Below are 55,870 nucleotides of genomic sequence, written 5' to 3'. Positions count from 1 at the left end.
TCCAGCACACGCAGCCCGGCAAGGGTGGTGCGTACATGCAGGTCGAGATGAAGAACCTGATCGACGGCCGCAAGAACAACGTCCGCTTCCGCTCCGCCGAGACGGTCGAGCGCGTCCGCCTCGACACCAAGGACTTCCAGTTCCTGTTCCGCGACGGCGATGCGCTGACCTTCATGGACAAGGACAATTACGAGCAGATCACGCTCGACGCCGGCATCCTCGGCGATGCCGCCGCCTTCCTGCAGGACGGCATGGACGTGGTGCTCGAACTCTATGACGAAAAGCCGATCTCGGTCGAGCTGCCGAGCACGATCGAGGCGATGATCGTCGAGGCCGACGCCGTCGTGAAGGGGCAGACCGCCTCGTCGAGCTACAAGCCCGCGATCCTCGACAATGGCGTGCGCGTCATGGTCCCGCCGCACATCGGCGCCGGCACGCGCATCGTCGTCGACGTCTACGAACAGACCTACGTCCGCCGCGCCGACTGACCGATATCCCTCTCCCTGTGGAGAGGGTGGCCGAGCGTAGCGAGGTCGGGTGAGGGCAGGGCCTTCCTTCGACCTCACCCTCCCACCGCCCGACGGCGGCGGGCCCCTCCCTCTCCCGAATGGGAGAGGGGTATAGAGAAATCCCCATGCCCTCCCATTCCGGCCTCTTCACCGTCATCGAGCGCGCCGCCCGCAAGGCCGGCACCGCGCTGCGCCGCGACTTCAACGAGGTCTCGCACCTCCAGGTCAGCCGCAAGGGCCCGGCCGACTTCGTGTCGATCGCCGACAAGCGCGCCGAGCAGACGCTGTTCGAGGAACTGCGCCGCGCCCGCCCCGACTGGGGTTTCCTGATGGAAGAGGGCGGCGAGGTCGCGGGCGATCCCGACAAGCCGCGCTTCATCATCGATCCGCTCGACGGCACGTCGAACTTCCTCCACGGCATCCCGCATTTCGCCATCTCGATCGCGGTCGAGGAGCCGACCCCGTCGGGCAAGCGCGAGATCACCACCGGCCTCGTCTACCAGCCGCTCACCGACGAGAGCTTCTGGGCCGAGAAGGGCCGCGGCGCGTGGCTCACCGACCAGCGGCTGCGCGTCTCGGCCCGCCGCGACCTGTCGGAGGCGCTGATCGCCACCGGCATCCCGTTCCTCGGCCATGGCGATTTCGTCCAGTGGAGCCGCATCTTCGGTGCGATCGCACCCGAAGTCGCCGGCATCCGCCGGCTCGGCGCGGCGGCGCTCGATCTCGCCTGGGTCGCCGCGGGCCGCTTCGACGGCTATTGGGAATCGGGCCTCAAGCCGTGGGACACGGCGGCGGGCATGCTGCTGGTCAAGGAAGCCGGCGGCTATGTCACCGACTTCCGCGGCGCCGACAAGGCGATGGAGCGCAACGAGTTCCTCGCCGGCAACGATGGCCTGCACGTCAAGCTCCACAAGCTGGTCGCCGGCGCGCTCCGTTAAACCGGATCGTACGGCCCGCAAGATGCGCCAATTCCTCCCCCGCCAGGGGGAGGTGGCGCGGCGAAGCCGTGACGGAGGGGAGGACACGGAACCGCCGTGTCGCTTACCTCCCCCTCCGTCATGCCTGCGGCATGTCACCTCCCCCTGGCGGGGGAGGAATGACGTGCTGCCGCCGATCGCCGCTCCACCAATTGAGAGTGATTCTCACACCCTCCGCGGCCTTGCCCGTACCCCCTTGGGGGCCTAAAGCGACCCCCACATCCTTCGCACCTGCGAGAAGCCCTTTGGTCGATCTGTCGCAATATCTGCCTATCCTGCTGTTCCTGGGTGTCGCCCTGGCGCTGTCGAGCACGTTCGTGTTCCTGCCCATGGTCGTCGCCCGGCTGACCGGCACCAACAAGCCCAACGAACAGAAGCTGTCGGAATATGAATGCGGCTTCCCCGCGTTCGAGGATCCGCGCAGCCAGTTCGACGTGCGATTTTATCTGATCGCCATCCTGTTCATCATCTTCGATCTCGAAGCCGCCTTCCTATATCCCTGGGCAGTATCGGTTTTCAGCATCGGCTGGACCGCATGGATCTCCATGATGATCTTCATCGGCGAGCTTGCCCTGGGCCTCGTCTATGCCTGGAAAAAGGGAGCGCTGGATTGGGAATGACCGCTATGTCCGGACCCGTCGAACTCGAACGCCCGGCGACCGCCACGTCGCTGGTGCCGCCCGACCAGGGCTTTTTCGACAGCCTCAACGGCGAGCTCAACGACAAGGGCTTCCTCGTCACCTCTACCGAGGAGCTGTTCCAGTGGGCGCGTACCGGCTCGCTGTGGTGGATGACCTTCGGTCTCGCCTGCTGCGCGGTCGAGATGATCCACGTCAACATGCCGCGCTACGATCTCGAGCGCTTCGGTGCGGCGCCGCGCGCGTCGCCGCGTCAGTCTGACGTGATGATCGTCGCGGGTACGTTGTGCAACAAGATGGCGCCGGCGCTGCGCAAGGTCTACGACCAGATGTCGGAGCCGAAATACGTCGTCTCGATGGGTAGCTGCGCCAATGGCGGCGGCTATTACCATTACAGCTATTCGGTGGTGCGCGGCTGCGACCGCGTCGTGCCGGTCGACATCTACGTGCCCGGCTGCCCGCCGACCGCCGAGGCGCTGCTCTACGGGATCATGCAGCTGCAGCGTAAGATCCGCCGTCAGGGGAGCGTCGAACGGTGAGGGCGCCTGCTCCTGCCTGGGCCGCCGACCTCAACGGCGAGACGATCGAGATCGTCCGTGCGACGCTCGGTTCGGCGCTGCTCGACGCGGTCGATCAGGTCGGTGAGGTCGCGCTCTACGTCGAGCGCACCGCGATCGTCGATGCACTGACCAAGCTGCGCGACACCCCCGGTCTCGAATATCAGCAGCTGATGGAGATCGCCGGCGTCGACTATCCGAGCCGCCCGGAGCGGTTCGAGGTGGTCTATTGCCTGCTGTCGCTGACGCGCAACCATCGCCTGCACGTCCATGTCGCCACCGACGACGTCAAGCCGGTGCCGTCGGTGACGGGCATCTGGCCGGTCGCCGGCTGGCTCGAGCGCGAGGTGTACGACATGTACGGCGTGCTGTTCACCGGCAACGCCGACCTGCGTCGTATCCTCACCGATTACGGCTTCCGCGGCCATCCGCAGCGCAAGGACTTCCCGCTCTCGGGCTTCGTCGAGATGCGCTATTCGGAAGAGGCGAAGCGCGTGATCTACGAGCCGGTGAAGCTGGCGCAGGATTTCCGCAACTTCGACTTCCAGAGCCCCTGGGAGGGCGCGGCCTATGTGCTGCCCGGTGACGAGAAGGGCATGCTGCCCGAGGCCAAGGGCGCACCGACGCCGTTGAAGGCGGACGATATCGTCAAGGCCGATGCCGCGCGCACGCCGACGCAGGCGCCCAAGGCCGGCAGCGAACCCTATGCCAAGAACGATTCGACCGGCACCGCGAACACCGGCGCCGGCGATGCCGGCCCCGGCAACGCCCGGCAGGACAAGCCCAAGGATTCGGACGTCGTGCCGACCAAGGGCGGAGGACAGAATCAGTGAGCCAGGACCCGCATCTCGCGCCCGCCACCAACACGGTCGACCCCTATGTCGACGAGCTGATGCACGTCACCAGCCCGGCGCATCCGACCGAGGGCGACGTCACGATCCAGAATTACACGATCAATTTCGGCCCCCAGCATCCTGCCGCACACGGCGTGCTGCGGCTGGTGATGGAGCTGGACGGCGAGATCATCGAGCGGATCGATCCGCACGTCGGCCTGCTGCATCGCGGCACCGAGAAGCTGATCGAATACAAGACCTATGCGCAGGCGATCCCCTATTTCGATCGCCTCGATTATTGCTCGCCGATGTGCATGGAGCATACGTTCGTGCTCGCGATCGAGAAATTGCTCGATATCGAGGTGCCGATCCGCGCCCAGTATCTGCGCGTCTTCTTCGCCGAGCTGACCCGCATCTCCAACCACATGCTGAACCTCGGCAGCCACGTGATGGACGTCGGCGCGATGACGCCGAACCTGTGGATGTTCGAGATCCGCGAGGATTGCTACAATTTCCTCGAGCGGGCCTCGGGCGCGCGCATGCACCACAATTACATGCGGCCGGGCGGCGTCCATCAGGACGTGCCGCTCAAGCTGCTCACCGATATCGCCGACTGGCTCGACACGCGCCTGCCGCGTCTGTTCGAGGATGCGATCAGCCTCGTCGCCGACAACCGCATCTTCAAGCAGCGCAACGTCGATATCGCGACGGTGAGCCGCGAGGATGCGATCGCCTGGGGCTTCTCGGGGCCGATGATCCGCGCCGCGGGCATCCCCTGGGACCTGCGCAAGTCGCAGCCCTATGACGTCTACGACCGGATGGAATTCGACATCCCCGTCGGCACCCGCGGCGATTGCTACGATCGCTTCATGGTGCGCGTCGAGGAGGTCCGCCAGTCGGCGCGGATCATGAAGCAGTGCCTGCGCGACATGCCGGAGGGGCCGATCGCCTCGACCGACCGCAAGGTGGTGCCGCCCAAGCGCGCCGAGATGAAACAGTCGATGGAAGCGCTGATCCATCACTTCAAGCTGTACACCGAGGGCTATCACGTCCCCGCCGGCGAAGTATATGTTGCGACCGAGAGCCCGAAGGGTGAGTTCGGCGTGTTCCTCGTCTCCGATGGCTCGAACAAGCCCTATCGCTGTAAGATCCGGCCGACCGCGTTCAGCCATCTTCAGGCGATGGACTTCATGAGCCGCGGCCACATGCTGGCCGACACCACCGCGATCCTCGGTGCGATGGATATCGTGTTCGGCGAGTGCGACCGGTGACCGCACGCGCGCATTGCATGGGTCGAACCGAGCTGGGGGTGGATCATGCCTGAACCGGTAACGAACGAACTCATCTACGCCGTCTTGCAGAAGCTGCAGGGTGACATGACCGAAGTGCGGTTCGACATTGGCGAGCTGAAGGCGCGGGCGACCGCAACGGACGAACATCTGGGTAACATGCTCTTGCAGATGACGGGTTTGAACAGGCGGTTGGACCGCGTCGAGGAACGTCTGGGCCGCGTCGAGCGGCGCTTGGATCTGGTGGATCACCGCTAATGGCTGAAGCAGCACACATTCCCGACGAAGCCGAGACCCGCGCCCGCTGGGGTGGCTTCGTCTGGAACGAAGAGAATCAGAAGAAGGCGAACGAGATCCTCGCGCGCTATCCCAAGGGCCGCGAACAGTCCGCGTCGATCCCGTTCCTCGACCTCGCCCAGCGGCAGGTCGGCGCCGAGACGCAGACGCAGGGTTGGCTTCCCGTGCCGGTGATCGAGTTCGTCGCACGTCAGATCGGCGTGCCGTATATGCGCGTGTTCGAGGTCGCGACCTTCTACACGATGTTCAACCTCGCGCCGGTCGGCCGCTATCACGTGCAGGTCTGCGGCACCACGCCGTGCATGCTGCGTGGCTCGGACGACGTGCTCGCCGCTTGCAAGAACCGCGGGCTGGTCAAGGGGGGCACGACGCCGGACGGCATGTTCACGCTGACCGAGGTCGAGTGCCTCGGCACCTGCGCCAACGCGCCGATGGTCCAGATCAACGACGACAATTACGAAGACCTCGACTACGACCGTACCGTCGCGGTGCTCGAGGCGCTTGCCAATGGCGAGACGCCCAAGGCCGGGTCGACGATCGGCCGCCAGACGAGCTGCCCGGAGGGTGGCCCGACGACGCTGACCGCGATGGTCGACGCCAATCATGATTATCGGGGGGAGTGGGCATGACGGTCGACGATACCCGCTTCATCACCGAGATGCTCCGTGGCATCCGCGGTGACATGTCCGATGTGAAGGACCGGATGATCAATATGGAATTGCGGCAGACGGCGATGGAGCATCGCCTGCTCGGCATCGATACCCATCTGGCCGCGGTACAGCAGGGCGTCGGCGGCCTGTCGAACGACATGCGCCGGGTCAAGCAGCGCCTCGATCTCGTGGACGGACACGCCTGATGCTTGCCGATAAAGACCGCATCTTCACCAACGTCTACGGGTTCCAGCCATGGAACCTCGAAGCGGCGCTGAAGCGTGGCGACTGGGACAATACCAAGGCGCTGATGGCGCTCGGCCAGGACGCGATCATCGACGTCATCAAGGCGAGCGGGCTGCGCGGCCGTGGCGGCGCGGGCTTCCCCACGGGGACCAAATGGTCGTTCATGCCGAAGGAGCCCAAGCCCGACCGGCCGAACTTCCTCGTCATCAACGCCGACGAATCCGAGCCCGGCTCGTGCAAGGACCGCGAGATCATTCGCCACGATCCGCACAAGCTGATCGAGGGCGCGCTGATCGCGGGCTATGCGATGCGCGCGCGTGCGGCCTATATCTACATCCGCGGCGAATATATCCGCGAGGCGGAGACGCTGTTCGCCGCGGTCGCCGAGGCGTACGACAAGGGGCTGATCGGTAAGAACGCCAGCGGTTCGGGCTACGATTTCGACGTCTTCGTCCATCGTGGCGCCGGCGCCTATATCTGCGGCGAAGAGACCGCGATGCTCGAAAGCCTCGAGGGCAAGAAGGGCCAGCCGCGTTTGAAGCCGCCATTCCCGGCCGGCGCGGGCCTCTACGGCTGCCCGACGACGGTCAACAACGTCGAATCGATCGCGGTCGCCCCGACGATCCTGCGCCGCGGTGCGTCGTGGTTCTCAAGCTTCGGCCGCGAAAACAACAAGGGCACCAAGCTCTATCAGATCAGCGGGCATGTGAATAAGCCGTGCGTGGTCGAGGATGCGATGGGCCTGACGTTCCGCGAGCTGATCGAGACGCATTGCGGCGGCATCCGCGGCGGCTGGGACAATCTGCTCGCGGTGATCCCGGGCGGTTCGTCGGTGCCGCTGGTGCCGGCGAAGGACATCATCGACGCGCCGATGGATTTCGACGGCCTCAAGGCGGTCGGTTCGGGCCTCGGCACCGCGGCGGTGATCGTCATGGACAAGTCGACCGACATCGTCCGTGCGATCAGCCGCATCTCGTACTTCTACAAGCACGAGAGCTGCGGCCAGTGCACGCCGTGCCGCGAAGGCACCGGCTGGATGTGGCGCGTGATGGAGCGGCTGCGCACCGGCGACGCCGACATCGCCGAGATCGATACGCTGCATCAGGTCACCAAGCAGGTCGAGGGTCACACGATCTGCGCGCTCGGCGATGCCGCGGCTTGGCCGATCCAGGGTCTCATCAAGCATTTCCGCCCCGAGCTGGAGCGCCGGATCAACGAACGTAGCGGCGGCGATCTGACGCCGATGCAGGAGGCGGCGGAGTGACGGACGAACGGTCCGACCTGATGCTGGAGATCCTGAAACATATTCAGGCCGACCTCGGCGATGTGAAGCGGGAGCAGGTCACGCAGGGCATGCGCCTGTCCGCGCTCGAAGATCATTTTCGCGGGACGTTGACGACGCTTTATTCGATCCAGGGCGATGTCGCCCATTTGAAGACGCGGGTCGATCACATCGAGCGGCGGCTCGGCCTGCGCGATACGGAACACTGATATGCCGAAGCTGAAAGTAGACGGGATCGAGGTCGAGGTGCCGCAGGGCGCGACGGTCCTCCAGGCGTGCGAAGCCGCGGGCAAGGAAATCCCGCGCTTCTGCTATCATGAGCGGCTGTCGATCGCCGGCAATTGCCGCATGTGCCTCGTCGAGGTGAAGCCGGGGCCGCCCAAGCCGCAGGCATCGTGCGCGCTGCCTGCCGCGGACAATCAGGAAGTCTTCACCACCACGCCGATGGTGAAGAACGCCCGCGAGGGCGTGATGGAATTCCTGCTCATCAACCATCCGCTCGACTGCCCGATCTGCGATCAGGGCGGCGAATGCGATCTGCAGGACCAGTCGGTCGCTTACGGCAAGGGCCATAGCCGCTACACCGAGAACAAGCGGGCAGTGACCGAGAAGTATATGGGTCCGATCGTCAAGACGATCATGACCCGCTGCATCCAGTGCACCCGCTGCGTCCGCTTCGCCGAAGAGGTCGCCGGGGTCGAGGAGATCGGCGCGATCTATCGCGGCGAGGATATGCAGATCACGTCCTATCTCGAACAGGCGGTGACCAGCGAGCTGAGTGGCAACGTCGTCGACCTCTGCCCGGTCGGCGCGCTGACCTCGAAGCCCTATTCGTACGAAGCGCGGCCGTGGGAGCTCAAGAAGACGCTCACGATCGACGTGCAGGATGCGGTCGGCACCAACATCCGCCTCGACAGCCGCGGCCGTCAGGTGCTGCGCTGCGTCCCGCGCATCAACGAGGACGTCAACGAGGAATGGGCGCACGACAAGACGCGCCATCATGTCGACGGCCTCGTCCGTCGTCGCCTCGATCGCCCCTATGTGCGTCGCGACGGCAAGCTCGCTCCGGTAAGCTGGGACGAGGCGTTCGCGGTCATCAAGACCAGGGTCGAGGCTGCGGGCGCGAACGTTGCCGCGGTGGCGGGCGATCTGGTCGATTGCGAGACGATGTACGCCGCCAAGGCGCTGCTCGCGAAGCTCGGTTCGTCGCTGCTCGAAGGGCGGCAGACGGGCATGGACTATGACACGTCGAGCCTCGCCGCGGTCAATTTCAACACCACGATCGCGGGCGTCGAAGAGGCCGATGCGATCCTGCTGGTCGGCACCAATTTGCGCTGGGAAGCGCCGCTGGTAAACACCCGCATCCGCAAGGCGATCAAGAAGGGTGCCAAGGTCTTCGCGATCGGGCCGGAGACCGAGCTGACCTACAAGGTCGAATGGCTGGGTGCCGATCTGTCGCTGCTCGGCAATCTGCCCGAGGCTGTCGCCAAGCTCTTTACCGATGCCGCGAAGCCGATGGTCATCGTCGGCGGTGGCGCGCTGAAGGGCGGTCATGGTGCGGCGCTCGCCTTCGCCAAGCAGTTCGATCTGGTGCGTGACGGCTGGAACGGCTTCAACGTCGTCCATATGGCGGCGAGCCGGATGGGCGGGCTGATGCTCGGCTATGCGCAGAAGGGCGGCATCGCCGATCTGTCGAACGCGGCGGTGACCTTCTTCCTCGGCGCGGACGAGGTCGATTACACCAAGTTCGGCGGCTTCAAGGTCTATGTCGGCCATCACGGCGACACCGGCGCGCATCATGCCGACGTCATCCTGCCGGGCGTGACCTATGCCGAGAAGTCGGGCACCTGGGTCAATCTCGAAGGCCGCGTCCAGCGTGGCGAGCGCGCGGTGTTCGCACCGGGCGACGCGCGCGAGGACTGGACGATTTTCCGTGCCTTGTCGGAAGTGCTCGGTACGACGCTGCCGTTCGACAGCCTCGCCGGGCTGCGCGAGGCGATGACCGCCGAGGTCCCCGCACTGCGCAACGTCGGCGAGCTCGCCGGCTATGAGTGGAACCCGCCGGCGCTCGACGGCGCAGGGCAGGGGAGCCTCACCGGCTACCCGATCAAGGATTTCTATCTGACCAACGCCATCTGCCGCGCGTCCCCGACGATGCAGCGCTGTTCGGCCGAACTGGTCCATGGCGAGACGTTCGCGGAGGCGGCGGAGTGACCGAATTCTTCCACACGACCGTCGGCATGTCCTACGGCTGGGCCTGGTTCGTCGCGACGATCGTCGGCATCCTCGTCATCGCGCTGCCGCTGATGCTCGCCGTGGCGATGATCATCTATGCCGATCGCAAGATCTGGGCGGCGATGGCGCTCCGCCGCGGCCCCAACGTCGTCGGGCCGTTCGGCCTGCTCCAGTCGTTCGCCGACGGCCTCAAGGTCTTCCTGCAAGAAACGATCGTTCCCGCCGCTGCGAACCGGACCTTGTTCCTGCTCGCGCCGATCATCACCTTCACGGTGGCGCTGATCGTCTGGGCGGTGGTGCCGTTCGGGGCGGGCGTGGTGCTCGCCGACATCAACGTCGGCCTGCTCTACGTGCTCGCCGCCTCGTCGCTCGGCGTCTATGGCGTGATCCTGTCGGGTTGGGCGTCCAACTCCAAATATCCCTTCTACTCGGCGCTGCGTGCCGCCGCGCAGATGGTGAGCTACGAAGTCGCGATCGGCTTCATCCTCATCTCGGTGGTGATGTGGGCAGGGACGTTCAATCTCAGCGGCATCGTGCTGGCGCAGACCAGCACGCTCAACCTCCACATCAACGCCTTCGGCATCAACCCGCTGCTCTTCCCGATGGCGGTGATGTTCTTCATCTCCAGCCTCGCCGAGACGCAGCGCGCGCCGTTCGATCTGACCGAGGCGGAGAGCGAGCTCGTCGCCGGCTATCAGACCGAATATAGCTCGATGAGCTTCGCGCTCTTCTGGCTCGGCGAATATGCCAACGTGCTGCTGATGTGCGCGCTCAACGCGACGCTGTTCTGGGGCGGCTGGCTGCCGCCGATCGACTGGGCGCCGCTCTATTACGTGCCGGGGATCATCTGGCTGTTCGCGAAGATGCTGTTCTTCTTCTTCGTGTTCAGCTGGGTCAAGGCGACGGTGCCGCGCTACCGCTACGACCAGCTGATGCGGCTGGGGTGGAAGGTGTTCCTGCCGCTGTCGCTGTTCTGGGTGTTCCTGGTGTCGGGCGTGCTGATGCTGATGCGCGTGCCCGTCGGCGGATGAGCCGGGCCAGCGAATGGATGATCGCCCGCGGCCTTCGGCCGCAGGCGTTACGGGATCGGGCGCTGATCGGCGTCGCGATCGGATTGATGGTCGTCGTGATCGACCGAATGACGGGATTGGGCTCTTGAGCGTCGCACAGATCATCAAGTCGTTCACCTTGTGGGAGTTCGTGAAGGCGCACGCCCTCACGCTGAAGTATTTCTTCAAGCCCAAGGCGACGATCAACTACCCCTATGAGCGCAACCCGGTCAGCCCGCGGTTCCGCGGCGAGCACGTGCTGCGCCGTTACCCGAACGGCGAGGAACGCTGCATCGCGTGCAAGCTCTGCGAGGCGGTGTGTCCGGCGCAGGCGATCACGATCGAGGCCGAACCGCGCGACGACGGCAGCCGCCGCACGACGCGCTACGACATCGACATGACCAAGTGCATCTATTGCGGTCTGTGCCAGGAGGCCTGCCCGGTCGATGCGATCGTCGAGGGCCCGAATTACGAATTCTCGACCGAGACGCGCGAGGAGCTGATCTACGACAAGGCCAAGCTGCTCGACAATGGCGACCGCTGGGAAAGCGCGATCGCGGCGAACCTTGCCGCCGATGCGCCATACCGTTAATGCGCGCCGCATTCGATTCCGGGCTTAGGGGGCCGACCAACTCGTGATCCAGGCCATAGCCTTTTATCTCTTCGCGATCATCGTGATCGGTTCGGGGGCGATGACGATTTCGTCGCGCAATCCGGTCCATTCGGTGATGTGGCTGATCCTCGCCTTCTTCAACGCGGCGGGGCTGATGGTGCTCGTCGGGGCGGAGTTCATCGCGATGCTCCTCGTCATCGTCTATGTCGGTGCGGTCGCGGTGCTGTTCCTGTTCGTGGTGATGATGCTCGACATCGAGGTCGCGCAATTGCGCGCCGGTGTCGCGCGCTATGCCGCGCTCGGCCTCGCGCTCGCGGTCGCGCTGGCGGCGGAAATCCTGATCGGCATCGGTGCCTGGAGCGCCGGCGGTCTCAAGATCAGCCGCCGCATCGCGCCGATCGACGGCGACGTGCCCAACATCCAGGCGATGGGGCAGCTGCTGTATACGCGCTATCTCTTCGTGTTCGAGGCGGCGGGCTTCGTCCTGCTCGTCGCGATGATCGGCGCGATCGTGCTGACGCATCGCCAGCGTGGCGGCGTCCGCGGCCAGAACATCAGCCGCCAGAATGCGCGCCGTCCGCAGGATGCGACGCGCAACGTCCAGCCGACGGTCGGCGAGGGGGTGCAGTTGTGATTGGGTTGACGCATTATCTGGTCGTGGCGGCGATCCTGTTCACGATGGGTGTGCTCGGCATCTTCCTCAACCGGAAGAATTTGATCGTCATCCTGATGGCGATCGAGCTGATCCTGCTCGCGGTGAACCTCAACCTCGTCGCCTTCTCCGCCTATCTCCACGACCTCGTCGGGCAGGTGTTCGCGATGTTCGTGCTGACCGTCGCCGCCGGCGAGGCGGCGATCGGGCTGGCGATCCTAGTGATCTATTTCCGTGGCCGCGGCACGATCGCGGTCGACGATGTCAATCGGATGAAGGGCTAAATACAGGTGACCTCCATCCTCTTCATCGTGTTCCTGCCGCTTCTGGCAGCGATCGTTGCCGGGCTCGGCAACAAGGCGATCGGCTTCGTGCCGGCCAAAGCGATCACCACCGGCGCGCTGTTCCTCTCGTGCCTGCTGAGCTGGCCGATCTTCCTCGGCTTCCTCGCCGGCACCAACACCGCGACCGTCGTGCCGGTGCTGAAATGGATCGTCAGCGGCGACATGGCGGTCGACTGGTCGCTGCGCGTCGACCAGCTCACCGCGATCATGCTGGTGGTCATCACCAGCGTGTCGGCGCTCGTCCACCTCTATAGCTGGGGCTATATGAGCGAGGATCCGGACCAGCCGCGCTTCTTCGCCTATCTGTCGCTGTTCACCTTCGCGATGCTGATGCTCGTCACCGCGGATACGCTGGTGCAGATGTTCTTCGGCTGGGAAGGCGTCGGTCTCGCCTCCTACCTGCTGATCGGCTTCTGGTTCCGCAAGCCGTCCGCCAATGCCGCCGCGATCAAGGCGTTCGTCGTCAACCGCGTCGGCGATCTCGGCTTCATGCTGGGTATCTTCGGCACCTTCCTGGTGTTCGGCACCGTCTCGATCCCGGCGATCCTCGCCGCGGCGCCGACGATGGCGGGCTCGACGATCGGCTTCCTCGGCATGCGCGTCGATACGATGACGGTGCTCTGCCTGCTGCTGTTCGTCGGCGCGATGGGCAAGTCGGCGCAGCTCGGCCTGCACACCTGGCTGCCCGACGCGATGGAAGGCCCGACCCCGGTGTCGGCGCTCATCCACGCGGCGACGATGGTCACCGCCGGCGTCTTCATGGTCTGCCGCCTGTCGCCGATGTTCGAAATGTCGCCGACCGCGCTGCACGTCGTGATGGCGGTCGGTGCCGCGACCTGCCTGTTTGCCGCGACCGTCGGCATGGTGCAGACCGACATCAAGCGCGTCATCGCTTATTCGACCTGTTCGCAGCTCGGCTATATGTTCTTCGCGGCGGGCGTCGGTGCCTATGGCGCGGCGATGTTCCACCTGTTCACGCACGCCTTCTTCAAGGCGCTGCTGTTCCTCGGTGCCGGTTCGGTGATCCATGCGATGCACCACGAGCAGGACATGCGCTATTATGGCGGCCTGCGCAAAAGCATCCCGCTGACCTTCTGGGGCATGATGATGGGGACGCTGGCGATCACCGGCGTCGGCCTGCCGGCGGTGTTCGGCAATCCGCTCGGCATCGGTTTCGCGGGCTTCCATTCGAAGGACGCGATCATCGAGGCCGGCTGGGCGGCGGGCGAACCGGGCGTGTGGTTCGTCGGCGTGCTCGTCGCATTGATCACCAGCTTCTATTCGTGGCGCCTGATGTTCCTCACCTTCTGGGGCAAGCCGCGCTGGGCCGCGTCGGAGCATATCCAGCACGCGTTGCACGACGCGCATGGCCACGGCCATGACGATCATGCGCACGACGCGCACGGCCACGATGCGCACCACGCGCATGGCCATGACGCACACCATGCCGACGAGGCGCACGGCAATCCGGCGCAGGCCGAGGACAGCGGCGATCGCCCGTCGACGCACGGCGCGTCGCAGCAGGACCTGCCCGCGGGTACCGGGGGTTATCATCCGCACGAAAGCCCGTGGCCGATGCTGGTGCCGCTCGTCATCCTGTCGATCGGCGCGATTGCGGCGGGCTTCGTCTTCCACCGCTATTTCATCGAACCCGATGCGGGCGAGCTGTTCTGGAAGGGCGACATCGCCTTCCGCGAACATCTGATGCACGCGATGCACGAGGTGCCGGTGCCGATCAAATTGTCGGCGACGATCGCGATGCTGCTCGGCCTGTTCACCGCCTGGTATGCCTATATCAAGGCACCGAGCTTCCCGGCGGCGGTCGCGGACCAGTTCCGCATCCTGTACCGCTTCCTCGTCCACAAATATTATTTCGACGAACTCTACCACCTGATCTTCGTCCGTCCCGCCTTCGCCATCGGCCGTCTGCTGTGGCATCGCGGTGACGAACAGACGATCGACCGGTTCGGGCCGAACGGCTCGGCCTGGGTGGTGCAGCTCTCCAGCCGGCTCGCGGGCCGGCTCCAGAACGGATATGTCTATACCTATGCCTTCGTCATGCTGATCGGTCTGACCGCCGTCGTCACCTGGGCGATCGCACAGTGAGCGGGCTGCCCATCCTCTCGATCATGCTGCTGATCCCCGCGCTTGCGGCGATCGCCTGCCTGTTCGTACCCGCCGCCACCGCCCGCATGCTGGCGCTGGCCGCCACCTTCGTCGATCTGGCGCTCGGCATCCTGCTGTGGGCCAATTACGACATCGGCGGCGCGCAATGGCAGTTCGTCGAGCAGGGCCCGGCGTTCGGCTTCTTCCGCTGGGATCTCGGCATCGACGGTTTCGCGCTGATGCTCATCATGCTCAGCGTGTTCCTGATGCCGATCTGCATCGGCGCGAGCTGGCGTTCGGTCACCAATCGCGTGCCCGAATATATGGCGGCGTTCCTGCTCACGGAAACGCTGATGATCGGCACCTTCGCGGCGCAGGATCTGTTCCTCTTCTACCTGTTCTTCGAGGCAGGGCTGATCCCGATGTATCTCATCATCGGGATCTGGGGCGGGGTGAACCGCATCTACGCCTCGTATAAATTCTTCCTCTACACGCTGCTCGGCTCGCTGCTGATGCTGATCGCGATGCTCTACATGGCGCAGACCGCCGGTACGTCGAGCATCCCGGCGTTGCAGGCCTATGACTTCCCGGCGCACGTGCAGACCTGGCTGTGGCTCGCCTTCTTCGCCTCGTTCGCGGTGAAGATGCCGATGTGGCCGGTCCATACCTGGCTACCCGACGCGCACGTTCAGGCGCCGACCGCGGGTTCGGTGATCCTCGCGGGCGTGCTGCTCAAGCTCGGCGGCTACGGCTTCCTGCGCTTCAGCCTGCCGATGTTCCCCGAAGCCTCGGGCCAGCTTACCTGGCTCATCTTCGGCCTGTCGGCGGTGGCGGTAATCTACACCTCGCTCGTCGCGCTGGTGCAGTCCGACATGAAGAAGCTGATCGCTTATTCGTCGGTCGCGCATATGGCGATCGTCACCATCGGCCTCTTCGCCTTCAACCGGCAGGGGATCGAGGGCGCGATGATCATGATGCTCAGCCATGGCCTGGTGTCGGGCGCGCTCTTCCTGTGCGTCGGCGTCATCTACGACCGGCTGCACACGCGTGAGATCAGCCGCTACGGCGGTCTGGCGATCAACATGCCGCGCTACGCCTTGTTCTTCCTGTTCTTCACCATGGCGTCGATCGGCCTGCCCGGAACCAGCGGCTTCGTCGCCGAATTCCTGGCGCTGATGGGCACCTATCAGGTGTCGACCTGGATCGCGCTGCTCTGCACGACCAGCATCATCCTCGGCGCGGCCTATATGCTGTATCTGTATCGCCGCGTCGTCTTCGGCGAGATCAAGTCGGACGACGTGCGCGAAATGCAGGATCTGTCGCATCGCGAATTGTGGCTGCTCGCGCCGATCGCCGCCGTCGCTTTGTGGATGGGTGTCTATCCGGAGAGCTTCATGGCGCCGATGCGCAAGGATGTCGGCGTACTGCTCGCCCGCATCGATCGCGCGACGCCCGTCTCCGATTCCCAGCCGGCTGCCGGCAAGCCCCTCGCCACGGCGCCTGCCGCCCACGGAATTGCTCACTGATGGATTACGCCGCCAATCTCGCCATGACCCTGCCCGAGGTGATCCTCGGCGCGGGCGCCGTCGTCCTGATGCTGGTGTCCGCCTGGGGCGGATCGGCGTCGACGCGCGCCGTTTCGTGGACCGCGGTCGCGGTGCTCGCCGGCGCCTGTCTCGCGTTGCTCGGCCCGGCCAGCTACGGCGGTGCGGCGTTCGACGGCCTGTATCGTGCAGACGCCTTCGCCGCCTTCGCCAAGGTGCTGATCTTCGTCGCCGCGGCGGTGAGCATCGTGATCGCGCCCGACTTCTTCCAGCGCACGCACGGCGACGATCTGCGTCCCGAATATCCGGTGCTGATCCTGCTGTCCGCCGCCGGCATGGGCCTGATGGTTTCGGCGAGCGACATGCTGACGCTCTACGTCGGCCTCGAACTTCAGAGCCTCGCCGCCTACGTGCTGGCGAGCTTCATGCGCCGCGACACGCGCTCGGCTGAGGCGGGCCTGAAATATTTCGTGCTCGGCGCGTTGGCGAGCGGCATCCTGCTCTACGGCATCAGCCTGGTCTACGGCTTCTCGGGCACCACGCTGTTCACCGGCATCGCCGCCGCTTATGCGGGCCCGCAGTCGCTAGGCCTGCTGTTCGGCTTGGTCTTCGTCTTCGCGGGTATCGCCTTCAAGATCGCCGCGGTGCCGTTCCACATGTGGACGCCGGACGTCTACGAAGGCTCGCCGACGCCGGTCACCGCCTTCTTCGCCTCCGCACCCAAGGTGGCGGCGATGGGCCTCGCGGTCCGCGTCGCGGTCGAGGCGATGGGGCCGGCGACCGAGCAGTGGCGCCAGATCGTGATCTTCGCCGCGCTCGCCTCGATCCTGCTCGGCGCGGTGGCGGCGATCGGCCAGACCAACATCAAGCGGCTGCTCGCTTATTCGTCGATCAACAACGTCGGCTTCGCGCTCGTCGGCCTCGCCGCCGGGACGCCGGAGGGCGTGTCGGGCGTGCTGATCTATATGACGATCTACATCGCGATGACGCTGGGCTCGTTCCTGATCGTCTTGCAGATGCGCGATGACGAGGGCCAACCCGTTGAAAGCATTGCGGCTTTGTCCGGCATGTCGCGCACCCGCCCGGGCCTTGCGGCCGCGCTCGCCATCTTCATGTTCAGCCTCGCCGGCATCCCGCCGCTGTTCGGCTTTTACGCGAAGTTTGCGGTGTTTGACGCCGCGGTGCGCGCCGGCCTGTTCCCGCTCGCGGTGATCGGTATCGCCGCCTCGACGATCGGCGCTTACTACTATCTGCGCGTCGTCAAGACGATGTACTTCGACGAACCGGCGCCGGCCTTCCCCAAGGGCAACAACCCGGTCGAGGGCGGGCTGATCGTGCTGACCGCCGCCTTCGTCTCGCCGCTCGGCTATCTGGCGATCCCGCTGCTTGGCGGCTGGACGATGGCTGCGGCGCGCGCGCTGTTCCCGGCGATTTGACGATCCGGACCGTCGCGGAGACGGGCTCGACCAACGCCGACATGCGCCTCCTCGCGCGCCAGGGCGCCGAGGAGGGGCTCTGGCTGCGCGCCGAGCGCCAGACCGCCGGCAAGGGCCGGCTCGGGCGCCAATGGGTGTCCGAGCCCGGCAATCTCTACGCCAGCACGTTGGTCCACCTGCGCCCCGCCGATCCCCAGCCTGCGACGCTGGCGCTGGTCGCCGCGGTGGCGCTGCATCGAGCCGTTAGCGTCTTCTTGCCCGACGCCGCCCGGCTGAAATGGCCCAACGATCTGCTGATCGGCGTCGCCAAGCTGTCCGGCATCCTGCTCGAGCGCTGCGAGGACGCGGTGGTGGTCGGCATCGGGGTCAATCTGGCGCATCACCCCGATCTTCCCGATCGCGCGACGACGAGCCTCGCCGCCGCCGGGGCCGTGGTCACCGCGGCGGCGTTCCTCGACGTGCTGGCGGAAGCCTTCGGCCGCTGGCTGACGGTGTGGCGCGGGCAGGGGCTTGCCGCGGTCCGCGATGCCTGGCTCGCCGCAGCGCATCCGGTCGGCACCGCGCTCAGCGTGCGACTGCCGGACGGCGGCACGCGCGACGGCCTGTTCGACGGGCTCGACGCGGACGGCGCGCTCATCCTGCGCTTGGCGTCGGGCGAGCGGCATGTCATTCACGCCGCCGACGTTTCTGTCCTGAAGGATTGACGATGCTGCTCGCGGTGGATGCCGGCAATACCAATGTCGTCTTCGCGCTGGTCGAGGGGCGGACGATCAAGGCGCGCTGGCGCATCGCCACCGATCCGCGGCGCACCGCCGACGAATATGCCGTCTGGCTCAGCCAGCTGCTCGCGCTCGAAGGCTATGACCGCAGCCAGGTCGACGCGGTCATCATCGCCACCGTCGTGCCCCGCGCGCTGCACAATCTTCAGGTATTGGCCCAGAAATACTTCCACAGCGAGGCGCTGATCGCGGGGCGCGCGCCGGTGGAATGGGGCATCGTACTCGACGTCGACGAGCCGCAGAGCCTCGGTGCCGACCGGGCGGTCAACACCATCGCCGCGCATGCGCTGCATGACGGCGACCTGATCGTCATCGACTTCGGCACCGCGACGACCTTCGATGCAAGCGACTATTCGGGCGCCTATAAGGGCGGCATCATCGCGCCGGGGATCAACCTGTCGCTCGACGCTCTGGTCAGCGCTGCCGCCAAGCTGCCGCGGATCGCGATCGAGGCGCCCAAGAACAACGGCAGCGTGATCGGCCGCAACACCGTCGATCAGATGACCATCGGCATCTATTGGGGCTATATCGCGATGATCGAAGGGCTGGTCGGACGGATGAAGGCGGAGATCGGCCGCCCGGTCAAGGTCATCGCCACCGGCGGCCTCGCCACGTTGTTCGAACAGCATACCGACGTGTTCGACGTCATCGAGCCGGACCTGACGATACAGGGGCTGGCGATCATGTACCAAAACGCCCATATCGGCTGAGACGCGCTCGCGCCATCCATCGGCCCGCCGGGCGCCACATTCTTTGAAAGACCTAAATGACTCCCAAGACCAACGAACTTCTCTTCTGTGCTCTCGGCGGCTCCGGCGAGATCGGCATGAACGTCAATCTCTACGGCCATGCCGGCAAATGGCTGATGGTCGATTGCGGCGTGACCTTCGCCGATGCGGCCTATCCCGGCATCGACATCGTCCTGCCCGATCTGTCGTTCATCGAGGATCGCATCAACGATCTCGTCGGCATCGTGCTGACCCACGGCCATGAGGATCATATCGGCGCGCTGCCGTATCTCGCCGAGGACCTCGGCGTGCCGCTCTACGCGACGCCGTTCACCGCCGGGCTGATCCGCGGCAAGCTGGAGGAAGAGGGCAACGCCAATCGCGTCAAGCTGCGCGTCATCCAGCCGGGCAAGGACGGCGGCATCGCCGGCGTGCAGATCGGGCCGTTCGGCGTCAGCTTCATCGAGCTGTCGCATTCTATCCCCGAGCCCAATGCGCTGGTCATCGAGACCAAGGCCGGCCGGGTGTTCCACACCGGCGACTGGAAGCTCGATCCCACCCCGGTGATCGGCAAGCCGACCAGCCCCGAACAGCTCAGCCGGATCGGCGATGCCGGCGTCGACGTGCTCGTCTGCGACTCGACCAACGTCTTCAACAAGGACGCATCGGGGTCGGAAGCGTCGGTGCGGGTCGGACTCGCCGAACAGGTCGCCAAGGCCAAGGGGCGGGTGCTCGTCACCACCTTCGCCTCGAACGCCGCGCGGCTGCACACGCTGGGTCAGGTGGCCAAGGAGACCGGGCGTAAATTGTGCGTCACCGGTCGCTCGCTCGACCGGATCCTGAAGGTCGCGCGTGCCACCGGCTATCTTGGCGACTTCCCGGAGACGGTCGATCCCGAGACGGCGATGCGCCTGCCCAAGAACAAGGTGCTGATCGTCGCCACCGGCGGTCAGGGTGAACCGCGCGCCGCGCTGGCCCGCGTCGCCGACGGCTCGCACACGATCAAGCTCGACCTCGGCGACACGGTGATCTTCTCGTCGAAGCAGATCCCCGGCAACGAGGTGGCGATCGGCAAGATCCAGAACACGCTGGCGGGCAAGGGCGTGGTGATGATCACCGAACGTCAGGCGCACGTCCACGTCTCCGGTCATCCGGGCCGCCCGGAACTCGCCCAGATGTACAAGTGGATCCGCCCCGAGGTGCTGATCCCCGTCCACGGCGAAATGCGCCATATGATGGAGCATGCCCGTTTCGCGCTGAGCGAGGGTGTGCCGCAGTCGATCGTGCAGAGCGACGGCGATATCCTGCGCCTGCTGCCGGGCAAGGTCGAGAAGATCGGCAATGCCGGTGTCGGCCGGCTGGTGCTCGACGGCGACGTGATCCTGCCGGCGGACGGCTCGACGATCAACGAGCGGCGCCGTCTGGCGATCAACGGCCAGATCTCGGTCGCGGTGGCGATCGGTCGCGACGGGCGCGCGCTCGGCCGGCCGCAGATCCGCGTCCAGGGCGTGCCGGTCGAGGAGGATCGCGCGGCGTTCGTCGAGGATGCCGCGGAAGCCGCTGCCGAGGCGATGAAGGGTCAGAAGCGCGAGCTCGACCGGCGTCGCGAGGACATCCGCCTCGCGGTACGTCGCGTCGCGACGCGCTGGACCGGCAAGAAGCCGATCGTCGACGTGCTGATCGTCGAGGCCTAATCCCCCGTGCGCTGGACGTCGATGCTGGCGATCTACGTCCTGTTCTGGGCGTTTTCGGTCTTCCTTGTCCTGCCTTGGGGCGTCCGCACGACGCGCGAGGTGGGGGGCGACTATGTCGCCGGTCAGGCCGAAAGCGCCCCGCACGACTTCCGGCTCGGCCGGCTCGCGATCCGCGTGACGATCGTCGCGACCCTGCTGTTCGTCCTGTTCTTCGCCAATTACCGCTTCGGCTGGGTCACGCCGCAGATGCTCGACCTCTTTAATCGCGAGGCGGTGTATAACGCGGTGTGAGCGGGCGAGATGACGCCGATGTCATCTCGCCGCCAGCATTCCGCGTCCCGAATCTGTTATGGTGCGGGACGGTGGCCGCCGGGGCCGCCTGATCGTGGAAGGCCGCGCGCGTGACCCCGACCAGCCTTCAGACGCTCGATCTGCTGACCCGCGCGCTCGTGCTGATGGACGAGGAGGGGCGGCACCATATCGCCGCGCGCATCGCGATGGCGATCGACGATCTCACCGACGATCGATCCTCTCCAGAACATACGACGATCAACTGATCGCCGTGCCTGTGGCTCAGCGCAGGCGCTCGATCGCCTGCGCCAGAGCCACGTACAATTTGCCCATGTCGGACGACAGCAAGGTCACGCTGAGCGGCGAGCCGTCGCGCTGCGCGAGGATATTGCGCAACATGCTCTCGAAGTCGTGGATGTAGCGATTGACCGCCTCGCGGAACGTCTCGTCGTCGTCGTACAGCCGGGCGATGTCGCGGGCGTCGGCGGGGTCGAGCACGCGGACCGCACGGCGGGTGAAGACGCCGCGGTCGCCCTTCAGATAGGCCGCCCAGGCGCTGTCCGAGATTTCGGGTGCGAACGCCTTGGTGATGTCGATCGACGCCGAGTGAAGCGATTCGATCAGCAGCGAGGCGCGACGGGCGAACGTATCGTGTTCGGCTTCGTCGCGCTCGCTGCGCGCCTGATCGATCTTCGCTTCGACCAGCGCGGTCTGTTCGAGGATCTGGCGGACCTGTGCGGACAGCCGCTCGGTCGCGCGGGTCGCCGCCTCGACCGCTTCGCCGGTCGCATCGGCGATGGCGCGAACCTGACGCTCGACGGTGTCGCCGGTGGCGCGGCGCATCGCCTCGGCGCCCGCCTGCTCCCATTGCGCGGCGGCATCGGGGATGACCGCGGAAAGCGTTTCCCGCGCCTTGTCGGCGGCGACCGTCGCGGTTTCGCGGACGCGGAGCAGGGCGTCGACCAGCCGCGGCGCGGCGTCCTCGGCAAAGCGGTGGGTCCGTTCGATCGTCTCGTCGACCATCATGCCGAGCGCATCCGCCTTGGCACGCCCCTCGCTCAACGTCTGCAGCAGGGTGCCCGAAAGCTGATCCAGCGTGCCGCTCTGTTCGGAGATGACGCCGGCGATCGCCTCGATGGCCTCGTGCGTGCTTTCCGCGGCGGCGACCAAAGCCAGCAGCTCGGGCTTGGCGGCGACGACGACCTGCTTGCTGGCGAGGACCTTGGCATCGAGTCGGCCGAGCGCCTCGGGCAGCGTCTCGTCGATCTCGCGCGCCGCGGCGTCGAGCGCGATCAGCAAGGATTCGGTGGTGGAGATCGTCCGCGATGCCATGACGTCGCCGGCGCGCAACGCCTCGGTCATTGCGTCGGCGGAGCCGCCGAGCGCGCTGATCGACGCGGCGAGCATCTGCGATCGCTCGATGCCGTGCACGTGAAGCTGGTCGAGGCGGGTCTCGACCTGCCCGATGCCGCCGTCGAGTCCGGCGAGCAGTTCCTCGCTCGCCATCCGCTGGTCGTGCAGGCGCAACGTGACGCGATCGATCACGTCCTCCAGCCCCGCGACCCGCTCGGTGAGCGCGTCGACGCTGTCGCGCGCGGCACTGTCGAGCGCCGCCTGATTGACGCGCAGCATGGCCAGCATCGCCTCACCCTGCACGGCGATGCCCTTACGCGCCTCATCTACGGCATCGGCGGTACGGTCGAGCAGGCCGTCGACCGCGTCCGACATGCTGCCGGTAACGGCTTCGAGCCGTGCGCTCGCGGTTTCGCTGGTCGCCTCCATGCGGGCGATATGCGCGGCGAGCTTCTGCGCCGCGCTACCGGTGACGTTCTCCGCCTCGCGGCCACGTTCGGCGAGCGCGGCGAGCTGCGCCGACAGCGCCGCGGCATGCTCGCTCGCGGCAAGGCCGGTATCGTCGAGCAGATGCTGGATATCGAGGACATCGGCCTGCGCGCGCGGCAAAGAGGCAAGCAGCACGCCGAGGCTTTGTTGCGCATCGGTGGCGGCTTGGGAGAGGGCATAGGCGTGGGCCTCTGCCTGGTCGATCTGCTGGGCCATGCCCCGACTGACCGAGGTGAGGCGTTCGCTGGCGGTGTCGCCCATGGTCTTGAGCGTCGCGACCTGCTCGGCGAGCTGGCGGCGGTTGCCGTCGAGCGCGTGCGAAAGCATCGCGACGGTGCGTTCGAGGCTCGCGGCCTCGGCGCGCATCGCCGCGGCGGTGGCGCCGAACCGACGCGCCTCGCGCCGGCTGGTCCGCATCGCGAAAAGGTAGACGATGCCGATCAGCACCGGCACGACCGCGAGCGCGGCGATGAACTGCGCGAGGTCGACGGGCAGCAGGAACGGCAGCTGATCGCGCGCCAGCCACAGCATGCCGCCCAGCCAGAGCAGCGAGACGAGCAGCGCGAGCACCGGCGGCAGCCATGCGGACCGGGGTGACTCCGGCTCGGCCGCGTCCGTCCAGGGAAGCGGCTCGGCCTGCCATTCGCCTTCGTTTTCCGCCATATAGCCGCCGATCCGATCGTGCTCACCAGAGGCGTAAGCGTCGCTGGTGGCGCTGTCTGCCCGCATGTCGATGATCATGGAACCCCCGTTCTTCGATGGCGAACCTACCCGTCTTCGCGACCCTCATAAAGCAAAACCGCAACACTTGGTTAAGCAGCGCGCCGCTACATACCGGCGATGGCTTATGATCCAGGTGCGATCGATGCGGCGCTGGCCGCGGCAGTGGGTGACGAACCGGCGCTGATCGCCGAGTTGCGGCTGGCGTTCGTCGAGAGCGCGCAGCGCGGCCTGGTCGCGCTGGAGGCGGCGCAGGACGACGACGAATGGCGCGGTGCGGCGGCGCGATTGAAGGGATTGGCGGCGAGCTTCGGCGCGGTCCGTCTGATGGCGCTCGCGACGCAGGCGGCCGAACTGCCCCATGATGCGGCACTGCTCGCCAAGCTGCGGCGGTCGATCGGCCGGCTCTGAGGCGACGCGCGACAAAGCGCGTGTGGCTCTAGGCAGGGGCGGCATCACCGCCTAACAGCGGCCGGATGCTCGCCGGCCTTCTCTTCGCCATGCACGACGCGGATGATCGGCCCGCGATGCTGACCGCGACGCTGCCGTTCGGCGGCGTGACGCTTCTCGAATATCAGGCACGCCTGCTGATCGCATCGGGCGCGTCGCAGATCGTGATCCTCGTCGCGCGGCTGACGCCGGAATTGCTCGGCGCGATCAGCCGGATCGGCAAGCGCGGCGTCGCGGTCGATACGGTCCGCACCGCGGCCGAGGCGGCGGAGAAGCTCCACCCGCTGGCCCGCGTGCTGATGCTCGCCGACGGCCTGACGACGACCGCGGAGACGCTGGCAGCGCTGGCGCGGGACGGCGGCGACGCCTTGCTGGTGATGCCTGAGGATCAGGCGGCGCTCGGCTATGAGCGGGTCGGCAGCGGCATGGTTTGGGCGGGGGTGGCGCGGCTCGATCCGCGCCGGCTCGCGGAACTGGCCGCGATGCCGCGTGACTATGACGTCCAGTCGACGCTGGTGCGCCTCGCCTCGCAGGCGCATGCGGTGCATGTGCTGCTGCCGCAGGAGGCGATCCGCGGTGGCCACGGCGTCGGCCATGCCGCGGCGGCGCTGGAGGCGCGGGGGCGGACGGTGCTGGCGGCGATGATCTCCGGCCGCAGCGGCTGGTTCGAGCGATTCGTCACGGCGCCACTCGCGCGCGCGGTGATTCCGTTGCTCGTGCCGCGCGCGGTGCCGGCGACCGCGGTGGCGGCGGGCGCAGGAATCGTCGGAGTGCTTGGGCTGACTTTGATCGCCATCGCCTATCCGGGATCAGGACTGTTGCTGACCGTGCTGGGCACGCTCGGCCTGTCGCTGGCCGCGACGCTGGCGGACCTGCGCGACGAGCCCGCGGCGGAGCGCTGGTTGCAGCGGCTTGCCGGTGGCCTGCCAGCGCTGGCGGCGTTGTTCTACGGTCGACAGGCTGCGCAGGCACAGGCGGACGGCGCGCCGGAGATCCTGGCGATCGGTCTCGTCCTGCTTGCGGTGCTCGGCGAACGCGCGCTCGGGCACCGACCGCGGCGGAGCTGGTGGGGCAGTGCGCCCGCCTATCTGCTGCCCGTCTGGTGCGGTGCGATCGTCTCGGCGCCCGCCGTCGGGCTCGGTCTTGCCGCCGTCTACGCCGCCGCCACGCTTGCCTCTGCAATCGAACGATTGCGGCGGCACCCTTAGCGCTGTCTTAATGATAGAGAGGTAGCGTCAGGCCATGGCGGTCGGACCGGAACAGACGGAGCGGGATGTGCTGGACACCCGTATCAATGCAGCGCGCCGGCTCGCCGCGCGGGCGGACGCACGCCTGACGGGAGCGATCGCCGACTTCTTCCTCGCCGAAGAGGCGCGACTCGACGAGCGGACGCGGCTGACGCTGGGCCGGGTGCTGAGCGGCGTCGTGCAGGGGATCGAGACGGAGATCCGTCGTCATGCGGCGCGCATCCTGTCCGGACGTGGTGCCGAAACACGCGCCGAGCATTTGCTGACGGCGCAGGACGACGTGGTGCGGCGACTGTCCCGCGCCGGGCTGCTGCGCGACCGGCTGCTGATCGACGAGCTGCTCGCCCAGGTGTCCTGCGATCTTATCGCCGCGCGCCTCGCGCCCAGCGCCGCGACCCCGGAACAGGCGAGCCTGCTGGTCCGGCTCGCCGAGGTCGACGACGGCGTCGTCGCCGCAGCCGCGCGCGCGTTGCTGTCGGCGGAGACCCGGCGCCGCGCCGCTGCCGAGCAGGGCGGGGTGGTGACCGGCATCCTGCCCGCCGAACGCCATCATCAACTGGTCTGGTGGGTCGCGGCCGCGATCCGAGAGGGGCAGGTCGCTGCGGGCGGCGAGGACGGCGGCGTCGACCGCGCAATCGTCGAGGCGGCACAACGCAATCTCGCCGCACACGACGAGGGGCAGCGCCCCGAAGCTGCCGCGGTGCGGCTGGCGGCGGCGATCGACGCGCGCCCGCACGAGGTCGGCGAACTGCTGATCGAAACGCTGGGCGACCGGCGGCTGTTGCTGTTCATCGCGGTGCTCGGCCGGGCGGTCGATCTCGACTTCGAGGGCGCGCGGACGATCGTCCTCGAACCCGAAGGCGACCGGCTGTGGCTGGCCTTACGTGCGGCCGGGCTCGACCGGAGCGCGATCGCACGGATCGCCCTCGCCTTGGCGGATGCCGACCCGCGCCGCGACATCGAGGCGTTCGCCGACGATCTCGACGCGATCGTCACGGTGTCGGCGGAGGCGGCGCGGTCGGCGCTGGCGCCGTTGACGCTGCACCACGATCTGCGCATGGCGATCGCAGCGCTCACTCGCGAGGCGGTGCGATGAGGGTCGACAGCATTCCCGACATGCCGCTGAGCCATGCCTCGCTCGACGGCGAGGGGCGGTTGATCGCCGCCGACCCGGCGCTGATGGCGCTCAACGATCAGGCCGGCGGGGCGATCGGGGCGGCGCTGGCGATCCCGCAGCTGGCGACGGTGGTGCGGCTCGCGCGGCGACTCGGCATCCTGGTGTCGCGGTCGGTGACGGTCGCCGATCAGGACGCGGACCTCGAACTCTGGGTGCGGGTGCAGCCGGACGGCGAGGGGGTGCGGATGGCGGTGAGCGGCTGGCGCGGCTTGCGCCCGCAGCCTGTCGCGGAACGACCGCTGGCGACGGTGATCGAGGATGGCGCGATGTCGTGGGAGACCGACGCCGGCCTGCGACTGACCTTCGTCTCGATCGATCCGGCGCGGCGGCTGGGGCTCGATGCGCTCGGGCTGCTCGGCCAGCCGCTGACTTCGCTGTTCACGCTCGATGCGACCGAGAGCGGCGCTCTGCCGATCCTCGAGGCGGTGGCGCGGCGGCGCCCGTTCGACGAGCAGCGCGCGCGGCTACGCAGCGGCGATACGCGCATGCTGCTGACCGCGACGGTCAAGGAAGATGCCGCGGGCGATTTCGCCGGGCTGGCCGGCGTGGCGCGCGTCGCGGAAACCGCGCCTGCGCCGGTCGAGGCGACGATCTCGACCGACTTCACCGAGGGGCTCGATCGCGCGTTGCGCTCGCCGCTCGCGCGGATCATCGCGCACGCCGACACGATCCACGCCGAGGCGGAGGGGCCGGTGCAACGCGACTATGTCGATTATGCATCGGATATTGCCAATGCCGGCCGCCATCTGCTCGGGCTGGTCGACGACCTCGTCGATCTGCAGGCGGTCGAGCGCGCCGATTTCTCGCTGGAAACCGAGGCGATCGATCTTGCCGACGTCGCCCGGCGTGCGGCCGGCCTGCTGTCGGTACGCGCCGCCAATGCCGGCGTGGCGATCGCGCGCCCCTTGCCGGACCTGCGCGTGGCGGCGTCCGGGGATTTCCGCCGGGCCTTGCAGATTATGGTCAATCTGATCGGCAATGCGCTGCGCTATTCGGCCGAGGGTGGCGTGGTGAGCGTCACCGTCAGCCGCAGCGGCGACATGGCCGAAGCGGTCGTCGCGGATCAGGGCAAGGGCATCGCGCCGGAGGACCAGGCGCGCATCTTCGAGAAGTTCGAGCGGGTCGATCCGAGCGAGGCGGGCGGCAACGGCCTCGGCCTTTATATCGCGCGCCGGCTGGCGCGGGCGATGGGGGGCGATCTTGCCGTGGAAAGCGTGCCGGGAGACGGTGCGCGGTTCACGCTGTCGCTGCCGGTTTAGGGGCATCGCCGCGGGCTGTCGGGGATCGCAGCGTTTGGAACCGGCGGAGTTATACGGGATATTCCTCCCCCGCCAGGGGGAGGTGGCACGGCGAGGCCGTGACGGAGGGGGAGGAAAGGGTGAGAGCCCGCTTGTAAAGCTCCCGCCTTTCCTCCCCCTCCACCATTCGGCTGGCGCCGAACGGTCCCCCTCCCCCTGGCGGGGGAGGAATTAGGCGATCGACGCTTTTACCGCCGCATCCGTCGCGCCACCAGGATCAGCAGCAGCCCTGCGACCGCCAGCGCGACGCCGCGGTCGGCCCACGGCCGCTGGTCGAGCATGAAGCTCGATTCGGGCCAATGGACGTAGCCCAGGCCCTGACCGATCCACAGCATCCCCATCAGCGCCATCAGCACGCCGATGGAGAGCAGGACCGGCCGGGCGCGGCGCATCAGCGCTGGTCCACCGGAACGTAGCTACGCTGCGTCGGGCCGGTGTAGAGCTGGCGCGGACGACCGATCTTCTGGTCGGGATCGGTGATCATCTCGTTCCACTGCGCGACCCAGCCGACGGTGCGGGCGAGCGCGAAGAGCACGGTGAACATCGAGGTCGGGAAGCCGATCGCCGACAGGATTACGCCCGAGTAGAAGTCGACGTTCGGGAACAGCTTCTTCTCGATAAAGTAATCGTCGCTGAGCGCCAGTTCCTCGAGCCGCAGCGCGGTGTCGAACAGCGGATCGTTGACCTTTAGCGCGTCGAACACCTCGCGCACGGTCTTCTGCATCACCGTCGCGCGCGGATCGTAATTCTTGTACACGCGATGGCCGAAGCCCATCAGGCGGAACGGATCGTTCTTGTCCTTGGCGCGGGCGATGAACTCGGGGATGCGCTCGGGCGTGCCGATCTCGCGCAGCATGTTGAGCGCCGCCTCGTTGGCGCCGCCATGCGCCGGGCCCCACAGGCAGGCGATGCCCGCCGCCATGCACGCGAACGGATTGGCGCCCGACGAACCGGCGAGACGCACGGTCGAGGTCGACGCGTTCTGCTCGTGATCTGCATGGAGGATGAAGATCCGGTCCATCGCCTTCTCGACCGCCGGATTCACCTCATAAGGCTCGGCGGGGACGCCGAAGGTCATGCGCAGGAAGTTGCCGGTGTAGCTGAGCGAATTGTCCGGATACAGGAAGGGCTGGCCGACGCTGTACTTGTACGCCATCGCGGCGATCGTCGGCATCTTGGCGATCAGGCGGTGGCTGGCGATCGTACGCTGCACCGGATCGTGGATGTCGGTCGAATCGTGGTAGAAGGCCGACAGCGCGCCGACGACGCCGCACAGGATCGCCATCGGATGCGCGTCGCGACGGAAGCCGCGGAAGAAGGTCGCGAGCTGCTCGTGCACCATCGTGTGCCGCGAAATGGTATGCTCGAACTGCGCCAGCTCGCCCTTCTCGGGCAGCTCGCCGTTGAGCAGCAGATAGGCGACTTCCATGAAGCTGGAATTTTCCGCCAGCTCGCCGATTGGATAGCCGCGGTGCAGCAGAACGCCTTCGTCACCGTCGATATAGGTCAGCTTCGATTGGCACGACGCCGTCGAGGTGAAGCCCGGATCGTAGGTGAAGTCGCCGGTCTGCGCGTAGAACTTCCGGATGTCGACGACATCCGGCCCGACCGTGCCGGACATGACCGGGTAGTCGAAATCCTTACCGTCCACGGATACTTTGGCGGCGTCGGTCATGTCGTTGTCCTTCCTATCAGACTGCCATTCGGTCCGCGATCCGGCCGAGGCTTTCCTCTTTGCCGAGAAGCGCGAGCACGTCGAAGATTCCGGGCGATGTCTTGCGCCCGGTGAGAGCGGCGCGGAGCGGCTGGGCGACCTGCCCGAGCTTGACGCCCTGGGCCTCGGCGACCTGCCGTACCGCTGCTTCGAGAGCCTCCTGATCCCACTGCTGCACCGCGTCAAGCGCGGCGTGCAGTGCAGCGAGAAGCTGGGGTGCGGTGCCGCCGAGCAGGTCCGAAGCTGCCTGATCGAGGTCGAGCGGGCGGTGGGCGAACAGGAAGCGCGCGCCCTCGCTCAATTCGTTGAGGTTGGCGGCGCGGGCCTTGAGCACCGGCATCGCGAGGGTCAGCAACTCCGTGTCGGCATAGCCGCCGATCGGCGCGATCAGCGCGGCAAGACGGGCATCGTCGGCGGCGCGGATATAATGACCGTTGAGGTTCTCGAGCTTCTTGAGGTCGAAGCGCGACGGGCTCTTGCCGACGCCGGCGAGGTCGAACCATTCGGTCGCCTGCTCGCGGGTGATGATCTCGTCGTCGCCATGGCCCCAGCCGAGGCGCAGGAGGTAATTGTCGAAGGCTTCCGGCAATATGCCCAATTCGTCGCGATAGGCCTCGATGCCGACCGCGCCGTGACGCTTCGACAGTTTGGCGCCGTCGGTGCCGTGGATCAGCGGGATATGCGCGTAGATCGGCTCGGGCCAGCCGTTCGCCTTGTAGATCGGCAGCTGGCGGAAGGCGTTGTTGAGATGGTCGTCGCCGCGGATGACGTGCGTCACGCCCATGTCATGGTCGTCGACCACCACCGCGAGCATGTACGTCGGCGTCCCGTCCGAGCGCAGGAGGATCAGATCGTCGAGTTCGGCATTCTGGACGGTTACCGACCCCTGGACGCGATCCTCGATCGTCGTCGCGCCGTCGCGCGGCGCCTTGAGGCGGACGACGAAGGGCTGGCCCGCGGGTGCGGTCGCCGGATCGGCGTCGCGCCACGGCGAGCGGATGCGCAGCGGCTGCTTCGCCGCCTGCGCCGCCTCGCGCTGGGCGGTGATCTCCTCGGCGGTCATGTAGCAGCGATAGGCATGGCCGCTGGCGACCATCTGATGCGCGACTTCGGCATGACGGTCGGCGCGGGCGAACTGGAAGACGGCGTCGCCGTCCCAGTCGAGGCCGAGCCATTTGAGCCCACCGAGGATCGCGTCGATCGCCGGCTGGGTGGAGCGGGCGCGATCGGTGTCCTCGATGCGCAGCAGGAACGTGCCGCCATGATGGCGCGCGTAGAGCCAGTTGAACAGCGCGGTGCGCGCACCGCCGAGATGCAGATAGCCGGTCGGCGACGGCGCGAAGCGCGTGACGATCGTCGCAGGATTATCGTTCGTGGCGCTCAACCGCGCTTGCTCCCAAGGTTCGAGACGTGACGGCCGGAGCGGCCGCCGCGGGCCCTAGCACGCGGCTTCTGCGCCTTCAAATGCCCCGCGCCATGGAACGGTTGCGCGTCGGTATCGAAGAATGGCTGGAGGCGGAACGCGATCAGTTGGTGCTGTGGCTGCCGGTGGCATTCGGTGGCGGGATCGCGGCGTGGTTCGTGCTGCCCGATCCGCGGACGTGGACGACGACGCTGCTGCTGTGCGCCGCCGTGGCATTCGCCGCCATCGGGTTGGCACGCGGCGACCGGGCTGCGCGGGTCGTCGCGCTCGGTGCCGTGGCCGTCGCCGCCGGGTTGGCGCTGATCTGGTGGCGGGCGGAGCGGGTCGCCGAACCGGTGCTCGCACGCCCGGTCGTCGCGGTGGTACGCGGCAGCGTCGAGCGGGCCGAGCCGTTGATCGCGCGCGGACTGATGCGGCTGACGATCCGCGCCGACGCCGGCCAGGGCCTGCCGACGCGGCTGCGGGTCAATCTCGCCGCGGCGGACGTACCGGCGGACCTGGGGGCGGGTGCGGTCGTCCGGCTGCGGGCGCGACTGATGCCGCCGCCCGACGCCGCGGTGCCCGGCGCCTATGATTTCGCACGGGTGGCGTGGTTCGCGGGTATCGGCGCGACCGGGCGTGGTTTCGCGCCGGTGACGGTGATCCGGCCCGCCCCGGCGGGGGGTGGCCTGCGGACGCGGCTGACCGATCATATCACCGCCCGGCTGGACGGCAGCCGCGGCGGGATCGCGGCCGCGCTTGCCACCGGTGACGAGGGTGCGATCACCCCGGACGATTCGGAAGCGATGCGCCGTGCCGGCCTCGCGCATCTCTTGTCGGTCAGCGGGTTGCACATCACCGCAGCCGTCGGTGCGACGATGCTGCTGGTCATGCGGCTGCTCGCCTTGTGGCCGTGGCTGGCGATCCGCGTCCGGTTGCCGCTGGTCGCGGCGGCGGCAGGAGCGCTGGCGGCGATCGGCTATACCTGGCTCACCGGCAGTCAGGTGCCGACGATCCGGTCCTGCGTCGCATCGCTGCTGGTGCTGGGGGCACTGGTGCTCGGGCGCGAGGCGGTGACGTTGCGGCTGGTCGCCGCGGGCGCGATGACGGTGCTGCTCGTCTGGCCGGAGGCGGTGACCGGCGCGAGCTTCCAACTGTCCTTCGCGGCGATCGCGGCGATCGTCGCGCTGCACGAGCATCCGCGTGTCGAATCATGGTTCGCGCCGCGCGAGGAGGGGCGAATGGCTCGCGTGCTGCGATCGCTGGTGTCGCTGCTGCTCACCGGGCTGGTCGTCGAGGCGGCGCTGATGCCGATCGCAGTCTATCACTTCCACAAAGCGGGGCTCTACGGCGCGGCGGCGAACATCGTCGCCATCCCGCTCACCACCTTCGTGGTGATGCCGCTGGAGGCCCTCGCCCTGCTGCTCGACGCCTTGGGCTGCGGCGGGCCGGTCTGGTGGGCGACCGATGTCGCCTTACGCCTGTTGCTGGTCCTCGCGCATGCGGTCGCCGCTGCGCCGGGATCGTCGCTTGCGCTGCCGTCGATGCCGGCGGCGGCGTTTGCGCTCTTGGTGGCGGGGGGATTGTGGCTGGCTTTGTGGCGGACGCGGTGGCGGCGGCTCGGCGTGGTACCGCTCGTCATCGGTGCGGGCTGGACGTGGCTGACGCCCGCGCCCGACCTGCTGGTGACGGGCGACGGGCGGCATATGGCGGTGCGTGTCGGCGGCGGGCTGGCGCTGCTGCGTGATCGGGCCGGGGACTATACGCGGGACATGCTCGCCGAAAACGGCGGCGCCGACGCGGGGATGCTATTGGGGGAGCAGGCGGCGGCGCGCTGCACGCGCGATGCCTGTGCGGTCGATGTGGATGCGGGCGGGCGGCGCTGGCGGGTGCTGGCGACGCGGAGCCTGTATCCGGTGAACCGCGACGATCTCGCGACGGCCTGTGCGCGTGCGGATGTGGTGGTGAGCGAACGCCATCTGCCGCGGGCGTGCCGGCCGCGCTGGCTCCGGCTGGACGCGCCGATGCTGCGGCGGACCGGCGGGGTCGCGGTGACCTTCGCGGGTGGCGAGGTGCGGACGGTGCGGCGCGACGCGGATGCGCATCCGTGGTTCGCTGCCGTGCGGGTCATGCCGGCGGTGACGGGCGAGCACCATAGAAAGCGTCGATGGGGTGCCCCGTGAAAGTCCGCCAGTGCTCCTGCGGACGCAGGAGTCCAGAGCCAAGCAGAACAACGGCGTATGGCGTTCCGGACTCCTGGGCTCCTGCTTTCGCAGGAGCACTGGGATGACGTTCGCAGAGGTCTCGAACACGTCCGGGGTGACCGAGAGAGGGTGGAAAGCGTTGGGCGTACATGGAGGCCCATATGCGATCCCGCCGGCGGCTCAATCGTAGCGGCGCAGGATGCCCGACAATTTGCCTTGCACGCGGACGTGCGAGGGCACGTAGCGTTGCGGTTCATAGGCGCGATTGGCCGGATCGAGCCGGACCATCGCGCCCTCGCGACGGAAATATTTGAGCGTCGCCTCGCTGTCGTCGATCAGCGCGACGACGATCTCGCCGTCGCGGGCGACTTCGGTCCGGCGGATCAGCGCATAGTCGCCGTCGAGAATGCCCGCCTCGACCATCGAATCGCCCGATACTTCCAGCGCATAATGTTCGCCCGAACCGAGCAAAGCGGCCGGCACCGCGAGCATCGAGCTTCCCTCGAACGCCTCGATCGGCACGCCGGCGGCGATGCGGCCGTGCAGCGGGATTTCGATGACGTCGTTGGCCGGCGTCGCCGCGGGGCGGACGTTGCCGGTCTTGGCAGGGGGCACGGCCGGGGCGGCCGGCGCGGGCTTGCGTTCCGACCGTTCCGGCATGCGCAGCACTTCGAGCGCACGGGCACGGTTGGGCAGACGGCGGATGAAATGCCGTTCCTCGAGCGCGCTGATCAGGCGATGCACGCCCGATTTGGATTTCAGGTCGAGCGCTTCCTTCATCTCCTCGAACGAGGGCGAGATGCCGGTTTCTTCCAGCCGGTCGTTGATGAAGCAAACGAGCTCGTGTTGCTTGCGCGTGAGCATGAGCGGACCTTCCCCGTCGGAACAGACGCGGAACTTCTAGGGAACAGGATAGCGCGCGTCAAGCGATGACGAGGATTTCTGCCGAGTCGCCCGCACTGGCGGCAGGCGCGTCCACCGGCCGCACGATCAGGCAGTGCGAGCGGGCGAGCGTGAGGAGCATCGAACTGTCCTGGATGGTCGAGGCAAAGGCGCGACCGTCGCGCAGCTCGGCGCGCAGATAGTCGGTGCGCGGGCCGTTCGCGGGCAGGTCCTCGCCGAGGATGGTCATCGTCGTGCGCGGTAGCGGGTCGGCGGCGCCGGCGAGGCGCGCGACCAGCGGTTTGACGAACAGCAACGCGGTGACGAATGCGGACACCGGATTACCGGGCAGGCCGAGCAGGATCGTGTCGCCGAGCCGGCCCGCCATCATCGGCTTGCCGGGGCGCAGCGCGATCCGCCAAAAATCGATGCTGCCGCCGGCGGCCTCGAGCGCCGGACGGACGAGATCGTGGTCGCCGACCGAAGCGCCGCCGGTGGTGACGAGCAAATCGGCTTCGACACCGGCGAAGGCGTCCCGCAACGCGCCGAGATCGTCGGGGAGAATGCCGAGGTCGATCAACTCGATCGGCAGGTCGGCGAGCAGCGCCGCCAGCATCGCGCGGTTCGATTCGGGGAGCGCGTCGGGCGAGGCGCCGCGGCCGGGCTCGACCAGTTCGTCGCCGGTCGCGCAGATCGCGACCCGCACGCGGCGGTGGACGGCGATCGTCGCCACGCCGCCGGTCGCCGCGACCGCGATCCGCGCGGCGGTCAGCCGCTCGCCCTGCGCGATCAGCCGGCCACCGGTGGTGAAATCGAGGCCGCGGCGGCGGGTGTTGCGGCCGTGCGTCGGCGGACCTTCGCCGGTCAGCCGGATTGCCGTGCCGTCGGCGGCGACTTCCTCCTGGATCATCACCGTGTCGGCGCCCGCGGGCATCGCCGCGCCGGTGAAGATCCGAACCGTTTCGCCTGGGCCGACCGCGCCGGCGAAGGGGCGGCCGGCGGCGCTTTCGCCGATCAGCGTCCAGGGACCGGGGAGGTCGGCGAAGCGGATGGCATAGCCGTCCATCGCCGACAGATCGGTCGCCGGCTGCGTCCGGTGGGCGGCGACGTCGGCGGCGGCCCAGCGTCCGTGCGCCTGAGCGAGCGGCACCTCTTCGACGGCGATTGGGGCCGCCGAGGCGAACAGGCGGGCTTGCGCCTCGGCGATCGGCAGCAAGGCCATCGCGTCAGGCGCGCCAGTCGCCGGACTTGCCGCCGGCCTTTTCGAGCAGGCGGATGCCGGTGATCGTCATGCCGCGGTCCATCGCCTTGGCCATGTCGTAGATGGTCAGCAGCGCGACCGACACGGCGGTGAGCGCCTCCATCTCGACACCGGTCTTGCCGTCGGTCGCGGCGAGCGCGGTGGCGGTGATGCCCGCCTCGTCGAGCACGAGGTCGAGCGTGACACGCGTGAGGGGGAGGGGGTGGCAGAGCGGGATCAGCTCGGCGGTCTTCTTCGCCGCCATGATGCCGGCAACGCGGGCGACGGCGAGCACGTCGCCCTTCTTCGCCGCACCGTCGCGGATCGCGGCGAGCGCATCCGCGGCGACCGCGATATGGCCGGTGGCGACGGCGCGGCGGCTGGTCGCCGCCTTGTCGCCGACGTCGACCATATGCGCGGCGCCATCGGCGTCGAGATGGGTGAGGCCGCTCATCCGATCATCGCGCGGGTCGCGGCCTCGACGTCGTCGGCGCGCATCAGCGCCTCGCCGATCAGGAAGCAGTGCACGCCGTGTGCGGCCATCGCGTCGAGATCGGCGCGCGTCTCGAGCCCGCTCTCCGCGACGAAGGTGCAGCCGGCGGGGGCCTTGTCGACCAGTTCGTAGGTGCGGGCGAAATCGACGGTGAAGTCGCGCAGGTCGCGGTTGTTGACCCCGATCAGTCGCGATTTGAGTTTCAGTGCGCGGTCGAGTTCGTGCGCGTCGTGCACCTCGACCAGTACGTCCATGCCGCAGTCGCGCGCCGATGCCTCGATCTCCGCCATCTGGTTGTCGTCGAGCGCGGCGACGATGATGAGGATCGCGTCGGCGCCGATCGAGCGGCTTTCGGTCGCCTGCCACGGATCGACCATGAAATCCTTGCGGATCACCGGCAGGTCGCAGGCGGCGCGCGCGGCGATGAGATAGTCGTCGGAGCCCTGAAACCATTGCTCGTCGGTGAGCACCGACAGGCAGGCGGCGCCGCCCGCCTGATAGGCGCGGGCATGGGCGGGGGGATCGAAATCGGCGCGGATCAGGCCCTTGGACGGGCTCGCCTTCTTGATCTCGGCGATCAGTGCATGGCCCGGCCTGGCGTCGAGCGCGGCGCGGAAGCCACGCGGTTTGGTCACCGCGGCGATGCGTGCGTCGAGATCGGCGAGGCTGGTCGTCGCCTTGCGTGCGGCGACCTCGGCGCGTTTGGTTTCGATGATGCGGGAGAGAATGGTCATCGGTAGGCGATCCAGCGGTCGAGCAGCGCGCCCGCGCGGCCGTCGTCGAGCGCGGCCGCGGCGGCGTGCGCGCCGGCGGTGAGATGGGGACTGTGGCCGGCGACGACCAGCGCGGCGGCGGCGTTGAGCAGCACCGCGTCGCGATAGGCGCCCGCCTCGCCGGCAAGCAGGCGACGCAGCGCGGCGGCATTATAGGCAGGGTCGCCGCCGCGGATCGCGGCGAGCGGATGGCGCGGCAGGCCGGCATCCTCTGGCACGATCGTGCGCGGCAGCGTCGCACTGCCGACGTTGACCGCGATGCTCGGGCCGGCGGTGGAGAGTTCGTCGAGCCCCTCCTCGCCCGAGATCACCGCGGCGCGGGCGGTGCCGAGCTGGTCGAGCGCCTCGGCATAGAGGCCGGCGTAATCGGGGCGGGCGATGCCGATCAGCTGATGCGTGACATGCGCCGGATTGGCGAGCGGCCCCATCAGGTTGAAGATGGTGCGCTTGCCGATGCGGCGGCGGATCGGGGTGATCCGCGCCATCGCGGGATGATGATTGGCCGCGAAGAGGAAGGCGATGCCGAGATCGGCGAGGCTGCCCTCGGCGGTGGCGCCGGCGACCTCCATGTCGAGGCCGATCGCCTCGAGCGTGTCGGCGGCGCCCGCCTTGGACGAGGCGGCGCGGTTGCCGTGCTTGGCGACGGGCACGCCGCAGGCGGCGACGACCAGCGCCACCGCGGTCGAGACGTTGAGCGTGTGATGGCCGTCGCCGCCGGTGCCGCAGACGTCGATCGCGCCGGCGGGGGCGGCGATCGGGATGAGGCGGGCGCGAAGGGCGCGCGCGGCCTCGGCGATCTCGATGCTCGTCTCGCCGCGGTCGGACAATGCGATGAGGAAGGCCGCGATCGCCTCTTCCGACACGCGCGCATCGAGGATGTCGGCGAAGGCCTGCGCCGCGCTCTCGCGCGACAGCGGCGTCGCCGGATCGGGCAGCAGCGTCAGGATCGTCACGCCGGCGCCTTGACCGCGATGCCGGCGATACGCAGGAAATTGGCGAGCATCGCATGGCCGTGTTCGGTGGCGATGCTTTCGGGATGGAACTGGACGCCGTGGATCGGCAGCGTCGCGTGGCGGAAGCCCATAACGTTGCCGTCGTCGGCGCGCGCATTCACCACCAGCGGTGCGGGGACGTCGTTGACGATCAGGCTGTGATAGCGCGTCGCGGTGAACGGCGAGGGCAGGCCCTCGAACAGGCCGGTACCGTCGTGGGCGACGGGCGAGGTCTTGCCGTGCATCAGCCCGCCGCGCTCGACACGACCGCCGAAATGCTGGCCGATCGCCTGATGGCCGAGGCAGACGCCAAGCAACGGCCGGCCGGCATCGGCAGCGGCGGCGACGAGATCGAGGCTCACCCCCGCCTCGGTCGGCGTACACGGGCCGGGCGAGATCAGGAACGCCTCCGCGCCCGACGACAGCGCCTGTCCCGCCGAAATGGCATCGTTGCGCACCACCTCCACCTCGCTGCCAAGCTCCATGAGATAATGGACGAGGTTCCAGGTGAAGCTGTCGTAATTGTCGACGACCAAGATCATCGCGCCGCCATAAACGATGCCCGCGCCGGTGCAACGCCTGTTGCGTCCCGGCAATCCTGTAGCAATCTGCGGGCGCTTATAACCGCTCCGTGTCGCGCGCCGGGAGAAACTGCGTCGCCTGCACGTTGAAGTCGCAAAGGAGACGCATGCCATGTTCCGCCCGTTGATGATTGCCGCTTTGATCGCGTTGCCCGCGGTTGCCGGTGCGCAGAGCGCGCCGGTGGCGGATACGGCAGGGTCGGGCACGCCGCCGCAGCGCGTGCGTGCGGTCACGCTCGGCGTCGGCCAGAAATGCCCGCAAAGCAGCGATACCGAGATCGTCATCTGCTCGACGCTCGAACAGCCCTATCGCATCCCCAAGCAGTTCCGCGACAGCGGTCCGATCCCGGCCAAGAACCAGGCATGGGGCAATCGCGCCGCGACGATGGACCAGGTCGGCCGGGCTGCCGGCGGCCTTCCCGACACCTGTTCGCCGGTCGGCACCGGCGGTCAGAGCGGCTGTGCGCTGGCGACCAACCGCCAATGGGCGGCGGAACGCCGCGCCAAGCAGGATGCCGATGCTTCGGTGCCCTGATCGCTAATCCTCTGCCGCCGCGCCTCGACGCGGCGGCGGTTACTGGCCGAAGCCGCCTTCGGCGGCGCGGCTGACCGCATCGCGCGCGGCGGCGAGGATGGCGCCGGCCTTGGCCTCGCATTCGCGCTGTTCCGACGCGGGATCGCTGTCGGCGACGATGCCGGCGCCGGCCTGCGCGTGGATGGTGCCGTCCTTCACCACCGCGGTGCGCAATACGATGCAGCTGTCCATCGAGCCGTCGGGCGAGAAATAGCCGACACCACCGGCATAGGCGCCGCGGCGTTCGGGTTCGAGCTCGGCGATGATCTGGCAGGCACGCACCTTGGGGGCGCCGCTGACCGTGCCGGCCGGAAATCCGGCGAGCAGCGCGTCGATCGCATCGGCGGAGGGCGACAGAACCCCGACGACGTTCGAGACGATGTGCATGACATGGCTGTACAGCTCGATCCCATAGCTCGCCGTCACCCGCACAGAGCCGGGCGCGGAGGACCGGCCGACATCGTTGCGACCGAGATCGAGCAGCATGAGATGCTCGGCGCGTTCCTTGGGATCGGCAAGCAGGCTGTCGCGGTTGCTCTCGTCCTCGGCGGCGGTCTTGCCGCGGGGACGGGTGCCGGCGATCGGGCGAATGGTGACCTCGCCGTCGCGGACGCGGACGAGGATCTCCGGGCTCGACCCGATCAGCGCGAAGCCGGGCAGGTCGAGATGGTAGAGGAAGGGCGACGGGTTGATCCGGCGGAGGCTGCGGTACAGCTCGAACGGCGGCAGCGCGAACGGCGCCGAAAAGCGCTGCGCCAGCACCACCTGGAAGATGTCGCCGGCAGCGATATAGGCCTGCGCGCGCGCCACCATGCGGGCGTAATCCGCAGGCGGGATCGCCGGGGTATAAGCGAGATCGTCCGGGACCGCCTGTACCGGTGCGGGCAGCGGCGTATTGGCGAGGCGGGCGGCGACGCCGTCGAGCCGTTCCTCCGCATCGGCGACGAGCTTCGCCGGGTCGTGTGCCGCATCGGGCCACACCGGCGCGACGAGATAGAGCGCGTCGGCGAGCCGGTCGAACACGCAGATCACCGTCGGGCGGACGAACAGCATGTCGGGCAGGCCGAGCGGATCGGCGGCGGGCGCGTCGAGCCGTTCGACCAGTCGGATCGTCTCATAACCGAAATAGCCGACGAGGCAGGCGAGCGCCTTGGGCAGTTCGGCGGGCACGTCGCCCCGGCATTCGGCGACCAGCTTGCGCAGCGCCTCGAGCGTCGGGACGCCGGTCGGTACGAAAGCGTCGCGGTCGGTGGCCCAATGTCGGTTGATCTCGGCGGTATCGCCGTGCGCGCGGAAGACGAGGTTGGGGGCGAGGCCGATCAGGCTGTGTCGCCCGCGTGTCGCGCCGCCTTCGACCGATTCGAGCAGATAGTCGCCGCGCCCTGGCTCGATCAGCTTGAGCGCGGCGGCGACCGGCGTTTCGGTGTCGGCGACCTGCCGCCGCCAGACGAACGCCGGGCGACCGGCGGCGAGCGTCTCGACGGCGGCGGTCGTCGCCGTCATCTCAATTGCCGCCGGTGTTGCCGGCGAGATCGGCGCGGACGCGTGCCAGCGCCGCGGCATCGGTCTTGACGCCGACCGCATTGCGGACCGCGCGCGCGAATTGCTCGGCATATTCGCGGCCGACGACGCGGGCGATGCTACCGCGTGCGCCAGCGACGGCGGCGGGCGTGCCGGCGGCATTGCCGGGAACGATCGTATCGAGCTTGACGATCAGCCAGCCGGCGTTGTTCGGCGCCTCCAGCAGCTTGGCATTGCCCTTCGCCATCGAGAAGAGCAGCGCGAGCGGCGGCTGGACGTTGCCCTGCGCCGCGGCGAGCTGCGCACGGCTGGCGCCGGCGGTCTGCACCGGCGGCAGCGCGCGGCCCGAGGCGGCCATCGCCTGCGCCAAAGGCGTGCCCTTGTTGACCTTGGCGAGGATATCCGTCGCCAGCTTGCGCGCGGCGGTGCGTGCGCGATCGGCGGTGACGTCGGCGATCACCTGCGTCTTCACCTGATCGAGCGGCCGCGGCGCGGCGCGGACGACGCGACCGATCGCGACGACCGCAAAGCCGCCGTCCTGGCCGACCGGCACCAACTGCGCCGGATCACCCTCCGCCATCTGGAAGGCGGCGGCGACGATCGGCGCCACCGCCGGGTCGGGCCGTGCCGCCGGGGCGTCGGGGTTGGTGCCGTTGGCGAGCAACGGCGGCGTGGTCTGCGCGCTGAGCTTCTGGTCGGCGACGGCCTCGTCGAAGGTGGCGTTCTTGCCGAGCGCGGTGTCGAGCGAATCGTGCACGTCGGCGAGGGCCTGTTGCAGCTTGCGCGTCGACAATTCGGCGACGAGTTCCGGCTTCGCCTGTTCGAGCGTCTTGCCCGGCACCTGTTCGATCTTCTCGACGCGGGCAACGACCCAGCCGAGCGGACCCCGCACCGGGCCGATTACCCCGCCGCTGGGCGCGGCGAAGGCGGCGTCGGCGATACCCGCGCTGCTCGTGGCGGCATAGGCCGGCTTGGTGAGACCGGTCTGCACCGCGGGCTCCAGCCCGGCGGCGCGTGCGGCATCGGCGATCGGCGTGCCGGCCTTCACCTTGGCGGCGAGCGCATTGGCCCCCGCCTGATCGGCGACGACCACCTGGCTGATGTCGCGCTTCTCGGCGGCGGCGAAGCGGCTGCGCTGCTGATTGTAGGCGGCGGCGATCTCGGCGTCGGTCGGCACCGCGCGCGCCTTGACCTGCTCCGGCGTCACCACCGCATAGCGGACGACGCGCCGCTCGGGCACGGTGTAGCGCTGGATGTTGCGGCGATAGAAGGCCTGCTGCTCGGCGTCGGTCGGCGCCGGGCCGGTGTCGACGGCCTTGGCGGGGACGAAGGCGACCTGCCCCGAGCGCTTTTCGAGCATCAGCGAGGCGTAGGGCAGCGCGACCTTCATCGGCACCTGCGTCGCGCCCTGCGTCGGCAGCATGAGCTGCTGCGCGATGATGTCGCGGGCGATGTCGGTGCGGACCTGCGCGTCGGTGAGCTTCTGGTCGGCGAGCAGGCGCTGGTAATTGGCGGGGTCGAACTGGCCGTTGGGGCCGCGCAGGCCGGGGATGCTGGCGATCACGCCGTCGACCGAGCGCTTGCTGACGATCATATGCTGGCCGCGCCCGAACGCTTCGAGCGCGAGGCCGTTGATCGTCCGGTCGAGCGTCGCCTGCAATCCGCCCTGGTCGAGCAGTTGCTGCATCGTCGGCGCCGGCTGCTGCTGGCGGGCGGCCTCCTGCGATGCCGCCTGCAGCTCGGTCTGGACGCGGCCGCGCAGCTCGGTGGCGGTGACCTTCTGGCCGCCGACGGTGGCGACGCTGTTGCCCGACAGGCTGGTGCCATTCCCCGCCAAGCCGGTGATGTCGCCCGCCGCGAAGGCGAGCGCGATCACGCCGAGGACGATGAAGGTGACGACGATGCCGGCCTTGGAATTGATGATCCGGCGGAAAAAGCTGAGCATGAAAAGGCCGATCGTCCCTCTTGAAGTGCAGCGTCTTTAGGGGCGCAGCGGCTTGCCATCAAGCGCGCGGGCGGGCACAGTTTGTTGAACATGTAAAACAGGAGGTCGGATGACGCGGCGCAAGCTGGTGGCGGGCAATTGGAAGATGAACGGATCGCGTGCCGCGCTCGCCGAACTCGACGGCATCGCGGCGGCGGCGGCCGGCGCGCCGGGCGTCGACGTGATGGTCGCGGTGCCGTTCACGCTGATCGCGCCCGCGGCGGAACGGGCACCGGGGCTGCTGATCGGCGCGGAGGACGTGCACGAGGCGGACAGCGGCGCGCATACCGGTTGCGTCTCGGCCGCGATGGTCGCCGAGGCGGGCGCGCGCTTCACCATCGTCGGCCACAGCGAGCGACGGATGGACCAGGGCGAGACCAGCCACGATGCCTGGGCGAAGGCGGCGGCGGCGCGGCGCCAAGGGCTGCACGTCATCTCCTGCTGCGGCGAGACCGAGGCGGAGCGCGACGCCGACCGCGCCGAACGCGTGGTGCAGGCGCAGATCGAGAAGTCGGTGCCCGACAATGCCGATGGCAGCTGGTTCACGCTCGCCTACGAACCGCGCTGGGCGATCGGCACGGGCCGCACGCCGACGCTGGAGCAGATTTGCGCGATCCACGCGATCGCCCGCGCCAAGCTGCGCACGCTGATCGGCGATGCCGCCGACGGCGTGCGCATCCTGTACGGTGGATCGGTGACCGGGGAGAATGCCGCGACGATCCTCGCCTGCGACAATGTCGACGGAGCGCTGGTCGGCGGGGCGAGCCTGACCGCCGCGAAGTTCGTGCCGATCATCGAGGCGGCGGCCGGGGTGTAGCACGCGCGAGCGGTCGCCGAACCCCGGTCAGCGTTGCGAAAGGCGGGGTGCGGCATCATCTTGCCATCGTGATCGCGCCTGCTCCCCTACGCGAACGGCTCGGCGCCGCCGCTCTGACCGCCGTCATCGTGGCGGCGCTCGGCTATGCCTTGTGGCTCGGGCTCGCCTTCCGGGGCGGCGTCACGCCGATGCAGAGCGCGCTGGCCACCTTCACCGTCGCGCCCGAGCCGCCGCCGCCGGAGCGCGTCATACCGCCGCCCAAGCGGGTCAACCGGCCGAGCGGCCGGGCGGCGCCGCCCAATCTCCGCTCCAAGGCGACCGAGGTCACCGCGCCGGTGCCGATCGTCCAGATTGTGCCGCCGCCGCCGATCGTCGTCGCGCCGCTGCCCAATATCGGCGCGCAGGCGACCTCCGGCGCATCCGACCGGGCGGGGCCGGGCACCGGCGCCGGCGGGATCGGCGACGGCAATGGCGCGGGCGGCGACGGCGATGGCGACGGCAGCGGCTGGGAAAAGGTGCCGCGGCTGGTCAGCGGCCGGATCAAGGGATCGGACATCCCTGACGCGATCCTCGACACCGGCTTTCGCGGCGTCGTCGGCGTCCGCTATCGCGTCGAAACCAACGGCCGCGTCACCGGCTGCACGATCGCGCGATCGAGCGGCAGTGCGCTGATGGATCAGGTGACCTGTGCGGCGATCGAGAAGCGCTTCCGCTACGATCCGTGGCGCGATGCGGCCGGGCGGCCGGTGCGTTCGACGGTGCTGCGCGACCAGCAATGGGACATCGATCCGCCGACGATCGATCGCTAGGCGCGGACGATGCGGGCGGCGTAGCATCCCCGCTTGGCATAATGCGCGTGGAGGCAGGCGACCGCCGGATCCGCCAGCATCCGGTCGATCAGAGGGGCGAGGTGCACGCCATCGACGAGATCGGCATCGGTCATTTCCCCCGCCGCGGTGAAGGCGCGCAGCGATATCGGGCGGCGGCGGAGCGCCTCCGGCACGACATCGACCTGATCGAGCGCCTGCGTCGCGCGTTCGCCGATGAAGATGGCATGGCGTGCGCGATAGGGCGTGTCGGCCGGCTGGTGTTCGTAGTTGAGCAGGATGGCGGTTTCGCCGATCGCCAGATCGCGCACCTCTATCCGGTCGGGGAAGCCGGGGTCCGCATCGACGACATACCGTCGCGCGCCCCGCGCCGCCAGTGCGGCATCGGACAGGCCGACGAGGGGACGGAACGGTGCCGGGTCGAGGCCTAGGATACGGAAGGACATGGATGGCTCCTCTCAAGTGGAGCTGTATCTGCGCTGCGGGCGAGCCGTCGGCATCCCGTTGCTTGCGATCAAAATCGGAAGGTCAGTCGGCGACGAAGCCGGCGGCTTCCGCGCGTCCGAGGCTCGATCGGACGACGAGATGGTGGAATGGCGTTATCGCGGCGAGATAGGCACGGCCGAGCCGGTTGCGACAATGGACCACCGTCGTGGCGAACACGGTGGCGGCCCCGTCCGCGCCGCGCTCCGCCAGCAGCGAGAGGCGGAAATCCAGGTGCCGGTCGTCTTCGCCGAGGATGATCTCGTCCGCCGATTGGGCGCGGATCGGGAAGAAGGCGACGCGCGTCTCGGCGGAAACCGCGCGGCGGATATCGCCTGTGGTTTGCAGGCCGGCGCTGCGGGCGAAACCGTCGCGTATCCCCAGCAGCGCGCGGAACCACCAGCTCGGCCGATCGAGGATCGCCCGCGCGATCGTGCGGATATCGCCGTCATGCCCGGGCGGCAGCGGCGCGGCATAGCAATCGAGCAGGTCCGCGCCGTCATACCAGTTGGCGATACGGCTCGAGTGGGGCGGATCGCGGCGGGTGACGCTCACCGCGTGCCATAGCGCCGTTTGAGCAGCGCGTAGCAGGCGCGCAGCGCATAAGCGTCGCCGCCCTTCGGACGACCCGGTTTGGCGGAGGGGCGCCAGGCGAAGACGTCCATATGCGCCCAGATCGTGTCCTTCGGCACGAAACGGCGGAGGAACAGCGCGGCGGTGATCGCGCCGGCGAAGCCACCGTCAGGGGCGTTGACCATGTCGGCGATGTCCGACTTGAGCATCTCGTCATAGCCGTCCCACAGCGGCAATCGCCACAGCGGGTCGTCGAGCGCGGTGCCGGCGGCGAGCAGGTCTGCCGCGAGCGTCTCGTCGTCGGTGAACAGCGGCGGCAAATCGGGGCCGAGCGCGACGCGCGCCGCGCCGGTCAGCGTCGCGAAGTCGAGGATCAGCTCGGGATGCGCCTCCCCGGCGCGGGTGAGCGCATCGGCGAGGATCAGCCGTCCTTCTGCGTCGGTGTTGGTGTTCTCGATCGTCGGGCCGAGGCGGCTGCGCAGCACGTCGCCCGGGCGGAAGGCATTGCCGGCGATCGCATTCTCTACCGCCGGGATCAGCAGGTGCAGGCGCACCGGCAGCCGCGCCGCCATGACGAGGCTGGCGAGCGCCAGCGCATGCGCCGCACCGCCCATATCCTTCTTCATCAGCCGCATGCCGGCCGATGGCTTGATGTCGAGCCCGCCGGTATCGAAGACCACGCCCTTGCCGACCAAGGCGATGCGCGGATGCGCGGGGTCGCCCCATTCGAGCTCGATCAGCCGCGGCGCGCGCTCCTTGACCGCCGCCTGTCCGACCGCGTGGATCAGCGGATAGCCGGTGGCGAGCGCGTCGCCGCGAGTGATGGTGACGCTCGCTTGATGATCGCGCGCCAGCCGTTCGGCGGCGGCTTCCAGCTCGGCGGGGCCGAGGTCGCCCGCGCCGGTGTTGACGAGATCGCGCACCCAGCCGGTCGCAGCGGCTATGCGCAAGGTCTCCTCGATACCTGCGGCGTCCTGCGTCAGGAGGATGCGCGCGCCGGTGTCGTCCGCCTTGCGATAGCGGTCGAAGCGATATTGGCCGAGCAGCCAGCCGAGCGCGGCGGGGCCGATCGCACCGCCGACGCGATAGGTGCCGGCGGGGAGCGCCTCGGCGAGCTTCGCCAGCGTCCAGACGTCGGCTGCGGCGGCGACGACGATCGCCTGCACGTCCTCGTCGGCGTAGATGGCGTGGCTACCGGACTTGCCGGTGAAGCGTTGCGCGGCGAGCGCGGTGCGAACGCGTGGCGGCTGGGCGGCGAGCCATGCGTCATAGGCGTCAGGCGCGATCAGCGCGATGGGGCGGGCGGGCTGGCCGCGGTCGGGCTGGAGCAGGGTGTCGGGCATATCAGGTCGCCGGGCTGACGAGGAATTGCTCGTAGCGCTCGGTGCCGTCGGGCTCGGCGAAGGTGCCGATCGACAGCTTCCGGTCGGGATAGGTGACGGTGTAGCGGCGCTGGACGAAGCCGCCGCGCAATTGCGTCTGTCCCGCTTTCTCGAAGCTGGTCGGTACGCCGAGCGCGGACAGGCTGGTGCGATAGTCGGCGAGCACCTGCGGCGTGAAATAATAAGAGGCGTTGGCGGTGAGCAGCGAGCGGTCGAGGGTGCCGCCGCGCAGTGCGTCGAACATTGCGCGCGCCGCTTTGGTCTTCGCCGCCTCGGTGGCGTCGGCATCGGCGGGAAGGACGACCTTGGCGATGCCCTGCGCGATGCTGACGAAGGCGTTGCCGAAATCGGCGTTGGTCAACACGACGATCGCCGCTTTCTGCTCGGGATAGACGATATTCTCCGACAGGAAACCGACCGCCTCGCCGCTATGCTCGACATAGGGCTGGCCGGCGCGCTTACCGAGGCTGACGCCGAGGCCGTAATTGGTGGTGCTGCCGTCGGCGAGCAGCACCGGCTTCTCCTGCGCTGCCCAGTCGTCGGCGGGGAGCAGGCCGCGGTTCAGACGCGCCACGTCCCATTTGGCGAGGTCGCCGGCGCTCATCGACAGCTCACCCGCGGCATAGAGCCAGCCGTCGGCGGCGGGACGCGCGACGCGGACCGGGCCGAGCGCGTTGCGGTGATAGCCCGAGGGGAAACGGGCGCCGATCGCCTTGTCTTGATCGATCGCGGTGATGCCGAGCGGCTTGAAGACGCGGCGTTCGAGGAGGGTCAGCAACGGCTCGCCCGCGGCCTTTTCGGCGATCAGGCCGGCGACGACATAGCCGGTGTTGGAATATTGCCATTGCGTGCCGGGGGCGAAGTCGAGCGGCTTCTTCGCCCAGCGATCGACGATCGCCTGCGGCGTGGTCGGCGTCTCCATCGCCTTGAAGCTGTAATCCTGCGGCCAGTAATCCTGCAGGCCCGAGGTGTGGCTTAGCAACTGGCGGATGGTGATCCGATCGCCGCCGCTGATCCCCGGCAGCCATTTGGCGACGGTGTCGTCCAGCGACACTTTGCCGTCGTCCTCGAGCAGCAGCAGCGCGGCGGCGGTGAACTGCTTCGAGATGGAGGCGATCTGATAGGGCGCGTCGGGGCGTGCGGCGTCGCGGTCCGATTGCTTGCCATAGGCCTTGGTCAGCACGATCCGCCCGCCGCGGACGATCGCGACCTGCGCCGAGGGCGTGCCGGTGGTGGCGAGCGCATCGGCGACGACCTTGTCGACCGCGGTCTGTTCGGCGGGGGTGAGCGTCTGGGCGGCGAGGGGGCTGGCGGTGAGAAGGAGAGCGAGCGTCGCGAGCGTCTTTTGAAGCATCGCGGAAGGCTGCCACATCCGGGTGGTCTGGCGAAAGTGAAATCGGCGCGCGGGCGTCGAGCGCGGCTGGCGGTGTCCTACGGTGATATCGGGAAGCGGCACCGTCGTGGGTCGAACGACGACCATCGATGCCATCTCACGCTGGACTAGCGACAGGAGGGGTGGCATCTTCGTGCCATGCCTTTCGTCATTCCCATCGCGATTGCGAACAGCGGACGAATTAACCACCCGGCCTGATGCGTCGGGCCGGGTCTATCCGCTTGTGACTATCACGATGCTGCGTGCATCTGCGAAGGGTATCGAACCATGTCTTTGGAACAACCGACGCTGCACCTCGTGTGCGGCAAGATCGCTGCCGGGAAATCCACGCTTACCGGTGCTCTAGGAAAACAGCCCCACACGGTTGTGGTGAAGGAAGATTACTGGCTGGCACGCCTGTATCCGGGCGAGCAGAACAGTCTTGCCGACTATGTTCGGAACGCAGCGCGGCTGCGCGATGCGATACGCGCGCATCTGGTCGATCTGTTGCGGGCGGGATTATCCGTGGTGTTGGACTTTCCGGCGAATACACCGGCAAGCCGGGCATGGATGCGCGCCGTGTTCGAAGAGGCGGGCTGTGCTCACCAACTTCATTATCTCGACGTTCCGGATGACGTCTGCAAATCCCGGTTACGCCGGCGGAATGACGACGGCACGCACGAATTTACCGTGAGCGACGATGATTTCGCGCAAATCACGAAGCATTTCGTTCCGCCAACACCCGAGGAAGGGTTCGACGTCGTTCTGCATCGACCCTAGCCATCCGTCCTCTCCCGCGACGTTGACCGCGCAACGGGAGAGGACCCGAACCGCCTCGCGTCAAACCGGCACGCCGTACAGATCGTGTTCGTCGGCGTCCTCGATCGCCACCGGGACGATGTCGCCGACCGCGAGGTGTGCGGCGTCGCGCAGGAAGACCTGGCCGTCGATTTCGGGGGCGTCGGCCTGGCTGCGGCCGGTGGCGCCTTCCTCACCCACTTCGTCGATGATGACGGGGAGGGTGCGGCCGATCTTCGCGGCGAGCTTGGCGGCGCTGATCGCGGCGGTCTTGGCCATGATCCGCTGGTAGCGCTCCTCCTTCACCTCCTCCGGCACGTGATCGGGCAGGAGGTTGGCGGCGGCGCCCTCGACCGGCTCGAAGCGGAATGCGCCGACGCGGTCGAGCTGCGCCTCGTCGAGCCAGTCGAGCAGGTATTCGAAGTCCGCCTCGGTCTCGCCGGGGAAGCCGACGACGAAGGTCGAGCGGATCGCGATGTCCGGGCAGATCTCGCGCCACTGATGGATGCGGCTCAGGACCTTGGCGTCGTTGCCGGGGCGCTTCATCCGCTTGAGCACCGACGGCGCGGCATGCTGGAACGGGATGTCGAGATAGGGAAGCACCAGCCCCTCGGCCATCAGCGGGATGACCTGATCGACGTGCGGATAGGGATAGACGTAGTGGAGGCGGACCCAGGGGGCGATCCTGCCGAGCTCGCGGGCGAGGTCGGTCATGTGCGGCACGACCTCCTGCCCCTTCCACAGCCGCGGCTCCTTGCGGATGTCGATGCCATAGGCGCTGGTGTCCTGGCTGATGACGAGCAGTTCGCGCGTGCCGGCGGCGACGAGCTTTTCCGCCTCGCGCAGGATCGCGTCGGGGCGGCGGCTGACGAGATCGCCGCGCAGGCTCGGGATGATGCAGAAGGAGCAGCGGTGGTTGCAGCCCTCCGAGATCTTCAGATAGCTGTAATGGCGCGGCGTCAGCTTGAGCCCGGCGTCGGGGATCAGGTCGATATAGGGCGAGAGGTTGGCGGGCGCCGCCTCGTGCACCGCCTCGACGACCTGTTCGTACTGATGCGCGCCGGTGACCGCGAGCACCTGCGGGAAGCGGGCGCGGATCACCTCGGCCTCCTTGCCCATGCAGCCGGTGACGATGACGCGGCCGTTCTCGGCGATCGCCTCGCCGATCGCCTCGAGGCTTTCCTCCTTCGCCGAATCGAGGAAGCCGCAGGTGTTGACCAGCACGACGTCGGCGCCGGCGTAATCGGCGGACATCTGATAGCCGTCGGCGCGCAGCTGCGTGAGGATACGTTCGCTGTCGACCAGATTCTTGGGACAGCCGAGCGACACCATGCCGACGCGCGGCGGGGAGGGGAGACGAGTTGCCATGAGAGAGGCGCACATAGGCGTTTCGCCGCGCTTTTGCCAGATGGTGCCGTGTCCGGCGTCGTTCGTCGCTCGACACCGGCGGGGGCAGGCGGCACAGCGGCAGCAGGGGAGTGACGTTTGATGCTGGCAATAGGGTTGATGTCCGGAACGTCGCTCGACGGGATCGATGCGGCGCTGATCGAGACCGATGGCGAGGGACAGGTGCGCGCCTTGGCGTTTCGCGGCGAGGCCTATTCGGATGCGGCGCGCGCGCAGCTCGCCGCGGCGACGACGCTGGCGCTGACCTTCGACCGGCCGCGGGCGAGCCCCGATCTGGTCGCGGCAGGCGAGCTGATCGACCGGACGCATGCCTTCGCCGTCCACAAATTGCTGCGCGAGGCGGGCGTCGAGGCGGCGGACGTCGGGGTGATCGGCTATCACGGCCAGACCGTCGCGCATCGCCCCGATCGCGGCTGGACGTGGCAGATCGGCGACGGCGCGGTGCTGGCGCGGGCGACGGGGATCGCGGTGGTCGGCGACTTCCGCAGCGCCGACGTCGCCGCGGGCGGGCAGGGCGCGCCGTTGCTGCCGGTCTATCATGCCGCGCTGGCCGCGGGGCTGGAGAAACCGGTGGCGGTGCTCAATCTCGGCGGGGTGGGGAATATCACCTTCGTCGGCGCGGACGGGACGCTCGTCGCCTTCGATACCGGGCCGGCGAACGGGCTGATCGATAGCTGGGTCGAGGCGGAGACCGGCGCGCGCTTCGACGCGGACGGTGCGCTGGCGGCGGCGGGGCAGGTCGACGAGGCGGTGCTGACCGGGATGCTCGACCATCCGTTCTTCGAACTGGCACCGCCGAAGAGCCTCGATCGCAACGATTTCACCGTTCAGCCGGCGCGCGGGCTGGCGGCGGCGGACGGTGCCGCGACGCTGACCGCCTTCACCGCGGCGAGCGTCAACGAGGCGATCGACCGCCTGCCGGCGCGGCCGCGGCGGCTGATCGTCGCGGGCGGCGGCCGGCATAACCCGACCTTGCTGCGGATGATCGGCGAGCGGACCGGGCTGACGCCCGAGCCGAGCGATGCGCTGGGCTGGAACGGCGATGCGATGGAGGCGGAGGGCTTCGCCTATATGGCGGTGCGGACGTTGCGCGGCCTGCCGATCAGCTTTCCGGGGACGACCGGGGTGGCGGCACCGCTGACCGGTGGGGTGGTGAGCCGGCCGTAGCGCGTGTTGTGTTGGACGACATGGACGCCGCATTGGAAGTGATTGGCTCAGTGATGCTCTGCTTGACGCCACCGCCAGTGTTCCCGCGAAAGCGGGAACCCAGGGTTAAGCAGACTAACGCCTGACGCCGCTCGTGACTCCCGGGCTCCCGCTTTCGCGGGAGCACTGATAGGGACTCGCCCTTCGCGGAGCATGTGGTCGCGAAGCGTTCCGAGATTTCAGCGCGGGCGAACGCTGACCGGGGTCGGGCAGCCGTCGATCTCCCGGACCACGGTGTAGATCGGCTTGGCCGGCGGCAGTTCGCCGAGCTTGTGGAGGCCGGGCTTGACCGCGCCGGACACCTGTCGGGTGCTCGGCCGTTCGCATTTTTCGACGAGCGGCGGCTTCGGCTTCGTCGGCTGCGCCGCGGCAAGCGTGGGAACGAGTGCGATGAGCAACGGCAGGCAACGCATCATGAGTCTCCCCGATATGGACCTATCCTATCAAAGACGCCGACCGTGCGCTACCGTTTGCGGGTCAGTTCGCGCATCGCGTCGTCCAGCCCGACTAGCGTCAGCGGGTACATGCGCTCGCTCATCAGTTCGCGGATCATGCGGATCGACGGGTTGTAACCCCATTGCGGTGATGGGAGGGGATTGAGCCACACCGCGGCCGGATAGGTGTTGGTCAGCCGCTGCATCCACGTCGCGCCCGCCTCTTCGTTGTTATGTTCGACCGAGCCGCCCGGATGGCTGATCTCATACGGGCTCATCGATGCGTCGCCGACGAGGACGAGCTTGTAATCGTGGCCGAATTTATGAAGCACGTCCCACAGCGGCGTGCGTTCGGAAAAGCGCCGGCGATTGTCCTTCCACACGCCTTCATAGGGACAATTGTGGAAGTAGAAGAATTCGAGGTTCTTGAACTCGGCGGTGGCGGCGCTGAACAATTCCTCGCACAGCGTCACCCACGGGTCCATCGAGCCGCCGACGTCGAGGAACAGCAGCAGCTTGACCGCATTGCGCCGTTCGGGCCGCATCCGCACGTCAAGCCAGCCCTGGCGTGCGGTGCCGTCGATCGTACCGTCGATATCGAGTTCGTCGGCCGCGCCCTCGCGCGCGAAACGGCGCAGGCGGCGCAGCGCGACCTTGATGTTGCGCGTGCCGAGCTCGCGCGTCGAATCGAGGTTGCGGAACTCGCGCTGGTCCCAGACCTTGATCGCGCGATGATGGCGGCTCTCGCCGCCGATGCGGACGCCTTCGGGGTTATAGCCGCCGTTGCCGAACGGGCTGGTGCCGCCGGTGCCGATCCATTTGCTGCCGCCCTGATGGCGCCCTTCCTGTTCGGCGAGCCGCTGTTTGAGCGTCGCCATGATCTCGTCCCACGAGCCCAGCGATTCGATCCGCGCCATCTCCTCGGGGGTGAGATATTGCTCGGCGACCGCCTTCAGCCAGTCTTGGGGCAGATCCGCCGTCCCGGCGCCGTAGCTGGTGGCGATGCCGCGGAAGACCTTGGCGAAGACCTGGTCGAAGCGGTCGAGCAGCCCTTCGTCCTTCACATAGGTGGCGCGGGCGAGATAGTAGAAGGCTTCCGGCGTGCGGTCGATCACCTCGGCGTCGAGCGCCTCGAGCAGGACGAGATGCTCCTTGAGGCTGGCCGGGATGCCGGCGGCGCGAAGCTCGTCGAGGAAGGCGAGGAACATGGCGGCATCTTAGGGGTGCCGCGGCGCGTGTCTACCGGCCGGCGCCGGGGACGTAGGCGTCGATCAGCGCGCCGACGTAATCGGGGTTGCGGCTGGTGAGTTGCGGCGAGGGGTGGCCGCCATAGATGAAGCCCTTGACCGGGTAGATGCCGCCGCCGAGCCCCTCGACATCGCGATACCAGACCTTGACCTCGCTCCAGTCGTTGCCCGGCGATACGTCGTACAGTGTGACGTCCTGTTCGGCATGGCCGCGCTTGCCGTTCTGGCGCGACCAATTGGCGTGGGTGAGCATCAGCACGCGACGCTCGACGACCCGGCTGACCACCGCGACATGACCGAGCGGCAGGCGGCCGGTCTTGGCGAAGACGATCACCGAACCCTGGCGCGGACGATGGCCGCGGTCGTAGCGACCCTCGGCCTGGTTCCACCACGTCCAGGCATCGCCGTAGATCTCAATCCCCGATGCGGCACGCGCGAACGGCACGCACTGCCCGACATAGTCGAGCAGCCCGGCCGACGCGCCGAGCGGGGCGGCAAGCATTGCCGCCTGTGCGGCAGCGACCAGCAGGCCGCATCTGGGAAAAAAGCCCCGCATTGGGGCGAGTTACGTCACTGCGGATGACTGGCAGATTGGCAGTCATGGTTAACGCGCGATCAAGCGGCAAAAAGTTGCCGGTCGTTGCAGGGGCGGAACGATGGGTGGTGGTATGCGGCTCAGCGCTGCCGCTTGGCCATGAACGCCAGCCGCTCGAACAGCATGATGTCCTGTTCGTTCTTCAGCAGCGCGCCGTGCAGCGGCGGGATCGCCTTGGTCGGGTCGCGGTTCTGGAGGACGTCAAGCGGCATGTCCTCGTGGAGCAGCAGCTTGAGCCAGTCGAGCAATTCGCTGGTACTCGGCTTCTTCTTGAGGCCCGGCACGTCGCGGACCTCGTAGAAGACGTCCATCGCCTTGCTCACCAGGATCTTCTGGATGCCCGGGAAGTGGACGTCGACGATCGCCTGCATCGTCTCGCGATCGGGAAATTTGATGTAATGGAAGAAGCAGCGGCGCAGGAAGGCGTCGGGCAGCTCCTTCTCGTTGTTGCTGGTGATGACGACGATCGGCCGTTCGACCGCGCGCACCGTCTCCTTCGTCTCATAGACGTGGAATTCCATCCGATCGAGTTCCTGCAACAGGTCGTTTGGGAATTCGATGTCCGCCTTGTCGATCTCGTCGATCAGCAGCACCGGCGGGGTCGGCCGGGTGAACGCCTCCCACAATTTGCCGCGGCGGATGTAATTGGCGATGTCGTGGACGCGTTCGTCGCCGAGCTGGCCGTCGCGCAGCCGGGCGACCGCGTCATATTCATACAAGCCCTGCTGCGCCTTGGTGGTCGACTTGACGTTCCACTCGATCAGTTCGGCACCGGTCGCCTTGGCGATCTCATAGGCGAGGACGGTCTTGCCGGTGCCCGGCTCGCCCTTGACCAGCAAGGGGCGGCGCAGCGTCACCGCGGCGTTGACCGCGACCTTCAGGTCGTCGGTCGCGACATAGCTTTGCGTGCCTTCGAAGCGCTTCATGGCCGTTCCCGACGGTGGAGTGTCGGGAATCTGGTTGGCGCATCGCGTCGCGCCGCGCAAGCGACGCGAGGGCCGGCTCAGCCGTTGCGCGCGCTGGCGCGGGCTTCGAGCAGGTCCCACAACGCGCGATGCTGCGCGAGCAACTGCTGCGCGCCGAAGCGGACCGCCCGTTCGGTGGCCAGCGTCGCGCCGAGCATCGTGACGCTCGATGCGGTCTCGGCGAGCGACGGGAAGCCGGCGGGGACCGGCTCGACGCCGAACCGTTCGGCGGCGTGATCGAGCAGCAGGCGGATCGTCGTCCAGTCGTGCACCAAAGCGGCGACCGCGCCGGTCGCGCACCCGCGGCGTTCGGAGCGCGCGAGCGTCTCGAGCGCGTGGCGGCTGGCGATCAGCGCCGCCTCGGTCTCGGCCTGGCCCGGCGTCGAGGGGGTGGGGCCGGCGGCGGCGGCGAGGCGGGCGATATAGCCGCGCTCCCCGACGAAGGCGTCGGCGACCGCGGTCAGCCAGTCGCAGGCGTCGGGCTGGACGCAGAAGGTGCGCGCCTCGACCGCGAGACCGGGCGGGTCACCGTGGACGGCGCAGAGCGCGTGGACCGCGTCGGACAGATCGCGCGAGGCGGCGGCGGGCGAGATGAGCAGGCTGAGATGCGGATGCGCCACGCTGCCGTCGGCCTCGCCGAGCTCGGTCACCACGTCCCAAGCGCTCGCTTGCCCACCCTTCTGTGCCGTGTCCAACATGCTGTCCCGCTAATCGATATCGTGCCGCCAAGCCGGTCCGACTTGGTCCCTTGTCTACCCACTAACTATACCGAAGCGAGTAAAGAGACGGTTTATGCGTCGGTAACCCTGTCTCATTCCGTCTTTACGCGGGCGGGCCGTGCCGTAAGAACGCCAACTCGTTGTTTTTGGAGAAGGTGGATGCGGGGATGGATCGTGGCCTTGGCGCTCGCGTCGGTGGGGAGCGTGGCGATGACCGTTGAGGCGGGGGCGCAGACCGGCGCGACTCGGCCCGCGGTGGCCCCCGAAGGCGGCGCACTGACGCTGGCGCGGGTGTTCGGCAGCCCCGATCTGTCGGGCTCGCAGCCGCGCGGCGTGCGGCTGTCGCCCGACGGGACCCTGCTCACCTTCCTGCGTCCGCGCGCCGACGAGAAGGAGCGCACCGATCTGTGGGCGCGCGACACGCGCACCGGCGCCGAGCGGATGCTGGTCGACAGCAAGAAAGTCGGCAGCGGCGCCGAGCTGAGCGAGGCGGAGAAGATGCAGCGCGAACGCGCGCGGATCGGCGGGTCGAAGGGCATCGTCGCCTATGATTTCTCGCCCGACGGCAAGGCGATCCTCGTGCCGCTCGACGGCGACCTGTATCTGGCGTCGCTCGACGGGCAGGTACGGCGGCTGACGCAGACGCCGGGCGGCGAACTCAATCCGGTCGTGTCGCCGAAGGGCGGCTATGTCAGCTTCGTGCGCGACCAGAATCTGTTCGCGCAGCCGCTCGCCGGTGGCGCGGCACGCGCGGTGACGCAGGGCGGCGGCGGCACGATCCATTTCGGCGAGGCGGAGTTCGTCGCGCAGGAGGAAATGCATCGCACCACCGGCTATTGGTGGTCGCCCGACGAGCGGTTCATCGCGGTCGAGAAGTTCGACGAAGCGCCGGTCCACGTCTTTACCCGCGCATCGATCGGCGCGGCGGGGACCAAGACCTATGAGCAGCGCTATCCCGCGGCGGGAACGCCCAACGTATTGGTCGAGCTGTACGTGATGCGGCCGGACGGATCGGGGCAGGTCAAGGTCGATCTCGGCAGCAACCCCGACATCTATCTGGCGCGGGTCGATTGGACGCCCGACGGCAAGACCCTGCTGGTGCAGCGGCAGAGCCGCGACCAGAAGACGCTCGACATGCTGCGCGTCGACCCGGAGACGGGCAAGGCGAGCGTGCTGTTCACCGAAAAGTCGGGCGCGAAGAG

The 55,870-nt window shown here is 68.0% G+C and carries 57 protein-coding genes (2 of these 57 only partly in view); 35 read left to right on the top strand and 22 right to left on the bottom strand.

The window, feature by feature from the left end; genetic code table 11:
* The 24 genes from efp to AC07U4_RS04585 all read left to right on the top strand — a co-directional run.
* Positions 1–488, top strand: partial view of an elongation factor P gene (gene efp, locus AC07U4_RS04700; protein ID WP_037530700.1) — the 3' portion only. The gene continues 76 nt to the left of window position 1, outside the view; only the last 488 of its 564 coding nucleotides appear in the window; its start codon lies beyond the left edge, outside the window; the stop codon is at positions 486–488.
* 146 nt (positions 489–634) lie between these two features.
* Positions 635–1,447 carry an inositol monophosphatase family protein gene (locus tag AC07U4_RS04695; RefSeq protein ID WP_038660333.1) on the top strand — a complete coding sequence of 271 codons (813 nt, stop codon included), beginning with the start codon at positions 635–637 and terminating at the stop codon, positions 1,445–1,447.
* A gap of 284 nt (positions 1,448–1,731) precedes the next feature.
* The gene (locus AC07U4_RS04690) at positions 1,732–2,106 is read left to right on the top strand and encodes an NADH-quinone oxidoreductase subunit A (RefSeq protein ID WP_038660330.1); all 375 of its coding nucleotides are present in this window, start codon (positions 1,732–1,734) and stop codon (positions 2,104–2,106) included.
* A 5-nt stretch (positions 2,107–2,111) separates the two neighbouring features.
* On the top strand, positions 2,112–2,663 hold the full coding sequence (locus AC07U4_RS04685) for a NuoB/complex I 20 kDa subunit family protein (RefSeq protein WP_038660327.1): 552 nt from the start codon (positions 2,112–2,114) through the stop codon (positions 2,661–2,663).
* Positions 2,660–3,514, top strand: a complete 855-nt coding sequence (locus AC07U4_RS04680; RefSeq protein ID WP_038660325.1) for an NADH-quinone oxidoreductase subunit C — start codon at positions 2,660–2,662, stop codon at positions 3,512–3,514. The genes AC07U4_RS04685 and AC07U4_RS04680 overlap by 4 nt, the downstream gene beginning before the upstream one ends.
* A 59-nt stretch (positions 3,515–3,573) precedes the next feature.
* The gene (locus tag AC07U4_RS04675; protein ID WP_038666501.1) at positions 3,574–4,785 is read left to right on the top strand and encodes an NADH-quinone oxidoreductase subunit D; all 1,212 of its coding nucleotides are present in this window, start codon (positions 3,574–3,576) and stop codon (positions 4,783–4,785) included.
* 45 nt (positions 4,786–4,830) lie between these two features.
* Complete coding sequence (locus tag AC07U4_RS04670) at positions 4,831–5,061, top strand: hypothetical protein (protein WP_495179962.1); 231 nt, start codon at positions 4,831–4,833, stop codon at positions 5,059–5,061.
* The gene (locus AC07U4_RS04665; RefSeq protein WP_137896978.1) at positions 5,061–5,729 is read left to right on the top strand and encodes a complex I 24 kDa subunit family protein; all 669 of its coding nucleotides are present in this window, start codon (positions 5,061–5,063) and stop codon (positions 5,727–5,729) included. Before AC07U4_RS04670 ends, AC07U4_RS04665 begins: the two co-directional genes overlap by 1 nt.
* Positions 5,726–5,956 carry a hypothetical protein gene (locus tag AC07U4_RS04660; protein ID WP_495194598.1) on the top strand — a complete coding sequence of 77 codons (231 nt, stop codon included), beginning with the start codon at positions 5,726–5,728 and terminating at the stop codon, positions 5,954–5,956. Before AC07U4_RS04665 ends, AC07U4_RS04660 begins: the two co-directional genes overlap by 4 nt.
* On the top strand, positions 5,956–7,260 hold the full coding sequence (gene nuoF, locus AC07U4_RS04655) for an NADH-quinone oxidoreductase subunit NuoF (RefSeq protein WP_495194597.1): 1,305 nt from the start codon (positions 5,956–5,958) through the stop codon (positions 7,258–7,260). Before AC07U4_RS04660 ends, nuoF begins: the two co-directional genes overlap by 1 nt.
* Complete coding sequence (locus AC07U4_RS04650; RefSeq protein ID WP_495194596.1) at positions 7,257–7,487, top strand: hypothetical protein; 231 nt, start codon at positions 7,257–7,259, stop codon at positions 7,485–7,487. The genes nuoF and AC07U4_RS04650 overlap by 4 nt, the downstream gene beginning before the upstream one ends.
* A gap of 1 nt (position 7,488) precedes the next feature.
* The gene (gene nuoG, locus AC07U4_RS04645; RefSeq protein WP_495194595.1) at positions 7,489–9,492 is read left to right on the top strand and encodes an NADH-quinone oxidoreductase subunit NuoG; all 2,004 of its coding nucleotides are present in this window, start codon (positions 7,489–7,491) and stop codon (positions 9,490–9,492) included.
* Between the two features lie 26 nt (positions 9,493–9,518).
* Positions 9,519–10,544: an NADH-quinone oxidoreductase subunit NuoH gene (nuoH, locus tag AC07U4_RS04640; protein WP_322848057.1), complete on the top strand. Its 1,026-nt coding sequence runs from the start codon at positions 9,519–9,521 to the stop codon at positions 10,542–10,544.
* A 124-nt stretch (positions 10,545–10,668) separates the two neighbouring features.
* Entirely contained in the window at positions 10,669–11,154 is a 486-nt protein-coding gene (gene nuoI, locus AC07U4_RS04635; protein ID WP_038660298.1) for an NADH-quinone oxidoreductase subunit NuoI, read from the top strand.
* A gap of 43 nt (positions 11,155–11,197) precedes the next feature.
* Entirely contained in the window at positions 11,198–11,809 is a 612-nt protein-coding gene (locus tag AC07U4_RS04630) for an NADH-quinone oxidoreductase subunit J (protein ID WP_038660296.1), read from the top strand.
* Positions 11,806–12,111, top strand: coding sequence for an NADH-quinone oxidoreductase subunit NuoK (gene nuoK / locus AC07U4_RS04625; protein WP_038660292.1), 306 nt, complete (start codon positions 11,806–11,808; stop codon positions 12,109–12,111). The genes AC07U4_RS04630 and nuoK overlap by 4 nt, the downstream gene beginning before the upstream one ends.
* 6 nt (positions 12,112–12,117) lie before the next feature.
* Positions 12,118–14,277, top strand: coding sequence for an NADH-quinone oxidoreductase subunit L (gene nuoL, locus AC07U4_RS04620; RefSeq protein WP_038660290.1), 2,160 nt, complete (start codon positions 12,118–12,120; stop codon positions 14,275–14,277).
* Entirely contained in the window at positions 14,274–15,803 is a 1,530-nt protein-coding gene (locus AC07U4_RS04615; RefSeq protein WP_495194594.1) for an NADH-quinone oxidoreductase subunit M, read from the top strand. The genes nuoL and AC07U4_RS04615 overlap by 4 nt, the downstream gene beginning before the upstream one ends.
* On the top strand, positions 15,803–17,257 hold the full coding sequence (nuoN, locus tag AC07U4_RS04610) for an NADH-quinone oxidoreductase subunit NuoN (protein ID WP_495194593.1): 1,455 nt from the start codon (positions 15,803–15,805) through the stop codon (positions 17,255–17,257). The genes AC07U4_RS04615 and nuoN overlap by 1 nt, the downstream gene beginning before the upstream one ends.
* A complete protein-coding gene (locus AC07U4_RS04605) occupies positions 17,254–17,961 on the top strand; it encodes a biotin--[acetyl-CoA-carboxylase] ligase (protein ID WP_495194592.1) in 708 nt (235 codons plus the stop codon). The genes nuoN and AC07U4_RS04605 overlap by 4 nt, the downstream gene beginning before the upstream one ends.
* 2 nt (positions 17,962–17,963) lie before the next feature.
* Complete coding sequence (locus tag AC07U4_RS04600) at positions 17,964–18,746, top strand: type III pantothenate kinase (RefSeq protein ID WP_495194591.1); 783 nt, start codon at positions 17,964–17,966, stop codon at positions 18,744–18,746.
* Positions 18,747–18,802: 56 nt separating this feature from the next.
* A complete protein-coding gene (locus tag AC07U4_RS04595) occupies positions 18,803–20,458 on the top strand; it encodes a ribonuclease J (RefSeq protein ID WP_038660279.1) in 1,656 nt (551 codons plus the stop codon).
* 6 nt (positions 20,459–20,464) lie between these two features.
* Entirely contained in the window at positions 20,465–20,749 is a 285-nt protein-coding gene (locus tag AC07U4_RS04590) for a DUF1467 family protein (protein WP_038660276.1), read from the top strand.
* Positions 20,750–20,859: 110 nt separating this feature from the next.
* The gene (locus AC07U4_RS04585) at positions 20,860–21,015 is read left to right on the top strand and encodes a hypothetical protein (RefSeq protein ID WP_169742522.1); all 156 of its coding nucleotides are present in this window, start codon (positions 20,860–20,862) and stop codon (positions 21,013–21,015) included.
* A 16-nt stretch (positions 21,016–21,031) separates the two neighbouring features.
* Here AC07U4_RS04585 and AC07U4_RS04580 read toward each other — a convergent pair whose 3' ends face one another.
* The gene (locus tag AC07U4_RS04580) at positions 21,032–23,332 is read right to left on the bottom strand and encodes a coiled-coil domain-containing protein (RefSeq protein WP_495194590.1); all 2,301 of its coding nucleotides are present in this window, start codon (positions 23,330–23,332) and stop codon (positions 21,032–21,034) included.
* Between the two features lie 99 nt (positions 23,333–23,431).
* Here AC07U4_RS04580 and AC07U4_RS04575 point away from each other — a divergent pair, with 99 nt between their 5' ends.
* The 4 genes from AC07U4_RS04575 (at position 23,432) to AC07U4_RS04560 (ending at position 27,444) form a co-directional block, all read left to right on the top strand.
* Positions 23,432–23,722, top strand: a complete 291-nt coding sequence (locus AC07U4_RS04575; RefSeq protein WP_495194589.1) for an Hpt domain-containing protein — start codon at positions 23,432–23,434, stop codon at positions 23,720–23,722.
* A gap of 65 nt (positions 23,723–23,787) precedes the next feature.
* Positions 23,788–24,969 (top strand): hypothetical protein, encoded by a 1,182-nt coding sequence (locus AC07U4_RS04570; RefSeq protein WP_495194588.1) that lies wholly within the window; start codon positions 23,788–23,790, stop codon positions 24,967–24,969.
* Positions 24,970–25,036: 67 nt separating this feature from the next.
* Positions 25,037–26,104: a DUF2336 domain-containing protein gene (locus AC07U4_RS04565; RefSeq protein WP_495194587.1), complete on the top strand. Its 1,068-nt coding sequence runs from the start codon at positions 25,037–25,039 to the stop codon at positions 26,102–26,104.
* A complete protein-coding gene (locus AC07U4_RS04560) occupies positions 26,101–27,444 on the top strand; it encodes a sensor histidine kinase (RefSeq protein WP_495194586.1) in 1,344 nt (447 codons plus the stop codon). The genes AC07U4_RS04565 and AC07U4_RS04560 overlap by 4 nt, the downstream gene beginning before the upstream one ends.
* A 227-nt stretch (positions 27,445–27,671) precedes the next feature.
* On the opposite strand, the gene AC07U4_RS04555 is transcribed toward AC07U4_RS04560, so the two are convergent.
* Genes AC07U4_RS04555 through gltX form a run of 3 tightly spaced genes read right to left on the bottom strand, consistent with a single transcriptional unit; the run spans position 27,672 to position 30,581 of the window.
* A complete protein-coding gene (locus tag AC07U4_RS04555) occupies positions 27,672–27,875 on the bottom strand; it encodes a hypothetical protein (RefSeq protein WP_137896992.1) in 204 nt (67 codons plus the stop codon).
* A complete protein-coding gene (locus AC07U4_RS04550) occupies positions 27,875–29,158 on the bottom strand; it encodes a citrate synthase (protein WP_137896993.1) in 1,284 nt (427 codons plus the stop codon). The genes AC07U4_RS04555 and AC07U4_RS04550 overlap by 1 nt, the downstream gene beginning before the upstream one ends.
* Before the next feature lie 16 nt (positions 29,159–29,174).
* On the bottom strand, positions 29,175–30,581 hold the full coding sequence (gene gltX, locus AC07U4_RS04545; protein WP_495194585.1) for a glutamate--tRNA ligase: 1,407 nt from the start codon (positions 30,579–30,581) through the stop codon (positions 29,175–29,177).
* 92 nt (positions 30,582–30,673) lie between these two features.
* Between gltX and AC07U4_RS04540 the strand changes: the two genes are divergently transcribed.
* The gene (locus AC07U4_RS04540) at positions 30,674–32,782 is read left to right on the top strand and encodes a ComEC/Rec2 family competence protein (RefSeq protein WP_495194584.1); all 2,109 of its coding nucleotides are present in this window, start codon (positions 30,674–30,676) and stop codon (positions 32,780–32,782) included.
* Positions 32,783–32,983: 201 nt separating this feature from the next.
* Here the strand turns inward: AC07U4_RS04540 and lexA are convergent, their stop codons facing one another.
* Genes lexA through AC07U4_RS04510 form a run of 6 tightly spaced genes read right to left on the bottom strand, consistent with a single transcriptional unit; the run spans position 32,984 to position 37,725 of the window.
* A complete protein-coding gene (gene lexA, locus AC07U4_RS04535; protein WP_038660245.1) occupies positions 32,984–33,667 on the bottom strand; it encodes a transcriptional repressor LexA in 684 nt (227 codons plus the stop codon).
* Positions 33,668–33,725: 58 nt separating this feature from the next.
* Positions 33,726–34,907 (bottom strand): molybdopterin molybdotransferase MoeA, encoded by a 1,182-nt coding sequence (locus tag AC07U4_RS04530; protein WP_495194583.1) that lies wholly within the window; start codon positions 34,905–34,907, stop codon positions 33,726–33,728.
* Between the two features lie 4 nt (positions 34,908–34,911).
* Entirely contained in the window at positions 34,912–35,379 is a 468-nt protein-coding gene (gene moaC, locus AC07U4_RS04525; protein WP_495194582.1) for a cyclic pyranopterin monophosphate synthase MoaC, read from the bottom strand.
* Positions 35,376–36,152, bottom strand: a complete 777-nt coding sequence (trpC, locus tag AC07U4_RS04520) for an indole-3-glycerol phosphate synthase TrpC (RefSeq protein ID WP_495194581.1) — start codon at positions 36,150–36,152, stop codon at positions 35,376–35,378. The genes moaC and trpC overlap by 4 nt, the downstream gene beginning before the upstream one ends.
* Positions 36,149–37,144 carry an anthranilate phosphoribosyltransferase gene (gene trpD / locus AC07U4_RS04515; RefSeq protein ID WP_137896999.1) on the bottom strand — a complete coding sequence of 332 codons (996 nt, stop codon included), beginning with the start codon at positions 37,142–37,144 and terminating at the stop codon, positions 36,149–36,151. Before trpD ends, trpC begins: the two co-directional genes overlap by 4 nt.
* Positions 37,141–37,725: an anthranilate synthase component II gene (locus tag AC07U4_RS04510; RefSeq protein WP_038666493.1), complete on the bottom strand. Its 585-nt coding sequence runs from the start codon at positions 37,723–37,725 to the stop codon at positions 37,141–37,143. Before AC07U4_RS04510 ends, trpD begins: the two co-directional genes overlap by 4 nt.
* A 151-nt stretch (positions 37,726–37,876) precedes the next feature.
* Here AC07U4_RS04510 and AC07U4_RS04505 point away from each other — a divergent pair, with 151 nt between their 5' ends.
* Positions 37,877–38,299 carry a hypothetical protein gene (locus AC07U4_RS04505; protein ID WP_038660231.1) on the top strand — a complete coding sequence of 141 codons (423 nt, stop codon included), beginning with the start codon at positions 37,877–37,879 and terminating at the stop codon, positions 38,297–38,299.
* A gap of 39 nt (positions 38,300–38,338) precedes the next feature.
* On the opposite strand, the gene trpE is transcribed toward AC07U4_RS04505, so the two are convergent.
* Both trpE and AC07U4_RS04495 read right to left on the bottom strand, forming a co-directional pair.
* On the bottom strand, positions 38,339–39,841 hold the full coding sequence (gene trpE, locus AC07U4_RS04500) for an anthranilate synthase component I (protein ID WP_495194580.1): 1,503 nt from the start codon (positions 39,839–39,841) through the stop codon (positions 38,339–38,341).
* 1 nt (position 39,842) lies between these two features.
* Positions 39,843–41,804 carry a peptidylprolyl isomerase gene (locus tag AC07U4_RS04495; RefSeq protein ID WP_038660226.1) on the bottom strand — a complete coding sequence of 654 codons (1,962 nt, stop codon included), beginning with the start codon at positions 41,802–41,804 and terminating at the stop codon, positions 39,843–39,845.
* A gap of 109 nt (positions 41,805–41,913) precedes the next feature.
* Here AC07U4_RS04495 and tpiA point away from each other — a divergent pair, with 109 nt between their 5' ends.
* Both tpiA and AC07U4_RS04485 read left to right on the top strand, forming a co-directional pair.
* A complete protein-coding gene (tpiA, locus tag AC07U4_RS04490) occupies positions 41,914–42,660 on the top strand; it encodes a triose-phosphate isomerase (RefSeq protein WP_038660224.1) in 747 nt (248 codons plus the stop codon).
* 47 nt (positions 42,661–42,707) lie between these two features.
* Positions 42,708–43,469 carry an energy transducer TonB gene (locus AC07U4_RS04485; RefSeq protein ID WP_495194579.1) on the top strand — a complete coding sequence of 254 codons (762 nt, stop codon included), beginning with the start codon at positions 42,708–42,710 and terminating at the stop codon, positions 43,467–43,469.
* On the opposite strand, the gene AC07U4_RS04480 is transcribed toward AC07U4_RS04485, so the two are convergent.
* The 4 genes from AC07U4_RS04480 to AC07U4_RS04465 all read right to left on the bottom strand — a co-directional run bounded on the left by AC07U4_RS04480 (position 43,466) and on the right by AC07U4_RS04465 (position 47,297).
* Positions 43,466–43,933 (bottom strand): DUF1203 domain-containing protein, encoded by a 468-nt coding sequence (locus AC07U4_RS04480; protein WP_495194578.1) that lies wholly within the window; start codon positions 43,931–43,933, stop codon positions 43,466–43,468. The two genes, AC07U4_RS04485 and AC07U4_RS04480, sit on opposite strands and share 4 nt — an antisense overlap.
* A gap of 82 nt (positions 43,934–44,015) precedes the next feature.
* Positions 44,016–44,525 (bottom strand): DUF2867 domain-containing protein, encoded by a 510-nt coding sequence (locus AC07U4_RS04475; protein ID WP_495194577.1) that lies wholly within the window; start codon positions 44,523–44,525, stop codon positions 44,016–44,018.
* Positions 44,522–45,886 carry a leucyl aminopeptidase family protein gene (locus AC07U4_RS04470; protein ID WP_495179991.1) on the bottom strand — a complete coding sequence of 455 codons (1,365 nt, stop codon included), beginning with the start codon at positions 45,884–45,886 and terminating at the stop codon, positions 44,522–44,524. Before AC07U4_RS04470 ends, AC07U4_RS04475 begins: the two co-directional genes overlap by 4 nt.
* A gap of 1 nt (position 45,887) precedes the next feature.
* Complete coding sequence (locus AC07U4_RS04465; RefSeq protein ID WP_495195013.1) at positions 45,888–47,297, bottom strand: serine hydrolase domain-containing protein; 1,410 nt, start codon at positions 47,295–47,297, stop codon at positions 45,888–45,890.
* A 288-nt stretch (positions 47,298–47,585) separates the two neighbouring features.
* Between AC07U4_RS04465 and AC07U4_RS04460 the strand changes: the two genes are divergently transcribed.
* Entirely contained in the window at positions 47,586–48,077 is a 492-nt protein-coding gene (locus tag AC07U4_RS04460) for a P-loop nucleotide/nucleoside kinase family protein (protein ID WP_495194576.1), read from the top strand.
* A gap of 60 nt (positions 48,078–48,137) precedes the next feature.
* Here AC07U4_RS04460 and rimO read toward each other — a convergent pair whose 3' ends face one another.
* A complete protein-coding gene (gene rimO, locus AC07U4_RS04455) occupies positions 48,138–49,463 on the bottom strand; it encodes a 30S ribosomal protein S12 methylthiotransferase RimO (protein ID WP_495194575.1) in 1,326 nt (441 codons plus the stop codon).
* Between the two features lie 120 nt (positions 49,464–49,583).
* On the opposite strand from rimO, the gene AC07U4_RS04450 reads away from it, so the two are divergent.
* Positions 49,584–50,669: an anhydro-N-acetylmuramic acid kinase gene (locus tag AC07U4_RS04450; RefSeq protein WP_495195012.1), complete on the top strand. Its 1,086-nt coding sequence runs from the start codon at positions 49,584–49,586 to the stop codon at positions 50,667–50,669.
* A gap of 218 nt (positions 50,670–50,887) precedes the next feature.
* On the opposite strand, the gene AC07U4_RS04445 is transcribed toward AC07U4_RS04450, so the two are convergent.
* From AC07U4_RS04445 to AC07U4_RS04425, 5 genes are all read right to left on the bottom strand, one after another.
* The gene (locus AC07U4_RS04445; protein ID WP_495194574.1) at positions 50,888–51,124 is read right to left on the bottom strand and encodes a hypothetical protein; all 237 of its coding nucleotides are present in this window, start codon (positions 51,122–51,124) and stop codon (positions 50,888–50,890) included.
* Between the two features lie 47 nt (positions 51,125–51,171).
* Complete coding sequence (locus AC07U4_RS04440; RefSeq protein WP_495194573.1) at positions 51,172–52,350, bottom strand: vWA domain-containing protein; 1,179 nt, start codon at positions 52,348–52,350, stop codon at positions 51,172–51,174.
* Between the two features lie 31 nt (positions 52,351–52,381).
* Positions 52,382–52,945, bottom strand: a complete 564-nt coding sequence (locus AC07U4_RS04435) for a CHAP domain-containing protein (protein WP_137897008.1) — start codon at positions 52,943–52,945, stop codon at positions 52,382–52,384.
* 119 nt (positions 52,946–53,064) lie between these two features.
* Positions 53,065–53,910, bottom strand: a complete 846-nt coding sequence (locus AC07U4_RS04430) for an AAA family ATPase (RefSeq protein ID WP_137897009.1) — start codon at positions 53,908–53,910, stop codon at positions 53,065–53,067.
* Between the two features lie 77 nt (positions 53,911–53,987).
* A complete protein-coding gene (locus tag AC07U4_RS04425) occupies positions 53,988–54,647 on the bottom strand; it encodes a DUF6975 family protein (RefSeq protein WP_495179997.1) in 660 nt (219 codons plus the stop codon).
* A 180-nt stretch (positions 54,648–54,827) separates the two neighbouring features.
* Here AC07U4_RS04425 and AC07U4_RS04420 point away from each other — a divergent pair, with 180 nt between their 5' ends.
* Positions 54,828–55,870: the 5' end (the start) of a S9 family peptidase gene (locus AC07U4_RS04420; RefSeq protein ID WP_495194572.1), read on the top strand. The gene runs 1,219 nt beyond the window's last position; the window shows 1,043 of its 2,262 coding nt (coding positions 1–1,043); its start codon is at positions 54,828–54,830; its stop codon lies beyond the right edge, outside the window.

Source organism: Sphingomonas sp. GW821-FHT02B09 (assembly GCF_059421875.1).
The sequence above is the reverse complement of the archived record's forward strand: the minus strand, read 5'-3'. Positions and strand labels throughout refer to the sequence as shown.

What these genes read in the sequence shown, in the direction of transcription:
- AC07U4_RS04695 (WP_038660333.1), top strand. Translation starts at nt 635, where the DNA reads ATGCCCTCCCATTCCGGCCTCTTCACCGTCATCGAGCGCGCCGCCCGC.
- AC07U4_RS04685 (WP_038660327.1), top strand. Translation starts at nt 2,112, where the DNA reads ATGTCCGGACCCGTCGAACTCGAACGCCCGGCGACCGCCACGTCGCTG.
- AC07U4_RS04675 (WP_038666501.1), top strand. Translation starts at nt 3,574, where the DNA reads ATGCACGTCACCAGCCCGGCGCATCCGACCGAGGGCGACGTCACGATC.
- AC07U4_RS04670 (WP_495179962.1), top strand. Translation starts at nt 4,831, where the DNA reads ATGCCTGAACCGGTAACGAACGAACTCATCTACGCCGTCTTGCAGAAG.
- AC07U4_RS04665 (WP_137896978.1), top strand. Translation starts at nt 5,061, where the DNA reads ATGGCTGAAGCAGCACACATTCCCGACGAAGCCGAGACCCGCGCCCGC.
- AC07U4_RS04660 (WP_495194598.1), top strand. Translation starts at nt 5,726, where the DNA reads ATGACGGTCGACGATACCCGCTTCATCACCGAGATGCTCCGTGGCATC.
- nuoF (WP_495194597.1), top strand. Translation starts at nt 5,956, where the DNA reads ATGCTTGCCGATAAAGACCGCATCTTCACCAACGTCTACGGGTTCCAG.
- nuoG (WP_495194595.1), top strand. Translation starts at nt 7,489, where the DNA reads ATGCCGAAGCTGAAAGTAGACGGGATCGAGGTCGAGGTGCCGCAGGGC.
- nuoH (WP_322848057.1), top strand. Translation starts at nt 9,519, where the DNA reads ATGTCCTACGGCTGGGCCTGGTTCGTCGCGACGATCGTCGGCATCCTC.
- nuoN (WP_495194593.1), top strand. Translation starts at nt 15,803, where the DNA reads ATGGATTACGCCGCCAATCTCGCCATGACCCTGCCCGAGGTGATCCTC.
- AC07U4_RS04600 (WP_495194591.1), top strand. Translation starts at nt 17,964, where the DNA reads ATGCTGCTCGCGGTGGATGCCGGCAATACCAATGTCGTCTTCGCGCTG.
- AC07U4_RS04595 (WP_038660279.1), top strand. Translation starts at nt 18,803, where the DNA reads ATGACTCCCAAGACCAACGAACTTCTCTTCTGTGCTCTCGGCGGCTCC.
- AC07U4_RS04580 (WP_495194590.1), bottom strand. Translation starts at nt 23,332, where the DNA reads ATGATCATCGACATGCGGGCAGACAGCGCCACCAGCGACGCTTACGCC.
- AC07U4_RS04575 (WP_495194589.1), top strand. Translation starts at nt 23,432, where the DNA reads ATGGCTTATGATCCAGGTGCGATCGATGCGGCGCTGGCCGCGGCAGTG.
- AC07U4_RS04570 (WP_495194588.1), top strand. Translation starts at nt 23,788, where the DNA reads ATGCTCGCCGGCCTTCTCTTCGCCATGCACGACGCGGATGATCGGCCC.
- AC07U4_RS04560 (WP_495194586.1), top strand. Translation starts at nt 26,101, where the DNA reads ATGAGGGTCGACAGCATTCCCGACATGCCGCTGAGCCATGCCTCGCTC.
- AC07U4_RS04555 (WP_137896992.1), bottom strand. Translation starts at nt 27,875, where the DNA reads ATGCGCCGCGCCCGGCCGGTCCTGCTCTCCATCGGCGTGCTGATGGCG.
- AC07U4_RS04550 (WP_137896993.1), bottom strand. Translation starts at nt 29,158, where the DNA reads ATGACCGACGCCGCCAAAGTATCCGTGGACGGTAAGGATTTCGACTAC.
- AC07U4_RS04540 (WP_495194584.1), top strand. Translation starts at nt 30,674, where the DNA reads ATGGAACGGTTGCGCGTCGGTATCGAAGAATGGCTGGAGGCGGAACGC.
- lexA (WP_038660245.1), bottom strand. Translation starts at nt 33,667, where the DNA reads ATGCTCACGCGCAAGCAACACGAGCTCGTTTGCTTCATCAACGACCGG.
- AC07U4_RS04530 (WP_495194583.1), bottom strand. Translation starts at nt 34,907, where the DNA reads ATGGCCTTGCTGCCGATCGCCGAGGCGCAAGCCCGCCTGTTCGCCTCG.
- moaC (WP_495194582.1), bottom strand. Translation starts at nt 35,379, where the DNA reads ATGAGCGGCCTCACCCATCTCGACGCCGATGGCGCCGCGCATATGGTC.
- trpC (WP_495194581.1), bottom strand. Translation starts at nt 36,152, where the DNA reads ATGACCATTCTCTCCCGCATCATCGAAACCAAACGCGCCGAGGTCGCC.
- AC07U4_RS04510 (WP_038666493.1), bottom strand. Translation starts at nt 37,725, where the DNA reads ATGATCTTGGTCGTCGACAATTACGACAGCTTCACCTGGAACCTCGTC.
- AC07U4_RS04505 (WP_038660231.1), top strand. Translation starts at nt 37,877, where the DNA reads ATGTTCCGCCCGTTGATGATTGCCGCTTTGATCGCGTTGCCCGCGGTT.
- trpE (WP_495194580.1), bottom strand. Translation starts at nt 39,841, where the DNA reads ATGACGGCGACGACCGCCGCCGTCGAGACGCTCGCCGCCGGTCGCCCG.
- AC07U4_RS04495 (WP_038660226.1), bottom strand. Translation starts at nt 41,804, where the DNA reads ATGCTCAGCTTTTTCCGCCGGATCATCAATTCCAAGGCCGGCATCGTC.
- tpiA (WP_038660224.1), top strand. Translation starts at nt 41,914, where the DNA reads ATGACGCGGCGCAAGCTGGTGGCGGGCAATTGGAAGATGAACGGATCG.
- AC07U4_RS04480 (WP_495194578.1), bottom strand. Translation starts at nt 43,933, where the DNA reads ATGTCCTTCCGTATCCTAGGCCTCGACCCGGCACCGTTCCGTCCCCTC.
- AC07U4_RS04470 (WP_495179991.1), bottom strand. Translation starts at nt 45,886, where the DNA reads ATGCCCGACACCCTGCTCCAGCCCGACCGCGGCCAGCCCGCCCGCCCC.
- AC07U4_RS04465 (WP_495195013.1), bottom strand. Translation starts at nt 47,297, where the DNA reads ATGTGGCAGCCTTCCGCGATGCTTCAAAAGACGCTCGCGACGCTCGCT.
- AC07U4_RS04460 (WP_495194576.1), top strand. Translation starts at nt 47,586, where the DNA reads ATGTCTTTGGAACAACCGACGCTGCACCTCGTGTGCGGCAAGATCGCT.
- rimO (WP_495194575.1), bottom strand. Translation starts at nt 49,463, where the DNA reads ATGGCAACTCGTCTCCCCTCCCCGCCGCGCGTCGGCATGGTGTCGCTC.
- AC07U4_RS04450 (WP_495195012.1), top strand. Translation starts at nt 49,584, where the DNA reads ATGCTGGCAATAGGGTTGATGTCCGGAACGTCGCTCGACGGGATCGAT.
- AC07U4_RS04445 (WP_495194574.1), bottom strand. Translation starts at nt 51,124, where the DNA reads ATGATGCGTTGCCTGCCGTTGCTCATCGCACTCGTTCCCACGCTTGCC.
- AC07U4_RS04440 (WP_495194573.1), bottom strand. Translation starts at nt 52,350, where the DNA reads ATGTTCCTCGCCTTCCTCGACGAGCTTCGCGCCGCCGGCATCCCGGCC.
- AC07U4_RS04435 (WP_137897008.1), bottom strand. Translation starts at nt 52,945, where the DNA reads ATGCGGGGCTTTTTTCCCAGATGCGGCCTGCTGGTCGCTGCCGCACAG.
- AC07U4_RS04430 (WP_137897009.1), bottom strand. Translation starts at nt 53,910, where the DNA reads ATGAAGCGCTTCGAAGGCACGCAAAGCTATGTCGCGACCGACGACCTG.
- AC07U4_RS04425 (WP_495179997.1), bottom strand. Translation starts at nt 54,647, where the DNA reads ATGTTGGACACGGCACAGAAGGGTGGGCAAGCGAGCGCTTGGGACGTG.